This is a genomic window from Niastella vici (assembly GCF_002077945.1).
Classification (GTDB): domain Bacteria; phylum Bacteroidota; class Bacteroidia; order Chitinophagales; family Chitinophagaceae; genus Niastella; species Niastella vici.
In genome coordinates this window covers 1-57,671 of record NZ_LVYD01000077.1, presented here as the reverse complement: position 1 = coordinate 57,671, position 57,671 = coordinate 1, and the positions used below count along the sequence as shown (strand labels likewise).

The window sequence follows — 57,671 nt, the reverse complement described above, 5'->3', positions numbered from 1 at the left end:
CCCAGCGATTTTAAGGCTTATACAACCAGTTTTTATGGGTATTACTCCTCCAAGGATAACAAATGGTTCAGCCTGATGCCTACCTGGAGCTTTGGTAATATGGATAATGGTTCCGATTTATCGGCAAATGCAAATGGCAATGGCACCGATCTGGGACAGGGCATTATAGCTGTAGTAAGTACCGATAACAGATATGACTTTTCATGGATCCGTACCGCCAATATTTTATTATCAAAGGCGGCAACATATGCCGGCACCGGCGATATCAGCCAATATGTGGGCGAAGCCTATTTCTTTCGTGCTTTTTCTTATTTCGGTTTGCTGAAAACCTTTGGCGGAGTGCCCATTGCCACTACTGTGCTCGATGTGAATTCGCCGGAATTACAGGAGCCGCGTAACAGCCGCTATGAAGTGGTTAATCAAATTTTATCTGATCTCGATTCTGCTATTGCAAAATTACCAACCGAACAACTTATACCTGCCGGTGATAAAGGCCGGGTAAGTAAATGGGCTGCGCAGGCTTATAAAGCACAGGTAGAATTGTACGAAGCCACCTGGGAAAAATATGTGGGCCAGGATCCCGATGGCGATGGTACATCAATCGGCGCCGGCAAAACAGGATATGATGCAGGTAACAAAACCAAATATTTAACAGATGCTGTTGCCTTATGTCAGAGTGTGATGGACAATGGTGGATATGAATTATGGAATAAAAACAACGTTGGCAGCATGGCAAATTCCAGCTCGTGGTATTTGTTCAATCTGGAAGATGCAGGCAGCAATCCCGGTGGATTTGATAAAACGTCAAACAAAGAATTTATTTTGTACACGGAGTATGATTTTACCAATAAGCAAAGCCGCCTTAATATTAGCTGGACCTCCTGGCAACTGTATCCCAGCCGCAAGTTTGTAGACATGCCCGTATGTACCGATGGATTACCCATTGATAAATCTCCTTTATTTCAGGGATATCATAGCGTAGGAGATGAGTTTAAGAGCCGTGACCTGCGCCTGTTGAATTATTTATACGGATCGGCAATACCTCCCACGGGTGGCAATCTGGTGTATGGAAGCCTTGGCGCGAGCGGATATGGCAACGCGAAATATGCCGTGTATGGATATGGCACACGCAGAACAGATAATACCGAATCAGCCAATTTGCCGGTTATCCGGCTGGCTGAAGTGTATTTGACCTATGCTGAAGCGTTGGTTGAGCTGAACGGAACTATCACAGATGCCCAATTAAATGCTTCCATCAATAAATTAAGAAGTCGTGCAGGTGTAGCTTCTCTTACGAACGCGCTGGCAACAACCAACGGTTTGGATATGAAAACCGAAATAAGAAGAGAAAGAGGTGTGGAATTATACCGGGAGGGTAAACGCTTCGACGACCTGAAACGTTGGGGCATTCTGGAAGCTGCCCTCAATCCTTCACGCCTGGGAATGGTTGTAGGCGGCGCAAATTACCCCACTGAATTCAAAACTGCTTCTTCTACAGGTGCCGACAGCGTTATAGCTGCCAGGTATACCGCCGGTTCGTATAGGTTTGGCGAAGAAGATGCAGAAACTTCGGCGGGCAAATTAAAATGTGTGGTTATTGACAGTAAACAAAATCATACAGTGGCCAGGAAGCATTATTTATATCCGCTTCCTCTTCAACAGCTTAACCTGAATTCAAAACTGCTTCAAAATCCTGGTTATTGATATAGGCGTGTTCCCTTGATAATCAGTAAAAATAAATACTAAACAGATGAAAAATAAATTTCTAATTATTGCCTGTTGGTCAATAGTGTCGATACTCTTTGGCGCCGGTTGTAAAAAAGGTCCCCAATTCAGGGAATTTACTTATCCGGCTCAAAGTGCCTCCGGCATCAATTATAACGTAGGTTTTCCGGGGATGAATGTAACCATTAAAGGAACAAACTTCGATACACTTACTGGTGCTGTAAAAGTATGGTTTGGCGGTATTCAGGCAACCACTGTGGTAAGCTGTAGAGATACCCAGATCGTTGTTCAGGTACCAGCAACTGCAGTATCAGGAAAGGTAGGCCTGCAGGTATGGACAACAAAGACCGATTCAATCGGGTCCTTTACGGTGATCCCTGCACCAACCTATAAAAGTATCAGCGCCACCCGCGGTAATCCCGGCGATGTAATAACATTTACAGGGCTTAATTTTCTTCCGGATGTTTCAGCCATTAAAGCAATGATCGGTAGTTCACAAGCCCAGATAGTTTCAAATTCCGCTACGCAGGTTCAATTTAAAGTTCCGAATTCCGTTTCAGGCACCCCCGTAGTGAAATTTAACGACTACCCTCTTCCCGGACCCTTTTTCTTTGTAGGCAACGAACAAAAAATTACCGGTACTTTAATTGGGCATTCGGGTTCGTATGGAAACAATGCGAATACAACAATAGCAGCTGCTGTAGACGGTAACCTCAATACTTATGTAGATGCAGCTACTGCATCGGGTTATGTAGGGTACGATGTGGGAGCAGGAAAATCAGCTAAGCTTACTGTGGTTCGTTATGCGCCACGGAGTGGCCAGGCTGCGCGCATGGTTAAGGGCGAGATCCGTGGCTCTAATGATGCAACGCTTACCAGCTATGATGTTTTATATAAGATAACAACGGCGCCTACAGTGGGTGTTTTAACTGAGACTGCGATCAATGCAGCGAACACCTACCGCTACATCTATTATTATTCGCCGGATGGCTATTGTGATATTGCTGAAATAGAATTTATTGGAACAGTACAATAAAACAAATAAATATATACCTGTGAAAACTTTTCCTTTCGGTTTGGTGTGATTGCAAAACCTGTCAGTGTGCGTCTTTTTGATGCACTGACAGGTTTATTCTTATTGTGTAAGCGGGGAAAAGTGGCGTAGGTAATGATTATTTCAACACGTGAATTAGACAAAAATTAAACCAAACGATTGTCACTATGAGAAGTATTCATGGTACTTTACAGAAAACCAGAAAATGGCTGTGCCTATGGGTAACCATTGTTACCCTGTTGGCAGGTACAACTGCCATGGCACAACGCTTTGTGCACCCCAGCATACCGTTTACGAAGTATGACCTGGACCAGCTCAAAGCAAACATTACAAAAGACCCCTGGCTAACCGGGTACAATGCTTTGGCCAATGACAGCCGGTCAAAACTCAGCTATGGCATGCAGGGGCCCTTCACCGAAGTAGGCCGCGCGCCCAACCTGCACAACACGCAATGGATAAGCGATATGCAGGCGATCCACAACCTTACTTTCATGTATGTATTTACCGGCGACAGCGCCTATGCCCGCAAGGCTACCAACATGCTCGATAGCTGGGCTGTGACCAATACTATTTGGTCGGGCGGTGAGGCTATGCTGGATATCGGTGATTACGTGCCTTATTTTGTTACGGCTGCAGATATTCTGCGCGGCACTTTCCCCGGTTGGAGTGATTCAAACACCGTTCACGTAAAAAATTATTTCGCCAACGTCATTTGGCCGCAATCGTGGGTGCCTTACCCGCCAAGAGATAATAACAAAGGCGCTTTGCAAATGCAGATCGCGCTCGCTGTGGCTGCTTTTCTCGATGACAAGGCCAAGTGGGACCAGGCCATAGAACTGTACCGTCTCGATGCAACTGCGGCCCTCAGGTGTAGCCTGCCCAATGGGGAAGTGGGCGATGCCGGCCGCGATGACCACTGGTTTGTGCAGGCGGCTGCCCTCGTTTTTGCCGGTGAAGTAGCCTGGAAGCAGGGCGTTGACCTGTTTTCGGAATATGGTAACCGGTTGTTAGCGATCGGTGAATTGTATAATAAATATGCTTTTGTTGGCGACACCATGACCTTTATACCCTTTGGCGGTTCGGCCAATTACTGGCAGAACTGGGGTATTGGGGTAGGTGCACGTCATCAGGCCCCATTCAATAACATTATCAAAGGCGCCTACGCCTTGCGTAAGGGTATTGCAACGCCATGGACCGAGCAAATGCGTACAGCAGTGGGCGAGGGGTCGTATTCATTCCTGTATTTAAAATCTGCTGACACTTCTACAGCTATACCTATAACACCAATTGCTTTTCCCAATACGCAGGCAGTATCGCAGCTAAGCGATCTGGATATTGGCAACCCCGGTATTGCCGGAAGCGTTGCATATAACAATGGCAAATTTCAGCTGAATGGCGCCGGTACTTCGGCAGCCACTTCGGCCAATTTTGCCTTCAAACCCGTTAGCGGGGATTTCATCATCATTGCAAGAATTGATAGTAATTCTATCAGCTCTGCCACCGCCGGGATAATGGTGCGCGATAGCCTGGCTGCTACTGCCAATAATATTTCGGTGAACCTGTACAATGGTTCTGTGAATACCCGTTGGAATGGCAATGTGAACGGCTATACGCATTATGCGCCAAAAGCGCCCTGGTGGTTAAAGCTCGAGCGCGTCGGCAACCGGATCTTTTCATATCATTCGGCAGATGGCGTAAACTGGAGCTGTCATAATTGTATTTATAACTCCTTTGCGGCTGATGTTTATGTTGGGTTGTTTACGGCATCGAATAATACCTCTGCGGTAAACTCAGCCACCTTCAGCAATGTATCAATCACCAATACAACGCCGGCCGGTGCGCCGCAGATCAGCAGCCCCTTATCGGAAACGACTGCTGTTGGAACCGCTTTCAATTATTCTGTTATTGCAACCAATAATCCAACGGCTTACAGCGCTACCGGTTTACCCGATGGTTTAAGCATAAACACTTCTACAGGCGTAATATCAGGAACGCCAACAACAGCAGGCACAACCGCTGTTTCCATTAATGCTACCAATACGAGTGGCACCGGAACTGCGGTATTGATCATAACAGTCAACAACAACGTGGCGCCCGCTGCACCAACCGGTTTATCAGCTTCGGTAGTAAATACCACGCAGATAAAACTGGCCTGGACAGCCGCGGCGAATGCCAGTAGCTATAGTGTAAAAAGATCGTTGACAGCAGGCGGCCCGTATACCACTATTCAATCGGGTATAACAGGTACATCCTTTGTTGATGCCGGTCCGGCCTTTGAAGTGAACAATTATTATGTGGTCACTGCCTTGTCGGGCAGCCTAGAAAGCGGCAATTCAGCCGAAGTGTTCGCGAATGTGCCGCCTGCCATCCCATCGAAACCCGTTGTTACCAGCAAGAGCAACGAGCTCGATCTCAAATGGGATACAGCGGCGGGAGCAAAAACCTATAAAATAAAGCGTGCCACTGTGGCCGGCGGACCTTACACGGTTATTGCGCAGGTATCGGCTACCAGTTATGCCGATATGAACGTGGCAAACGGCACGGGTTATTATTACGTGGTTTCATCAATGGGTAATACGCAGGAAAGCGCTAACTCAATTGAATCGTTTGGCGTACCTGGCTCCAATGCTTCTACCTGGAGCGCTACACCGGCTTCTGAAAGCTGGAGCAACGCTGCTAACTGGGTAGAAGGTACGGTTCCTGCCAGCCCGGCCATTCTCACTTTTAAAAGCACTGCCGACAGTGTTATAACAAACGACATTACCGGTTTGCAGGTATCAAGATTGCTATTCGATACTACAGCCAGTGATTATACGATCAGCGGTAACTCCATTAAACTGAAGACCGACCTGGTCAATAATTCTGCTTACTGGCAAGCCATCAGCACGCCGGTGACCATCGACAGCCAGGTAACGGTAAGCGCCATGTCGGGCATCAATATGACCGGCGTGGTAAGTGGTGCAGGCAGTATCCTGAAGAGCGGAAGCGGCGTGCTGCAATTGACCGGTAAGAATACTTACGCAGGTAATACCACGCTTACCGGGGCCATTGCTATTGCCGGAACCGGAGCCGGAACATCGGGTGCGCCCACCTATGGCCCGTTGGGAACCGGAAAGATCATCATGAATGGCGGTACGTTGTATTCCGGCGACAGCGCGGCAACCATCTACAACGATATTCAGGTAATGGGTACCGGTAGAAGTTACCTTACCCAAACCGTTAATTCGATCAGTATATACGGCCGTATTACAGGAACGGGTACACTTTGGGAAGACGGTAATGATTATCCCGGCATCAACCTGTATGGCGATAACAGCGGCTTTACCGGGACATTTGTGGCGGCATTGCGCAGTGGCCGCAACCGGGTTCGCTTCATGGTGCCCGAATCGGGCAGCGCGAACGCTTACTGGAACCTCGATGCCAATGGTATCGATTGTATCGGCGTTCTCTTCCAGACAGGTACCCTCAATTTTGGTGCATTGACCGGACGTGGTTATTTCCGTAACGATGCCGGCGGTACGCCTACCATCAGTATCGGTGCGTTGAACATTTCGACGAACTTCGGCGGTACAATGAACAATTATTTCAACGTTATAAAAGTAGGTACGGCCGACCTGTCCTTCTCGGGGAACCATACTTACGGTGGAACCACTACCGTAATGAGCGGCCGTTTCTTACTGAATAACAATGCCGCTACCGGTACATTCGCCAGTCCCATCATTGTGCAGGGCGGCGCTTTGGGTGGTGGTGGAAGAACCCAGGCTACTATAAAAGTAGGTACCGGTTCAGGTACAGGGGCTTCGCTGGAACCGGGTAACAGTAATATAGCCACGCTCACCACTACAGCGGCATTGACCATGAACCAGGATGCTACTTATAAAGCAGAAATAAGCATCGTAAATGCTACCTGCGATAAAATGAGTGCGGCTGGCTTAACGCTCAACAATCCTGTGTTGTCTGTTACCGCTGTGGATTCCGGTGCACTGGCATCAGGGACCAACCTGGTCATCATAGACAACAGCAGCAGCAGCGCAGTAACGGGCAATTTCAAAAATTTACCCGAGCTGGGCCTGGTGACTGTGAAAGGTTATAATTTCCGCATCACCTACAGAGGCGGAGATGGCAATGATGTGGTGTTGATGGATGAGCGGGTATTGCCGGTAACAATTAGCAGCAAGACCACTGATACCACCCTGCTTGGCAGAACGTACACGTATGCCATCACCGCTATTAAATCGCCCACCAGCTATAATGCAACAGGGTTACCTGCGGGATTAACGGTGAATACCTCAACCGGTGTTATCTCAGGTACGCCTACGGTTGCAGGTGCATTTGCGGTGACATTAACAGCAGCGAATGATACCAGCACCGCCACAGCGACATTGAATTTGTATGTACGCAACACTACTGTTGACGGCGTGGCAGGCATAGCCGGTACAGGAAAAAATACCATTGAATGGAACCAGGTATTGAACCTTGGTTATAAAGTAAAACGCGGCACGGCAGCTGGCGGCCCGTTCACCACGCTTGGCAGTACCATCAATACTTTCTATGTTGATTCAACGATTACAACCGGTACTACTTATTATTATGTAGTGGCTGCGTATGATTCAACAGGAGAATTTGGTAACAGTGCGGCCATAACGCCGGTGGTTACAACAGGCGCTTACAGCTATTGGGATTTAAACGACAGCAGCGCCACAACAGCCAATGACCTGTGGGGCAGCCGCAAGGCAACATTGAACGCAGGTGTTACCCGCGTGGCCGGCGCTATTAAGCAGGGCATTAAGCTCGATGGAACCACCAGTGGCTATGCTTCATTGCCCACGGGCGCTGTGAGCTCGCTCACTGATTTTACCTTCTCGGCCTGGGTGAAAATGGATGTAGCTGCCAACTGGGCGCGCATCTTTGATTTTGGCACCGGCACCAACGTGTATATGTTCCTGGCAAGGAATAATACCGGTTTGTTAAGATATGCCATCACCACCGGTGGCGGCTCCAAGGAGCAGGGCATCAACAGTAATACCACCATCACCACCGGTGTATATACGCATGTTGCCGTAACCTGGAGTGGCAACGTAGGTATTTTGTATATGAATGGGGTAGAAGTAGGCCGCAACAGCGCGATGACGCTGAAGCCAAGCAGCCTCGGTAGCACCACGCAGAACTGGTTCGGCCGTTCACAGTACTCGGCTGACCCATACCTCACCGGTATCCTTGACGACATAAAGATCTATAGCCGCTCTTTGAGCGCTGCTGAAATTGTGGGCCTGGTGAATGCGGCGGCGCCTGCCCAGCCAACGCCATTGACTGTAACATCGGCCAGTGCAAAGAACATACAGCTTGGCTGGACTGCCTCAGCGGGAGCCACCAGCTACAGCATCAAGCGTTCTACCACTAGCGGTAGTGGGTATACGGCAATTGCCAGTGCTACTACCAATTCGTTTACCGATACAACGGTGGCCGGTGGCGGTCCGTATTACTATGTGGTAACAGCCAAATCGGGCCTGTTCGAAAGTGCGCCATCCAATGAGGTGAATGTATTGTTAGCTCCGGCGGCAGTAACCTATCCCATTGCAACCAGCTGGAACAAACGGATCGATTTGAGCTGGGTAGGTGCTTCAGGCGCTACCAGCTACGTGGTAAAACGTACAACAGGAACCGATACAACGACCATCGCAACCATTACCGGCCTCACTTACAGTGATACCACGGTTACAAATGGAACGGCTTATACGTACATGATATACGCAGCCAACACAGCAGGGGCAAGCCCGGGCAGTGCGGCATCTGCTACGCCGGTTAACCAGCCAAATAGCTGGTCGCACAGCGACATCGGTTCAACCGTGCTTACCGGTAATGCCGGTTATGCAAACGGCATTACGGCTTATGGCTCCGGTGCCGATGTCTGGGGTACTGCCGATGCATTCCATTTCACCTATCAAATAGTGAGTGGTGACGGTGCTATTGTAGCGCGTGTTGCCAGCCTACAGAATTATGCTACCAATACCGCTATCAGCGGCAATGCCAAAGCAGGTGTGATGATGCGCGACGCCCTCACAGCAGGTGCAAGGCATGGACTGGTAGATGTAACACCTTCTGTAGGTATCGAATATATTCGCAGAACGGCTACCAATGGCTCAAGTTCTGTGACTTCAGCCGCCGGCCTTGTTGCACCAAATTGGGTGAAACTGGTGCGCACTAAAGATACCCTGGCCGCTTACCGCAGTGCCGATGGTATCAACTGGACAAATATCAACTCACAAACTTATACCGGACTTCCAACAAATATATATGTTGGTTTGGCCGTGTGCAGCCACAATACAGCAGCCATCACCCGCGGCGTGTTCGACACGGTAAGCGTAGCCACTGCGGTTCCGGCCATAACCAGCGCCAAAACTGCGGGCGGTATTGTTGATTCGTCGTTCAGCTTCCAGTTGGTGGCAACCAATTCAACGTATCATTATTCGGCTACCGGTTTGCCCAACGGGTTGTCAATAAATATTGGAACAGGTCTTATTTCCGGTACGCCCACCGTGCCGGGTACATTCCCTGTAGTTGTCACTGCGGCAAATGCGCTGGGAACAACAACCGACAACCTGGTGATCACCGTTACGCGCAACCAGGTAATTACCTTCCCCGCATTAACAGATGCACAGGTGGGCGCCCCCGACTTTAATGCGGGCGCAACCGCTTCATCAGCACTGCCTGTAAGTTATAGCAGTTCGAACCAAAGCGTGGCTACCATCGTAAACGGGCTGGTGCATGTTGTAGGAAAAGGTGTTACCACTATCACTGCTTCACAAAACGGCGACAGCATCTACAATGCGGCGCCAACAGTTAGCCGGCAATTGGTGACATACATGTTGCCAACGATCATAACCAAAAACATACAGGTGGCCGTGGATGCTACAGGAACAGCGGCTATTACTGCACAGCAGGTAGACAGCGGTTCGGTGAGTTACTCAGGCGCCTTAACGTTACGTGTAAACAGAACCGCATTTAGTTGCGGGGATATCGGTTCAGCGGTTACTGTAACATTGACCGGCACCGATGCCGACGGGCATGCTGACTCTGCAAACGCACAGGTAACGGTTGTTGACAATACCGCGCCTGTAGTAAGTTCGCCACAGGACCAGTTATTCTGTTACAGCAATAGCGGCACCTATACAGTCCCTGCTTTAACGGCTACTGATAATTGTGAGGTGGCTTCCATAAGTTATGTGGTGAGCGGCGCTACTGCGCGCAGTGGCACCGGCGCCAATGCAAGCGGTGTATTCAATACTGGTTTGTCGACCATTGTATACACGGTGAACGATGTGCATGGAAATGCCAGTACCGACACCACCCTGGTAACGGTAAATGCGGCCCTGAGCGCGGTTATCCCCGACGTATATGCCATGAACCCGGCGGTGGATGAGAAGAATACCATTTATATTGGTTATGGCCCCACATCGCTGACGATTACGGTAATGCCGAATGGCGGTACAGCGCCTTACAGGTATGTGTGGAATTCAGGAGATACCACAGCGGCTGTTAGCGTAAATGTTGCAGGCACCTATACAGTAACTGTTACAGATAGCAAAGGTTGCACTACTACTGCGTCCATACTAATGAAGACGCTCGATGTAAGATGTGGCAACAACTTTAATAAAGTGAAGATTTGTCATAACGGAAAAAGCATTTGTATTGGGATGGACGGCGTTCAGGACCATTTAAATCATGGTGATTATTTAGGGGAGTGCTCAAGTGGCGCACGCCAGGCAAATGCCGGAACCACCTGCAATTGCAATCCGGCTGCGATCACGGTATTCCCTAATCCGGTAAATGAAATGCTCACTATTCAGTTGGGCGCATTGAATACCGGTGCGGTGATGCAGCTGTACAATGCCAATGGCGTATTGGTTAGAACAGAAAGGCTGGTAAACAGCACTACAACAATTTCTGTACAACCATTGCCCGCAGGCATCTATTACATCAGCATAAAGAATGGCGCAGCAACATTTATGCGCAAAATAGTTAAGCTATAGTAGTTTTTTAGTGTTTTTGAGCACGAGGCCGTCTCATTGTATTGGGGCGGCCTCGTTGTTTTGGCACAGCACTTTGTTGAAGATCAGTAGCGTCAGCATTAAACCGAATACGCTTCGAAAAAAAAAGCTACGTACATTCAACATCCTCTTTTCCCGGTATACCTTCCTCCCCCAAACCATATAAGTCCGCTCTCTCGATTTTATCATTTACACCGTTGAATTTTTTTAGCGCAGATGTCTCATCTGGAAACAAATCTATTTATGCAAACCAAGCAAAACCATGAAAAAGATCCTTTACACATTTGCTATGTTGCTTTGTGTCAATACTGTATTGGCGCAAACGGTGCTGATCCCTGCTGGTGCTACCTGGAAGTACCTCGACAATGGAAGTAACCAGGGTACTGCCTGGCGGGCTACTTCTTTTAATGATGGAAGCTGGGCCTCGGGCCCGGCTCAATTGGGCTATGGCGATGGCGATGAAGCTACTGTTGTAAAGTATGGCCCACAATCAGACAACAAGTACACCACGACCTATTTCAGAAAAACCATTTCAGTGGCTGATGCATCTGTGTTTTCCAATTATACTTTACAGGTGAAGCGTGATGATGGCATTGTAGTGTATGTTAATGGGGTGGAAAAATACAGGAACAACATGACCAGTGGGACCATTGCGTATAATACCTGGGCAGCATCTACCTGCAGCGATGATGGCAATACCTGGCTCTCCGCCACATTGGCAGCTGGTTCTTTAGTTACAGGGACCAATGTAATAGCCGTGGAAATTCACCAGCGAAAGCCAACCAGTGCCGATATCAGCTTTGATCTTCAATTGACCGGCACAGGCGGGTCAGGGGGATCGGGTGGCGGAACAACTGCCTCGCTGACCCGCGGGCCTTACCTGCAAATGGGGAATCAAACCGCTGTAACCCTTCGCTGGCGTACCAATACGGCCACCAATTCAAGAATTGAAGTGGGCACTGTATTCGGTACGTATAATTTATCTGCCACCAATAGTACGTCAACGACCGAACACGAAGTGCGCATCACCGGCCTCGCTGCTGATACCAGGTATTATTACCGTTTTGGCAGTTCTACACAAATATTACAGAGTGCCAGCGATAATTATTTTATTACCGTACCACCGCCCACCACAACCAGAAAGTTACGCATTGCAGCTTTTGGCGATTGTGGCAAAAACAGCCTGAATCACCAGGTGAATACACTCGCGGCTTATAGGAATTATTTGGCCAAAAATAACCTGGAAGCGGCCGATGCCTGGTTATTGCTGGGCGATAATGCGTACGAAAATGGAACAGATGGAGAATTTACAAGCAATTATTTCAATGCGTATGGTAATACGATATTGAAAAATCATAAGCTGTATCCCGCGCCGGGCAATCATGACTATGCCAATAGTTCCTCAAACCAGGCAAGTCACAATGTTCCTTACTTCAGCATCTTTACGCTGCCTGCCAATGCAGAGTGCGGTGGGGTGGCCAGTGGCAATGAAAGATATTATTCCTACGATATCGGCAATGTTCATTTTCTGGCATTGGACTCGTATGGTAAGGAAGATGGCGGCACCACCCGCCTGTACGATACTACCGGTGCACAGGTGACCTGGGTAAAGAAGGACCTTGCGGCTAACACTAAAAAATGGATCATTGCCTATTGGCACCATCCGCCCTACACCATGGGCAGTCATAATTCCGACACAGAATCGGAACTGGTCAAGATCCGTGAGCGGTTTATCCGCATTCTTGAACGCCTGGGGGTTGATGTTGTTCTTTGCGGGCATAGCCATGATTATGAGCGCTCTTATTTATTGAATGGCTATTATGGCAATGAGTCTTCATTTAGTTTAAGCACCTCTACAAAAAGCCGCAGCAGCGGTAAATATGATGGCAGTTCTAATTCCTGTCCTTTTGTTACAGCTGCAGGTGGTAACCATGGAACGGTGTATGTTGTGTCGGGGTCATCAGGCGCCAGTGGCACCATACAGAGCGGTTATCCGCATAATGCCATGCCCTGGTCGATCAACGACGGCGGCATGACCTATATAGAAGTGCAGGAAAACCGGCTCGATATGAAATTCATTCGCATGGATGGCACTATCTGGGACAAATTCACCATTCTGAAAGATGTGAACAAGACTACGAATTTGTCAGTTGCTTCAGGTACGCCCACCACCTTGACGGCATCATGGCCTTCAGGTACCTATAAATGGAGCAACGGCGCCACTACCCGGAGCATAACGGTGAGCCCTACTTCAGGTACTACGTATACCGTATCTGACAATACTTCGGGCACCTGTATTACTGATGTATTTAAGTTGACAGTTACTGCCGGCATTACGGCAAGAGCAATGACAGAGGTGCCGGAAATAGCCGGATTTACTTTAAAGATTCAGCCAACCTTTGTAAGGAAAGGGCAAAGCATTCAGGTGCAAACGAATTCAGGCGAGCCAATAACGCTTGTTGTGGTTGATATTACAGGAAGAATAGTTAAAACGCTGCAGTTTACAGGTGCTGGTTTTATTGATACCCAAACCCTGCAGGCAGGTACCTATATCATAAAAGTAAAAAGCGATACAATAGGGGCTACCCAAAAATTTGTGGTGACGGAATGATGCGCTGTAATACACGAGGCCGTCCTGATAAATCGGGGCGGCCTCGTGTATTTGGCTTATAATATCTTTTTATTTACCTTTTTTGGTTTGAACCGGCGATTTTTTTATCCGTTCAATTGCTGCATCGATATCCTCAACAAATACTTCATCCTGCATTTCACAATAAATATCAGCAAGATGATGACCAGAGGCTGCCATTGTTCTGGCTTTTTCCAGACTTGTCATCGCTTCTTTTTCACGGTGTATGGCCTCAAATACCAGGCCCTGGTAATAATAGATCTCGGCGTAATTGTCGTATTTTTTCATTTGCTGGTCAAGGTCAGATAAAGCGCCGGTATAATCTTTTATTCTCATTTTTGTTACTGCCCGGTGCAGGAAGTCGGAAAACCCGACCCATGCATCGCCCTGTTTTGTTCGCATGCTGTCGATTCCCAGCGTAAAATATTGAAGCGCCTGCCGGTAATTACCCAACTCGCGTTCACAAAGGGCCATAACGTTGTATAAATGATAATTGCCATCGCCACTATAGGAGGGGTTAAAGCCAGATAAAGTGTCGAACCTGCGCAGGTCTTTTAATGCGCCTTCATAATCCCTGAGGAATTTAAACCGGCACCAACCCCTGGTACCTAAATAAGGATAGGGTTTCAACGCCACTGCTTTGTCCAAATATTTTCGCCAGTTATAGAAATCGCCGCGCTTCAGATAAGGTACGCTTATTTCACTCCAGGCTTCGGCATAATCAGGACACACCCTGATGGCGCTGTCGTAATATTGCTGCGATTGGCGGGTGCCCTGTCCAAAATTGCCTGCCTGTTGATACAAAAGGCAGGCTTTAATATGGCAGCTGTCTTTAAATACCTGGCAATTGGTTTGTGACCGGCCCCATTGCATGGTTGCCAGTGAAAGCAGCAACAAGCTGGTTTTTTTCAGGGTAGCACACATTCTATTGCTCCTTTATTTAGTTTGAAGGTTATATATTGATAGCTGTCGTATATGGTATCTTTATAAACAGCAGGTTGCCAGCCCTGCAATTCCTTTGTCAGTTTCATTAACTGGCTGCTGATAACCCTGTCGAATATATAAGGCTGATAGCTGGCGTCCAGTTCAACCATTCTGAAGCGCCCTGTTTTTCCTGAACAATTGATGATAAAACGAATGGTAAGAAAGCCGGTTTGCGCGGCGTTTTGTACGGCGGGTTGATAGCGGCTTTTAAAATAATGCTCTATTTCCCGCTTGTGTTGCCTGTAATAAGAGCCGGTATTGTAGTATTGAAAAACCCGTTTGGGATTGCAAACAATAAAGGTTGAGTCGTCGAGCGCAGCATTGTAGGAGATATCGCCCACATTGGGCGGAAAGCTGTCGACCCCTTTATAACCAGGCTCGCTTGATTGTGCAAAAACGGTACCTGCGCAGGTCATCATGAAAAAGAGTAACCAGCCGGTAAGTTTACTTATCTGCTTTGGTTGGGCTGAGCTCAGCAGCATGTGTTTTTAGTTAAAGTAACCGAAGATCCGTTGGATCAATCTCCTGTTACCGGTTACCAGTTGCGCTTCTCCTTCGAGCAAAGCGGTGGAAGGTAATGCGCCGGCAGGAAGATGAATTCCTTTCGGAAAAATAACGGTGACAATATAGTGTTTTTTATCCGGTACCAGCGATATACCGGTAGTGGTTCCTGAAAAAGAAAGGGATTCCCGGTTCTTTACACCTTTTACAATAGCGCTTACCGGCAGGCCAACCCGAACCCGCATTGATTTGTCAACCGGTATGATCATTCGGCCAACCGTAGCCGGAGTATCAGGCGGCACAACGGCAGCAACCAGGTCGCCTTTGGTGAGGGCAGCTGTCTGGTATAGAAAAGTGATTTTACCCGTAGCGGGGCATTTTACAGTATAGTTACTTTGCGGGGTTGTTATAATATACAGTGGGGAGTCTTTTTGTACTGTTTGCCCCTCCCTGGCCAACGTATACATTTCCCCGTTAACAGGCGCGTTTATCCTGATTACCTGCCTGTTGGTGCCCAGGCTAATGGAACCGGTGATACGATCAGGTATATAAATGATCCAGGAAAATACCAGTAAAACCAATACTATCCATAAGATCAATCCTGAACCATATAAAACGATATTTGGCGGAGGCTTTCCAATAACCTCCCGTGTGACCTCATTTTCTTCGGGTAGTTGATCCAGCTTGCTCATATGCAAAAATTATACATTAATTGCCCAGTTCCAGTTGATTTTTGATAAGCGTAAAATAATGACCTTTAGCTGCTACTAATTCTTCATGCGTGCCGCATTCTACAATGGCACCTTTGCTCATTACTACAATTTGATCGGCGTTCTTTACGGTGCTTAACCGGTGTGCAACGATCACCACTGTTTTGCCTTTATAAAATTCAGACAGCCTGCCGAGTATTTCCTTTTCATTATTGGCATCGAGTGAACTGGTAGCCTCGTCCAGAAAGAGATAGGAAGGATTTTTGTATACAGCCCTGGCAATGAGTATGCGCTGTTTTTCACCGCCGCTAAGCGAAACGCCGTTATAACCCAGATTGGCAGAATAGCCATTGGGCAAATTTTCAATCAGCGTACCGAGATTGCTGATCGTTACGGCATTTTTTAAACGCTCTTTACCAATAGGTTCATCTGATGCCGATTCAGAGATGTTCCTGGCAACCGTGTCTGAAAAAATAAAACCGTCCTGCATCACTACGCCGCATTGGGCCCGCCACTGGTCGGTATTTATATTCAGTATATTTTCATCAGCTACCCTGATCTCTCCCTGTGTTATTTTGTATAATTTCAGGATCAGCTTTAATAAAGTGGTTTTGCCGCTTCCGCTGGTGCCTACGATGGCCGTCACTTTTCCCTGTGGAATTTCAAGATCGATATTGTTCAGGATCCATCTTGTTGTTCCGCCATATCTGAAGCTGGCATTCACCAGTTTGATACTGCCGGGTTGGGGAGCAACGGTTGTTCCGTTTTTAGATAACTCATCTTCTTCCGATAATTCGTTATGAATTTCAGAAAGCCGCTTAATGCTGAGCCTGGCATCCTGGGCAGATTGGAAAAAAGTGATCAGGGAGTTGATAGGTGTGTTCAATTGTCCTATGATGTATTGGATCGCCATCATGCTGCCAAGGGTGATTTGTGAGCGCACTACACTTTCAGCAGCTATGATCACTATGACAATATTTTTTAACTGGTTGATAAAGTTGGCGCCATTTGATTGTATTTGTCCCAATGCCAGGCCTTTCATCAGTACCTTGTACAGCCGCATTTGAATGATCTCCCATTCCCAGCGGCGGCGGATCTGGCTGTTGTTGAGCTTTATTTCAGTAATGCCATTGATCAGTTCCAGGATACCGCTTCTATTGGCAGCCGCTTCATCGTGTCGCTGGTAATCGAGGATCGCTCTCTTTTTTACAAATAATACTACCCAGCCAATGTAAATAATGGTGGCTGCCAGGAAGATAAAGAAGATCTTTCCGTTGTATGTGGCCAGTATGGAGCCGAAGATGATCAGCGATACCATCGAAAAGAGCACATTGAGGGTAGTGGATGACAGAAAATTTTCAATGCGCTGGTTGTCTTCGATGCGTTGTAACAGATCGCCCGTCAGTTTCGACTCAAAGAAAGAAACGGGGAGCTTCATGATCTTTGACAGGAAATCTGAAATAATGGAAATATTTATCCTGGCGCTCAGGTGAAGCAGCAGCCAGCTTCGTACCGTTTCAATGGCCGATTGTGAAATGAACAGCATCAACTGTCCCAGTAAAATAATATAAATAAAAGACAGGCTTTTATTGCCTATACCATAATCAACGATCGCCTGTGTGGTGAACGGAAAAACCAGGAGTATGATAGTGGCTGCTATAAGGCCCAGTAATAACTGGTACAATATTTTTTTATGTGGTTTTATATAATGCCACAGAAACTTTCCTTCTTCCCAGATTTTCTTTTCTGGCACATCTTTGTTGTCATAAAACTCCCTGGTGGGCTTAAACAATAATACCGGCCCTTCGCCATTTATATCAGAATTGTGCCGCCATCCGGCCAGGAATTTATTATGACGCTGTTTTAATAATCCTATTGCCGGATTGGCAACATAAATAAAACGATTATCGGTTTTGTAAACGATCACGAAGTGTTTTTGTTTCCAGTGTACAATGCAAGGGAGAGGCGCATCGTCTCTTAATTTTTTAAAATCAATATTCACTGACAGGGTTTTGATGCCTATTGATTCAGCAGCCTGTGAAAGCCCCAGGAAACTTACACCGTTACGTGTTATATAGCTTTTGCTTCTTAAATGTTCTACGCTATAATTCTTTCCATAGAATCTGGCTATCATCTTTAAGCACGTAGGGCCACAATCCATTTGGTCGAGTTGCCGGAAAAAAGGAAATTTTTTCATGAATAAAAATTGCTGTCTGTCTACTATGATGTCTTAACGATGGTGAGTATTTGCTCGCGTATGAGGAACCTGGTAAGTGAAAGCACAGACTGCATTTTGTCACCGGTATCTGTATGATTGTCATATTCCGTTACCAGTTCCCGCACTGATCTTTTACCATTTACCCGAAAAAGGAATTCAATAACTTCTCCTGCGTCCTGATATTCCCTGCCCTTGTAACAATTGTATAAAGTATGCCTGACAGCTTCACCGGAACTGTTTTTTTCGCCTTCAATAGTAAACCGGAAGTTTGAATGAAGACCGATAATGCTATCGGCAGTCAGCCGCTCGGCCATCAGTTGTTCATCGGCCGCTTCTTTTTTTCGGGCTGCATACACCCAGTTATCGTAAAAATTGGCGTGCATTTTCTCTGCTGCTTTTATATGAAAAGAGCCGGCGTTGTTTTCATAAACCCATTCAAATCCATATTTGTACAGGTACGCCTTGATGTCTTCAGCAGTGAACATAGATTGTACCTGGCTGAAATTGTTGCCCAGCGGTCCAAAATGTATAAACAGCCCGTCTTTTTTAAGTACCCTGTTCACTTCGGGAAATAGTTTAGGAAAGGGTAATACATCGGTAAAATAAACAGAGATAATACAGGATACAGAGCGGTCGGGCAATGGCAAACGCGTGGCATCGGACAAAAAGTAAGAGAGTTTATTATTGATGCCGGCTCTGTCTTTATCGGTGTATCCAACAGCAGCAGCCGAAGCAGTTATGTTTCTGGTGCTGTGCATATTATCCCGTATTTGCGTTAGCATTATGTCTGCAAAATTAATTTGGCCGCCTTTGGCGATCTTATTATAGAACGATGCCATAGGCAATGCCAGATCAGTAGCATAAAGATGATCAAAATATTCGCTGATGTCCCAGGCAATGCGCCCCAGTCCGGCCCCGAGTACCAATGCCGTTTTTGTTTCGTGGCAGTGTTCACGAATGATAGCGCCGAGACTGTTGCGAATAATACCAAGTTCTTCTTCCGCCGCAGGCAAACCGCACCAGTCTCTTTTCAGATAGGGAAATGCGTTGACCTGGCGTATATCCTGGAATTTATTATTTACAGCAACATGCATCAATTGCGCCTTGTCGAAATATTTTTCCGTGACGTTAATCGCATTTTGTATCAGGCGCAGATTTGAAAGCGTGCTCTTTTGAAGACTTTCGGCTGTATTTTTTCTGAACGACAATCCCTGGTAAGGGTTGCTGTATTGGCCCGCTGCTTCCTGCTGTTTTAAAATATATTTGCTATACTGGTAATAAGATTCTGCCAGGAACAGGGATGGATTAGGTACAAGCACAGGAATGCCATCGATAACAGGATAGGTATGAGCTGAACCGGGAGCATTCAATTGTTCCTGTTGGTCATTCGTATATTCCAGTATTTTTCTGGTGTGCAAACAAATTAACTCTTTCATCCGGTCGCGTCGGTTTAATAATGTTGTTATTTAATGGCCAGGGAGCTATCAATGGGGTTTAATAACAGGAAGTTTTCGTATGAAAAATCATAGCCCTGGTTCGAACTATCGTACTGGTATATAAAGGAGCTTACCTTTTCATCCAATTCGTTAAATGCCTGTTCAAACTCCTGCCATAACGATCGCCCTTTTTCCGATAGCATTTCGCCCGATCTGAAATCCTCCAGCGCTACTTTGAACTTTCTCATGCAGAAAGGGAACCGGCCCAGCAATTCATGCAATTGACGATCGCTGAAAACGCCCGCTTCATACAAACGATAAAAGTTTGCATTGGAAAACAAGAACGGTAGCAGGGAATAGTAGGCTCCCAACATAGTTCTGCCGTCGCCGGGCCGTTTATTAAACTGCTTTATGGGTGTTTCGGGTGGAACCGAGAAGAAAGATGCTTTATTGAACATCACCGCATAGTAAATTACATGACCGCACTGATGGGTAATATCTTCACAGAAGAATACTTCATCATGACTGTCCTGTACATTAAAGAATGCCGTTCCATTGGCCAGTATGGTGGCGAAGGACCGCAGGTGCTGGCTTTTGAATAATACCACTCTTTTAATTGTGGCATGCAACAGCGCATCGAATTCGGGATAAAATTCCCTGATGTAAGCCAGCGCTTTTTCGAGATGTTGTTTATGGCGGCTTACCGTGTCTTCAACGGCCAGGTCTTCATTTCCTTCAAACAGCGTGTTCAGCAGCGGATTGTTGTGAAGGCATAATTCAATTGCTGTATTATTTAACAGGTATATATTTTCAAAGGTAGCCTCTATTGCCTGGCCATTTACCAGTAAGCTTGCAGCTGAAGAGTTGGGGTTTCCATAATAATCTACAGGCCCCACAGTAATATTCGTATGGTAATAACCGATCCCGGGTAAATAAATGATGCCATTATTGTCGGGGTAAACAGGTATAGTGGCTGGTCTTTTATCTGGGGCAATATACCCAAATAATATCTGCTCAATACTGATCTTCTTTTCACGTGCATTGAACCATGTATATAAGAGCGGTTCCATAAAAGGGGCTTCCGCATCGAAATCCAACAGATCGAACAGGTCTTTCCGGTTTTTATACAGCATTAGCTTTATGTATTGAATATAACTGTTTCTGCCTTCTGCTGTTTTTTGAGTAATAAGTTGATAATTCATGACACATGCTTTAGCGTTAATTGTTAGCCCGGTTAAATTCCTCGGAATTACCGGTTTTTGAAGCCTTTCTGTCTTTAACGGTTTGTTTGCCGAACCTGTAGGTAAAGGTGAGCCGCAGGTAGCGGCTTTCGTAGGCGTTTTTAAATGTATAGTGCTGGGTGGCAAAATTTACTACCTGTTGCTGCGGATAGGTTTTGAAGAGATCATACACGTTCATAGCCAGGGTTGCCTGCTTTTTGGCAAAGCTCCATTTAACGCCTGCATCCACATAACCGTTTGGCCGGTACCGGTATAGAAAAATCTGGCTGAGCGACTGGTAATTAAAATTTATTTCTGCGGTCAGGTTCTTTTTAGCACTGATCGTAAACTGATTATTAAGATAGCCATAAAAGGTAAACTGGCCATAGTCGAGCATTTCATTCAGGTAGGGCAATTTCATGCTATAATAAAACAGGTATAGCGTGCTGTTCACCGACCATGCCGGTGTGATCCTGAATGGCGCATAGCTATGTATTCCGTAAGCGTCAATTTTTCCTAAATTCTGCCGCGTGAAATAAGCGGTGTTGCGGGTAACATCAATAAAGGGGATCTGTTGAAAAAAGTTATTTGTGAGCAACGCATAGGCGGCAATTGAATATTTTTCTTTGTAGGTATAGGTTACTTCGGCATTGTTTGAGTAAGAGGGCCGTAACGCCGGATTGCCCTCGGAATAATTATATTGATTGATGTAATATTTAAAAGGGTTCAGATCGGAAAAGGAAGGTCTGTTGATCCTTCTGCCATAAGTAATGGTGAGCTTGCTATTTTGGTTGAGAATCTGCTGGTAATTGAGCGAAGGAAAAAGTTTCAGGTAATGTTGTTTATTGATCTCATGCTGATCTACCAGTTCGCCCGTAATATCGGTATATTCAGCGCGCAAGCCGGCCACAAAATTGATACGTTTACCGGTTTTATTTACGCTTGCATAAGCTGCCTGCACATTTTCCTGGTAATTGAAGTGGTTCGACTGGTTGGGATCTTCTATCAATGGTCCCTGATCGTAGCCGCGATAGAACAGGTAATTATTATCGGTAGTAGTAAATGATGTTCGTAACCCGGTGGTAAAGGAAAGTCCTTTACTGATCTGTTTTTCAAGGTCCAGTCTGCCGGTATAGTTTGTTATGGTTTGGGCAGCATAGCTGGCTGTATTGAACCGGTGATCACTGGCCGGGGGCGCATAAGTGACCGATGACAATGCCTGGTCCTGATCGGTGGTATATTGCAGGTAATCGCCGGTGAGTAAAATATTAGATCCTTTACCATCAAGCATATGCTTATAAGTGAGGTCTATATTCGTGTAGTTTAAATCCCTGTTAATATGATTTCCTGTTTCAATAAGGGAGTCTGTTTTATAATTGCTCAACCCTGTAATATTGGTAAGGGAGTTATGATCTTCTTTTGTTTTGCTGGTAAGGTTCCGTTCTGTCAATACGGTTAATACATCTTTATTGCTGAGGGTAAAGTCGGCTCCCAATTGAACAGAACTATAGTTCCTGGTAATATGTTTTGCATTTTCTGAAGCCCACAATGAAGCGGGGTAATAGATCTGCTGGTGTTCTACCGGTTGGGTGATCCTTTGGCCGCCATTTATAAAGCCATATAACGTAAGCCATTTTTTCCGGTAATTATAGCTGATATTGCCGGTGTATGTGCCGGAAGTCCTTTGTTCGTAGGTGCCGGTGCCAATCAATACCAGTCCTTCATTCTTATTTTTTTTGAGCCTGATATTAATGATACCCGAATTGCCGGCTGCATCGTATCTGGCGCCCGGGTTGGAAATGACTTCAATAGCCGCAATGTTTTCCGTTGGGATAGCAGATAAATAGGCAAACAACTCATCGCCACTCAACTGTACTTTGCGGTCATTCACCATTACCGTTATGCCGCTTTTACCTATTATGCTGATAGTATTACCGTTTGATTGTATGCCCGGCGTTTTCGAAATAGCATCCCAGCCGTTGCTGCCGGTTGCTTCCAGGCTTTTTTCAACATTGAAAACAAACCTGTCTGCCTTCTGTTCGTAAATATTCTCCTTTCCTGTAATGCTTACGGCTGCCAGTTCCTTTGATTCTTTATCCAGCACGACATTACCCAGGCGGACTTCGTTCCCTGCCTTGGGTACAATTATCAATACCATTTTTTCACGGTAGCCTACATGCGTAGCGTGCAGGATATAATTGTGGCTCGTTACATCAGAGAGCTGTATGGTAAAATTACCCTGTTCATCGCTGACTGCGCTCGTAATGACCTTCTCGTTTAAAGTGATGGTTATCGTTGCGCTGCTTACAATTTTCTTTTCACTGTCGGTTGTTTTTCCTGTAACATGCACCTGGGCGATCAATGAAACAGGGATAATATATAATAATATCACGAACAGGATTCGTTGAACGGGCATCGGCGTATTTTTCAACTTCAGCATATAGGTTAAACAAGGAATGATAATATAATAGGAGAGAGCAAAAACTCTCTCCTATTATGATTCTACTAAGACTCAACTGAGGCATTGCAGTTGGGGTCGCCAGGGTGGCAATCGGTTTCATTACCGCCGGTGATCATTTCCATTAATTCTGCAGAGTTTACTGATTCGGCTTTAGCAACGAATTCATCGAAAGACATTTTTTTGTCGTTTGTCATAAAAGTGAAATTTAAAAAATAAATGCCTACTCTATAAGGTTTTCGGCTTCCCCTTAAAGATATATAGATACAGGTAGTCAAACTGCAGAGCAGTGCATGCGCGTTTGGCGTTGGCGGCACGGCAATGCCAAATGCATAAGCCCAATTACAATGCAGAATGCTATTCTGTATGAAACAATAAAGCGTAGTACCCGGTCATATCAATCCTGGCAGGTTTTTGATATGGAGGGTGATTTACGAAGTGATAAAGAAATGTAGTTGGTGGTAGTGGAGTTGGCTGCAAATCATAAATTGTAAGGTTTTAACGCAAGGAATAATTTGATCATTCATACAATCGTACTGTTAATGGTATTAGTATTAGTATGGGTTTAATTCAATCGCATATTGAAAGTAAAAAAGGGGATGATAAAAAAGAATACCCGTCTACGTTAATAATTGTTAAATAGGGTGTGACTAACATGCCCTTTCCATCAACGTTAGAGTTATAAGCGCGACAAAAACTACCATAAGTGTGCAGAAATTGACTAAAAGTGTGCATTTTCAAAAAGGGCAAAAAAAGTGTTTTTCCGGTACTTTCTAAAACCATATCGAGTGAAAGTACCTGGAAAAAATTCGGAAAATACGGTTGAATGGGGGAGTTATGGCCTTTAAATAAGGGTAAGCATCGATATGTACATAAAACAACTGCACCAGACCGAAGACTGATGCAGTATCAAATATGTATAATTGTGATGTTATGAAAGTATTTGTGTTATTCTGCTACAGTAATTGTTGGGGGCTGCCTGCGGCAACGCTTTCTTCGGTATATACTAACGGCAGATCTTCAGTGCGGATGGCATCATCGAGGAATTCACTGCCTTCATTGGTATTGTGCGCGGGTTCATAATGAACAACCGGGTGTTCGTTCAATCGGTCACGCCGATTTTTAAAAGCGGGGTGTAAGAAGAAAAGGTTCATACAATTTGATTTTGGTTGTTTGGAAAATGGAGTGAAAGAGTGGTCTGCTGCCTGTTAAACTGCCGTGTTGTTGACCGGTTTTCGTAAGGATAAATACGCCGGCGTAGGGATATCCTGGTGCACGAACAGGTGGAAAGTGCATTCCCCTTGCAACCGCCCCGGTCCCGCATGGCGGGATCACCCGTCGTCTTCGTTTTAACAGCCAGCAGACCCACAATAATTTATTAGGCTTTTTTCAGTTGACCGGCCAGCCATTTTTCATAATTGATGGCGCCCAATTTTGCTTTTCCTGCCGGTACCAATGCGGCATTGGGAATGGTGCCGCCGTAATATTGGTTGTTGTCATTGGGTTCTACCTGGCGTGGATCTTTTGTGTCGCGCAGGTAACGGCTGAGGAAATTAGAGAGGGTTGAACGTTCGGGACCGGCTATTTCCATGATGCCATTAATGGGTGCTGCCAGCGCTGCTTCGGCAACAAAGGCGGCTACATCATCAGAAGCGATGGGTTGAAATTGAAGAGCTGAAATATGCACTGTATTTCCGTCAGCAGCCTGGCTGGCGAGGCCACCCAGGAACTCGAGGAATTGTGTGCTGTGAACGATGGTATAAGGAACACCGGATTTTTTGATCAGGTCTTCCTGCGCCTTTTTTGCGCGCATATAACCAACGTTCTGCATTTGATCGACCCCTACAATGGAAAGCGCTACGTGATGCTTTACACCGGCATTGATCTCGGCGGCCAGTATATTGCGGCCTGATGTTTCAAAAAAGTTCAAAACGGCCTGGTCTTCCCAGGAGGGGGAGTTGGCAAGGTCTACCACTACAGCTGTTTCGTTCATGGCTTCGGCCAATCCTTCTCCGGTGATGGTGTTGATGCCGGTGTTGGGCGAAGCGGCAATTACCTGGTGTCCCTGTTGACGAAGATGGGCGACTACTTTGGTTCCGATGAGGCCGGTGCCTCCGATGACTACGATTTTCATAATTTGACTTTTTAGTGTTTGTTGATTTTCTCTTAAAGAGGCCAACGAAATGCCAAATCGCCAAATAGATGATTGTCAACCCGGTAAGCAAAAGCGAGGGATCGGTTTTTCACTGTATTTAGTGAATACACGAAAACGTTCACTAAATAAAGGGAGTGCCTTTCGCACTGAGGTAGAAGTGTCGACGTCGATGACGTACGGGCCCGCCCAGGGTCTAACTAAAATAATCGGCCTTGGTGATGCCCAGTTTTTTCATTTTGGAATGCAGGGTATTGCCCGGGATATCAAGGATCTCTGCAGCGCCGCCTGAGCCGGAAATTTTACCGGCGCATCGTTTCAATACATCGATAATATAATCACGCTCCACTTGCCCGAGCGAGCGGTTTAACGCATAGGCCTGTTCGTGCTTTTCGGCATTGGTTTCCCGAGGAATATATACTTCATCGAGCACACCATCGGTCGCCAGTAATACGCTTCGCTCGATCAGGTGTTCCAGTTCGCGTACATTACCCGGAAACACATAACTGCGTAGTTGCTGTATCACTTTTGGCGTTACTTTTTTGATCCTTCGCCCGGTATTCTTGCTGTACCTGGCCACGAAGAAATGAATAAGCGGTTCAATATCATCTGCGCGTTCGCGCAGGGGTGGCAGGGTTATAGGAAATACATTTAACCGGTAATACAGGTCGGCCCTGAAGCGGCCTGCTTTTACTTCTTCTTCCAGGTTGCGATTGGTGGCGGCGATCAACCGCACATCTACCTTTATCGTTTGTTTGCCACCCAGCCGTTCCAGCTCACGTTCCTGTATCACCCGTAATAATTTTGATTGGGCTTCCAGCGGCAACTCGCCAATTTCATCAAGGAATAATGTACTTTGATTGGCCAGCTCAAATTTTCCCAGCCGCCGGTCTATGGCGCCGGTGAATGCGCCGCGCTCATGACCAAACAATTCACTTTCGATCAAATTGGCTGGCAGGGCAGCGCAGTTTACTTTTACCATCAATTTATCACGGCGGGGCGATGCATTGTGAATGGCCCTTGCGATCAGTTCCTTGCCGGTGCCGGTTTCGCCCAACACGAGCACGGTGGTATTTGATTCTGCTACCAGCGACATCAGGCGATATACTTTTTGCATGGTGTCTGCATTGCCAATGATCTCCGAAAAATTATAGATCGTTTTGATCTGCTCTTTCAAATAATCATTTTCCACTTCCAGTTGCTTTTTATAGGCCAGTAATTTTTCATTGGCCAGAATATTGGCAATGGCAATGGAGATCTGGGCGCAAATACCTCTTAATATTAATGGGCTCAGGCGGTCGGCCTGCATCCAGATGGTGCCGATATTTTTATTGCCCACCCGCAAGGGCAGTCCATAGCTGTTCCTTAAGCCGGTGGTTTTCCACAGTTGTGCATAGGCGTTCCCGCTCTTCAGCTCTTCTTCAATATTGAATACCACACCCTCTTCACTGGCCAACACCTGTGCGGTGTATTTTTCTTCGATGGTAATAACGTTGGCCGACATTTTTTCAAAATCCACTTTGGCCTTTTCAAACAGTGTTTTGTCAAACATAAACGGGCTCATGTGAAAACCATCTTCATCGATCACCCTGATCATGGCAAGCTTTGTATGCAGGGTTTTGTCGAGTACCGTAACAATGGCAGCCTGCAGGTCATTCTTTGTTCTTACCTGTGTAATATCATTGCTGAAGTTCAGCAAAAAGGCCTGCTCTTCCTGTTTTTTGCTGATCTGCTCATTGGCCATAATATTGGCCAGCGCAATGGAGATCTGTGAACAGATGCCTTGCAGCAGGGGAACGTTGATCTCTTCAATATCAAGGAATAGTAGTCCAAGATTTGTTTCGCCATTACGCAGGCGAATGCCTAAAAAGTTTTTGAATCCCATTGCCTGCCAGTTCAGTAAATAGGGCGCCGTAAGGCCGCGTTGTATTTCCCGTTCTACATTAAACAATAAAGGAATGGGACTCTCAAGTACCCGGTTCTGTAAACCGTCATTGATAGGGTAGCTGGCTTTTTGCAGTGCGTTCACTATATTTTGATCGTGTTCTTTCAATCCCAGATCAAACACATAGGGGCTCATGGTGGTTTTATCTTCATTGATGCGGCGAATGACATAACCGCTCTTTTGATTTAACTTATTTATGGCGGTGCGAACGGAACGGGCCAGTTCTTCCTTCGTTCTTACTGTAGCAATGTCGCTGCTGAATTCGAGCAGAAAGGATTTTTCTTTTTCCTTGTTCCGCAGCTCCTCATTTTTGATAATATTGGTTACCGCACTTGACAACTGGGGTGCTATGCCGTTCATTATACTTCTGAATTCATTGGTAAAACGGCCTGCTTTGTCGGAATAGATATTAATAAACCCGATCGGTTTTTCAGCATTCAGGAGTTTGGTCATCAGAATTTCCCTGATGCCACCTTCATAATTCACCCGCAGAAATGCGGGGCTTTGTGGTTGGTCCATCACCTCCTCCAGTATAAAGGAGATGGGGCCATCGGCTGCCAATACACTTTTGATGAAAGGCTCGTTCAATGTAAAGCGCTGTCCGAACAGTAGCTTATAGCCTGGATGCGACTTTATAGGTGAATTTTCAATATCATACAAAAAGGCGCCATAGGTTTCGTCTTTATGGTCAATAAGTGCAATGATGGCATGTGTAATGCTATAAAGACTTTTTAACCGCTTTGAAAACAGGGCAATGAGATCGTTTTTGTCGCGAACCCTGGTGAGGTCATTTCCCAGGTCGAGCAGGATCTTTCTTTCCTGTTCAAGCGCGGTTTTTGAAGGAACCGCCCCCTCAGCTCCCGGAAGATTTGCCTTTTTCATGAAGGCAAAAGTCGGACAATATACTATTTCAGCAAAACACCATTGGAAGTAAACCCATTATCAGGCATTTGCACGGGGCTGGTTTGTTCATTCCATTGAACCGTCAGCGTTTCCTCCTTATGCAGCGGGTTACTGGCATACAATCGTTTGCCGGCGATCAGTATTAAACAGGGTTTGTTGACTGTCAATTTTTTATTGGCGCTTATTTCGAGAGAACCCGGCAAATAAAAGGCGGCCATGATGGTTCCATCGGGAAAACTAACCGCCTGGCAACTGGTATCATTTTGCAAAACGGTCCAGGTTGGTAGCGCCACCAGTGATTGCGCTTGCTGCGGGGTGGGGCAGGCCGCCAGTACATAACCGGTATTTAAATTATTGACGTGTTTGCCATGTAATATTGCCGGCATAAAAAGGTTGGCGGTTACCGGTGCGTCAGTTAAAGAATTATTGATCGATTTCCAGGTGCCGGTAACGGATTGTGCCTGCAGGCTCACCTGTGCCGGTTGCAGGGGTATATAGGCAACTCCGGCATGATAGACCCACTTTACCTGTTCTAATTCGTGCCGGCCTTCTTTGATAATGTGTCCGGGTTCATTAACCGTGATCGCACCTTTCCAACGGCACTGGTCAAGTGTTGTATATACGATTGAATCGGTATTGCCGGCTGTTAATCCGGCGATCAGGCATACCACCACGTTGCCATGGTTTGCCCAATACTTGCGGGCAGCAATACTTTGTTTTTGTTCTTTATCTACCAGCCGGTAATCCATTACACTCAAACCCGATGCGCCATTGTTCACGCCGCCAACGAATGGTTGCCGGTCGATCCTGTATGCGCCATTGAATGCGGTAACGCCCGGTAGCCGTTCCCAATCCCAAACCGGCATCAGATTAAAATATTCGTCCCCACTTTTAACTATATACGCATCGCCGCTGTGCAGCAAATGTCCTTTAAGGTTCTCGCTGTTGATCGATTCGGTAGCCAGTGTACGGGTTGAAATGGTTTTTACAAAAAAGCTGAAGTCTTTATGATGGTAAACTGCGAAATCGGAGTAAGGATAGTACCGGTAACCTGTTAATGTACCCCTACCGTTCTGGATCGCTTCGAGTGTTTTAAACTGTTGCGTTTCCTTTGGCCACAGATCGCATAAATAGGGGACCAGTTTCCTGATGTCGGCACTCTGCAGGGCATTCATGCGGCTAACGGAGCGGTCCATGGTGCCCGGCACCGTGTTGATACCGCGGGCCATCCATTGCCAGCCTTTTAACGTAAGGTCTTTTAGCAGGTTCAATTTTTCTTCCGGATACGCCAGGGTGGTGCCCCTGAGCAACCAGGCCATGCGCACGTTCTCCCATAAAAATGCCTGTCCGTACTGGTACAGCTGTAACCGGGCGCCATGCTGATGAAAACTATGATCGGGTTGTATGCCTTCGGTGGTGGTAAGGGCAATTTCATTCAGCAACAAATTACGGCAGCGTTGCATCAGTTCCCAATCGTGGGTCAATGCGCCATAATGAAAACCCAGGTTAGCGCTCCATACCAGGTTGGCGCCGGCCCCATTCTGCTGCACTTTGAGCTGATCCATTACTGCCAATGTGCTGTTGAGTTGTTCCCTTGTGAGCGTGTCACGTAGCAGGGTGATGATGTCGCGCATAAACTGTGGCACCCCAATCTGGTTGTGCCACCAGTTGGCGTTCTGGTAGCGTTTCTGTAACCAATGATTCAGCGCGGCATTCATTGGCTTCCAAACCGCTTCCTGGTGATAGAAAGAACTTGCGGGTTTGGCCCAGGCAATTGCCAGGTCGCGAATACGGTCCAGGTGTTTGCTCACCTGCCAGTTGGCCAGCTCCGCATTATTGTATGGAATATCGGGCCATTGTCCATCGGCAGTAAGGGTGGCTGTGCAGGAACGGACTGATGCTGCATCGGGTTGTATAGTCTGCAAAAGATACGTGCGGTACCTGTTGACCACTGTATCTTCCTCAGCCAGTCTTTTATACCGGAGCATGGCTTCCAGGTAATAATAATCGGCATAGATCAGCGGTACATCAATGTCGGCGTTTTTAGGATAATTGCCTACACCGTGTTTCAATAGAAAACCGCCGTTTTCCCCTATGGCAGCCCGGTAGGCGGGTGAACACAGGGAGCGAAGCATGGTTTCGGCTGTCGTGAAATACGTTTTAGCCGTTTGGCGGTTTACATAGCCCGACAATTCCAGTAAAGCCGAACATAGTATGGCGCCTGCCGATACATCCTTGGCGGTTGTGGGAATACCGGGCGCATCAAGGTCCCAGTATGGAATTCCGTCTTTGGGGAAATGGGGATGGTGCAGTATAAATTGCGCAATCCCGTTTGCCTGTTCCAGGTACACCGGGTTTTTCGTTTCGCGGTACAGTACCGTATAGCCGTAAAGGCCCCATGCCTGTCCGCGCGACCAGGCCGATGAATCTGCCGCGCCCTGTACCGTTTGCTTTTTTAAGATGCTGCCATCGGTTGGGTTATAGATCACCAGGTGATAAGAGCTGTAATTAGGCCGGAAATGATTTTTGAGGGTAGTGTTGGCGTGGGTAACCGCTATTTTATAGAAGGAGGAATCGCCGGTGAGGCGGGTAGCTGCAAACAACAGTTCCAGGTTCATCATATTGTCGATGATGACCATAAACCGCCCGGGGTCCGAATCCCAGGAGCGAATGCAGCCCACCCGCTCATTGAAACGGCTTGCCAGGGACCTCGCACTATTGATGATAACGGAATCATATGCCGGTTTGGGCGCCAGCCGTTTGGCATTGCCAAAAGAACAATACATCATAAAACCCAGGTCGTGCGTGGTGGTATTGAACTGTTCCTTTTCCAATACTGTTAATTTTCGCAGTGTTTCCTGGTATAGCAGCGTGTCTTTTGTTGCTTCGTATAAATATAATAATCCGCCGGGATAAAAACCGCCCACCCAGGGTTCTGACCCGCTGGTCACCAGTTTATTACTGGCTGCATACCAGGTTACCGGAAAACGTTCCCGCGTTAGTTGTTGCGACAGTTTTTTATATTGTTCTACCGACTCCTGTAAGCTTTTGTCAACATCGTTCAGCAAGCCGGCAGGTGCGTTTTGTTTTAGATGCGGTTGCGCCCATGCGCCGGTATGCATCCACACAAACAGCATTAAAAAAATGGCTATACGCAATCTGTTGTGCATTTTTATTTTATCAAAAACCCTAACTGATCATATTTGAGTTCAACAGCCGGATTGAATGCATTGCTGCCCATATATTGCTCCAGGCTATAGCGCAATTGGCGGGCGGCCGGGCGTTTATCGAGGTCGTGCGACAGATCAAGTGAACTGATGATCAGTTTTCCTTTTCCTGCTTTTACCTCAATTACATTGGCCATGCGGCGGTTCTTAAAGAAATTATCAATTACCGTAACGATGGGCGTAAGTTTCGGCAATGAATCCAATACCATTGTTTTGGAGGAAGTGATGAGGTCCCACCATTGCCAGTTGCTGTAAAAATCAGTGGGAAATTTTTGCAGGGCCGGGTGTTGCGGTTCGCATAAGATGCCCATGGTACCGGGCTGATTGGGAAAATGCACCGGGCTCCAGAACACGGGCGCAAACCGTCCTTCTTCTCCTTTTAGCGCTGTGGTATCCGGATTCAATAAGACGTTCCTGCCTTCATTAAGCCATTGCACGGCTTCTTTTACCGATGTGGTAAATGCTACTTTATTATTGGTTTCCTTTAATTGAGCAGGATATACCCAGAAGGTCCAGTTGTTTTTGTAGGTAGTGCCTTCGAGCTTTAATTCAAGGGTTAGTTGAGCGGCTTCTGTTATTGAACCCAGTTCAATGCGGATGCTGCCCAATTTATTGTCATTGCCTACAGGCAGGTCTTTGGCAGTGAGCCGGCCGCTGAACCATTTTTTTCCTTTTGAGTCGGTGACGGTCCAAACGGGTACTACGCCTTTTAACTCGCTGCTGCTGAAATTGGCTGCTTCGGCGGTTGCTTCCAGTGATTCGTTATTGGTGTAGGTGGCTTTTTCAAAACGAAGCAGGGGCACTACCGGGCCGCAATACTGGCGGTGTTGTTCCGGGGTTACCAGTCCCTTGCTGTCCCAGAAAGCATCCAGTATGCCCACCAGTGCGGTTCCCTGTCCGGGGAAATCGTGCAGGTCGAGCAGTTCAAAACCGCTCAGACCCTTTGTCTTTAAGGCGCGTTCTATTTCTTCTTTATACAAATTAGCCGAGAATTTTCCGCTGGCCAGGGTATAGGAGGGCGCGAGTGCAAGCAGGCCTTTGCGCGACAGGTCCTTCTCAATGGCTTTAAAATTCAGTGGGTCCAGTACGCCCGTATACTTTTTTATTTCTTTCAGGTTGGGATACACGGAATATTGTCCGATCTCATGGGTGATCAATGGCACCGTTAAACTATCAATGGACTTTGTATAGTCTGTAGAGAAATTGGGCGCATACTTATTGAATATTCCCTGTCCGCGTACCCAGCCTTTCCTGGTGTATTGCGTAATAAAATAATCGTCGTCTGCTTCGGGCCAGGTGCCATGTCCTTTCTGAAACGTAAAGGTAGTGGTGGTGTACAGGTGACGTTTATCTGTTGCTTTCAGTTGTTTCAGCAAACCGGCCAGCCATTGAAAATCGCCCTGCAGTTCATTGCCCAGCGACCATAATACAAAGGAAGGGTGATTGCCATATTCCTTAATGATCTGTGCTGCTTCTGCTTCCAGGAAACCGTTGGTGTTTTTATCCATTCCGGTGTTCATGCTCCAGAGCGGCAACTCTATCTGCAGGTAAAAACCCATGGAATCTGCTACGTCAAAAGCGGCCTGGGGCGGGCACCACGAGTGGAACCGTAAATGGTTCAATCCATAGGCTTTGGCGGTGCCAAATACTTTCAGCCAGCCATTTTTCTCCATAGGCGGATGACCGGTCAGGGGGAAGATATTGCATTCCAGGGTGCCGCGCAGGAAAATACGTTGTCCGTTCACCTGCAGCAGCCCATTGGTATTTGTCACTTCGCGCATGCCGAATGTGGCAGTGGCTATGTCTTTCACCGCAGGATTTTGTGCGGTGAGCGCCACGTTAACGGTATACAGGTTGGGATGAAATTCATTCCATAATAGCATGGCTTTTCCCAGCGCCACCTTTATTTCCTGTTTGGAAGTACCGGCAGCAACGGTTACTGTTTCCTGTTTGGTGATAACTACTTTTTTGTTTTTATCCAGCACCTGAATTTGCAGGGTGGCGTTCACCGCCTGCGCATAATTGTTCTGCAGGGTAGGGGCGATGATCACTGACCCATCCTTTACGTCAGGAAAGGTTTGAACATGATCAATAAACAAAGGGTCTTTAGCAATCAGTTGCAGTTTGCCGATCACCCCGTTCCAGATGATCTGGGTGCCATCGGTATAGGCATGGGCCATTTCGCGGTGGGTGATATCATACTGTTTGCTATTGTCGATGCAGATCACCAGCAGGTGTTTGCCTGGTTTTGCCAGGGCGCTCCCGTTGAACCGGTGCGGCGCCGATAAACTTTCCCCGCTTCCCGCTTCTTTTCCATCGACCCACACCCTTGTTTTCCAGATCACCCGTTCAAGGTACAGCTCTAGCTGTTTGTTGGCAAAGCCTTGTGGTATCACAATTTCTTTACTGTACCAGGCGGGGCCAATATAGGAGTGCTTTCGGGTAAGCCGTAACAGTACATCTTTGTACAGGCTATCGGTTGTGAGTGTTGGCTTGTTGCCGATCGCTGCATCGTCAAGCGTACCTGGCAATTTGATGGCTGTTCCTTTCTGCTGGTTATACCATTGCTGGTCTACCCCTACATGCAGGGAATCGAGCCGCACCAGCCATTGGCCCGACAGGGAAATCGATTGTTGGGCGGAACTGCGGAGGCCGGAAAGTAAGAGACAGAAAATAACAAGCTTTCGTTTATGGTTATTCATATGTGTTTAAAATCGTGAATGTGTCAGTTGCCGGTTACCAGTTTCCAGTTTCCGGGCCTTGAATGTCGATCATTCTACCTAAATGGGGATGCAGTGAATTTTATCCTGGTAACCGGAACCCGGTACCTGGTAACTCTATCTACTTGTCAACTTTCTCAGCAGTTTCGGTGAGCGACAAATGTGCCTTTGCTCCAAAATGCATCACGTCATTGGTCAGCGCCTTCTGCAAACATTCCTTTGCTGCTGAAATATTTTCTAATCCTAAAAATCCCAATCCCATCATATAATAGCAATGGGTTTGGTTGCGCACCCTGAGATCGTCTTCAAAGATCAACAGATCGGGCAGCGATACGGCGAAGTAATCGATCTTCACTTCATCGTTTAAGTGCGACTGGCCATATTCTACCAACCGGGAAAATATGCTGCCGGCTTTTTCTTTTTCTTCCAATGTCTTCCAGGCCAGTCCCTGGTAAAAGATCTTATCTGGCTGCTGATCGTTATAGAACATGGCGGCGGTTGGTTCTGATAAACCCTGCGTGGCTTTTTGCAAAAAGGCTTTCGCTTTTGTTGCATTGCCTGTTCCTTCATAAGCGCATGCCAGCCAGTAAAAAATATCGTTCTCCTGTGCGCCATGCAATTTGCCTTCGCCGAGGTCAGGCGGGTATATCTGCGCCTGCTCAAGCAATGCGATGGCTTTATCATACTGTGCCTGCTGAATATGTTCGCGGGCCATTTCAACCAGGCTATAGCTATATTGTGCCGATACCTTGCCTTCGCCACCTTCCCAGGGATGAAATTTTCTTTGCATAATAAGCGCATAGGCCCTGTTATATTCGCCCAGGAAATTATACAGGGCGGCCCTTTCGAGGTACAGGTCATCTCTTTGTTCAACCACGGCCACATGCTGTTCCAGTAATGCCAGCCGGTCTTTTGCAGCTGTGTTCAGGCGTTTGTACAACTGGTCAAGTTCCATCAGTACGCGGGCGTCTGAAGTGTCCAGTGAAAATGCCACTTCATAAAAGTTGACAGCTTTTGCGGGATCGTTCCGTTTGTTGAAATAAGCAATGCCGAGGTTGCGGAATGCGGTGGGGAAGGAGGCGTCTCGTTGCACTGATGTTTCCCAGGCTTCAATGGCTTCATCATACTGCCGTTTATCGTACCACAGGTTGCCAAGGTAATAGGGCGCCCGCGCATCAGTTGGGTTCAGGCTGGAAGCCAGTTGCAGAATGGCAATTTCTTCCAACCGGTTGGGGAAGCAACCGCGGGGATCAACCTGCGCGCCTTTGGCAAAAAACACTCCGGCCTTTGATACTTCGCCCAACTGGTAATGCGCCCAGCCAAGGTAATACCATACGAGGGGCGATGCCGGGATGGCTGTATTGTCAGCCACCAGGTTCAGCCATTCAATGGTTTCGGCATATAAACCTGCTGCGGCATAATCCAATGCATATTCGAAATAATTGTGTGCACTTCCTCTTGCCAGTTTTATCAGTTGTTCCAGTGAACGCCGGGCTGCATTGGCATCGCCCAGCTGTTCATATAACTTGTGTTGTTCAAAGAGCACCGGAAGATTGAAGGGGTCTTTTTCCAGCGCCGCGGTACAAACTTTTGCCGCAGCGGGGTATTGCCCCAGCCTTCTTAGAATAATTGCTTTTAGTGCAATGGCCTTGCGGTTTTTTGTATTGCGGTCTAGTGACAGCTGTACATGTTCAAGGGCCTGTTCATAGTTGCCCTGGGCCACATCGATCTGTGCTACAGAAAAATACCCACTGTCTTGCCAGGCGCTGCTCCAGGTGGCTTTGTAAAAAGCATTGTATGCTTCGGGTAAACGCCCCTGCATTTTTAAGCTCAATCCCAGGTTATAATAAGGCTCGCCATCATAGGGGTTGGGGTTGCGTGAAATAAGGGTTTCAACGGCTTTCCGGAAATAGGGTTCGCTTTTGGCAAACTGACCTCTGCGCAACAACCATAACCCAAGCGCATTGTTATTGCGGATATCCTTAGGATCACGCCGCAATGCTTCTTCATAATAGGGCACGGGGCTATAGGTGGCATGGCGGTATTGCTCAAGGTGCAACCCGGTTAAATACAATTGCTCGTTATTTTCCACTTCTTCGGGCGCCAGGGCAGCTTTGGCCGGTTCGGGAATGTCGCTTTGTTTATTGGTCTTGCTTTCATAACGCAACACTTCTTTTCCGGCTTTGTTGGTGAGGGTAAGTAAAATATTGTCTGCTGTTATGCCTTCTGCAACCGGAATGGATTTATTGTAAAGGGTTTCCGGATTTACCAGAATGACTTCATTCAATAATTCCTGCGCATCTTTTGTTAGCTGTATCTTCAATACCTGGGCCGAAGTGGCAAATACTTTTACCTGCAGTGTGTTGTTCACTTTCTCTACATTCATCAACACATCTTTTGTGGCATTCTTTACCACGCCCAGCTCACGGTAAGGCATAAAGTATTGGGTGAATGATTTTTCCTCATAGGGCATCAGCCAGCTGAAATCCGGTTGATTGTCGGTGAACACCCCGGTCATTAATTCAATATAAGGACCGTCTTCATCGGTGAGGTTGCGGTCCCAGGCCTGGCCAAAATCACTGTGTCCCCAGGTCCATTGTTTTTTACCCGGCGATACATGGTGATTGGCTACGTGCAATACACCGGCCTGGGTGTCGTGTTCATACCCCCCTACAAAATCATAATCTGAATTAACGGCCATATAGGAAGTGGGTACCGGAATGTTTTTATAGCGGGAGATATCGGTGCCCGGTGAGTAATCAACTTTGTAATAGGTACCTGTAGCAATGGGGAAGGTAGATACATCGCGTTTGCCGTGATCGAATACCGCATTCACATCGGGCGGAAACACGGATTGGTAATGGTCGTTCACCTTCACGGCCGGATTGGCCCACCACAAAAAAGTTTGGGGCAGGGGCGTGCGGTTGTATAGTTTTACTTTTATTTCAAGGTATGCTTTACCGGGGTGCAGGGTAAAGCCGGCCATTCCCTTGGTGCGGAACATGCGTTCTACCTCGTTCACCCAAACGGTTTTACTGCCGTCTTCATTTTCTTCAATGGAATAATCAACCGGTTCATACGTGCTGGGGCGATGGTGTTGTGGCCAGTTAAACTCAATGCCGCCCGAGATCCAGGGACCACATAAACCAACCAGCGCCGGTTTTATAACCTGGTTATAATAAATAAAATGCCGTTGTTTGATCTTGTCATACGCCATTTGCACGCGGCCCCCCAATTCAGGGAGGATCATGATCTTCAGGTATTGGTTCTCCAGAAAAAGGCCCAGATATTCTTTGTTTATTTTCTCATCATAGATCTTTTCGATCACCGGGTTGGGATATACGACGCCGCTGCTTCCCTGGTATACCCGTTTTTCAAAGAACATGGGATTTTTATCGGGCTCGCCTGTTTCATAGGTTGGGATCACTACTTTTTCTTCCCAGACTTTTATCATTGAACTGCTCATGTCTTTTAGCGTTGGTTGTTTGAAGCAATATATTTTTTGTAGTTGGGTCTTAATGGGCAATAAAAGATTCCAGTTCTTCCAGCGTTTTGCCTTTTGTTTCTTTCACTTTTGATCTTATAAAGAAGAAGCCCAGTAAACAGATGCCGGCATACAGCCAGAACGGGCCATAGGTGCCTAATTTCTCGGCCAGTATGGGAAAGGTGAACGCCAGTATGAAGTAGGCGGCCCAAAGCGATACAACCGCAATGGAAGTGGCCAACCCGCGCACCTTGTTGGGAAATATTTCAGCGATGAGCACCCAGGTCACCGGCGCCAGCGAGGTTGCATAACTTGCTATTGCCAGTAATACGAATACAGATACCACACCGGTGCTGGCCTGGTTGCGCAGCAGCAGGGCCAGTACCACATACAGGATCGATAAACTCAATGAGCCCATCAGCATCAGCGGCCGGCGGCCCAGCTTATCAACCTGCCACATGGCCAGCAATGTAAACAGCAGGTTCACGATACCGATAGAGATGGTCTCGAATAACTGAAGGTCAAGGTTGGCCCCTACCGATTCAAAGATTTTGGAAGTATAATTAAAGACCACATTGATGCCACAGAACTGTTGAAAAACGGCGAGCGCAATGCCGATGAACACTGCAGGGCGCACGCCTTTTGCAAATACGGCTTTATAAGATTGTTTGGTTGAGCCCGAAAGCGAAGCCTTGATCTCATTGTATGAATTGGCTGCAAAACTGTGGCCACCGATCTTTTGCAATATTGCTTCTGCTTTTTGTTGCCGGCCTGCTTTTATAAGCCAGCGCGGACTTTCGGGCAGCCACAATACGCCAATGAAAAATAACAGGGAAGGAACGGCGCCCAGTCCGAACATCCAGCGCCAGGCTTCCTGCCCATTGTCAGCTAACGTATAATTCACGAGGTTGGTGATCAAAATACCGAGTACGATCGTCAACTGGTTAATGGCTACATTACGCCCGCGTACAGCCGCCGGCGAAACTTCGGCAATATACATGGGGCTTAGCATGGAGGCCATGCCCACGCCGATGCCTGCAGCAAAACGTGCGATCACAAAGCTGGTGAGCGAAGGCGCCAGGGCCATACCCAGGGAGGAAACCGTAAAGATGAGCGCTGCCGTCATTAAACCGGGCCGGCGGCCATAACGATCGGCCAGGTTGCCGGCCACCAGGCAGCCTATAATACATCCAAGCGCCAGTGAACCGGTCAAAAATCCTTCCCACCAGGCATTCAGCTGAAACTGCACTTTTAAAAATGGTAAAGCGCCGGCGATCACGGAAAAGTCGAACCCGAACAAATAGCCACCCAATGCTGAAACAAACGAAATGCCGATGATGTATGCGTTGCTGTATGAATTTGGCCGTTGCATCGTTATGATTTTCATGAACAAAAAATAAAATTATGCTATATGTAGCTGATTACTGGCGCTTGTTAAGGCATCAAAAATCCATGACAAACTTATGTTTGAAGCAGCGGCTGCAAAATGGAAAATCCCTTGAAAAAGATGGACTATCTTATGGTTGCCGGGTGCCGGTTACCTGTTACCGGGACCTTGAATGTTGAATGGGCTGCTTTTAATCGGGCACTCCGAATTTTATGCCCGGTAACCAGAACCCGGTAACTGGTAACTGCTTATTGATACGTTCCCACTAAAGTCACAACCGAGCGGGAAGGAACAGATATATTGTTTACTGCATTCACCGTTTTTTTCATGTTGTACGCGAAATCGGTGGTATACACCGCCACCGTATTGCCGCTCAGGTTCAGGGGGCTGTTCTCGCCCGAAAGTTGCAACTGTTTGTCGGTTGATTCGGGATTAATGAGCACCACCACCAGTTTCTTACTGGTTTCGTCTTTATAGGCGGAGATCATTAATGAGCCGGCCGCCATCACCGGATCAGTTACGCCCTGCACATTGGCGGTTATGCGTTTCATGCCGGGCCTTATAAAACGGGCATAGTTTCCAAAAGACCATAGCTGCTTGCTGTCGAGTACGATCCCATCCTGTTTGCAATTCGGTACATTGATCTGTCCCGATGGATCGTTGATGTACACCAATGCATCGCTATAGTTATACGGACTCATTGCCAGCCACCATTGCCAGCTTGTTACATTGGCTATGGTAAGGTCGTGATGCAATACTTTGGCCACATACAGGCCATAATCGATACTGGTATTGCGGGGCGAACCATTGTATTTTCCGCAGATATCGCCGAGGATGCCAAATTCTGTTTGCCAGGTTTGCAGGTTGGCGTCAACCTGGTTGATCTTTGCTGCCACCTGTTTGCGGATATTGATCATATTGTCGTCGGGACAGGTAGTGAAATAACTGTGCGCCGAAATGGCTTTTTCAACAGCAGGTAAATTGCCGATATAGTTGGCTGAACCGGATGCAAAGAACTGATTGATGAGATCGCCTCTGCCATCTGTATTGCGGCCATATAAAAAGTCAAGCTGGCCGGCTTCGCCCACCACCACTTTGGCGCCCGATAGTTTAGGTGAAAGCGATCTTACCAGGGCGCTCACTTCAGCATTGGTTGCCTGCGTGCCTTCCTGGCTGGCCCCGGTAGCCTGGCCCCAGGTCCATTGGGGTTCATTCACCGGGCTCAGGTAATCGAATTGAAAATGGCTGGTTACCTGCGCCATAAAATCGGCATAGGCGTCGAGTTGGCCATTCTGGATGTTCATGGCTGTACCGCCGGTGCCGTTATATGCTTTGCCATTGGTGGTCATATAAACAGGCGGCGTAATCGAAAAGCCCAGCGTGTATTTTACGCCCCGGGCTTTGGCTGCCTGTAAAAACCATTGCTGGCCCGCCTGTTTGCTCCAGTCGTAAGTAATGCCATCGGCATTCAAAAAGCATTCTTCTCTTCTCCATTCATCCGCAATATTGCTTGCCGTGCCCTGTTCATAGCTGCCACCGCCGATATTGAACCGCCATAACGACAAGCCAATGCCTTTGGGGGAACCATCTTGCAGGGTATCGGTACTGAATAACAGGTCGGCTATCTGGTTCTTCTTGGTAACATCAGCCCATTTGCCAATGTACTTGGCCGTCCAGCAATCGGAAGCGCCGAAGCTGTGAATGGTTTGTTTTACCTCGTTCAGGTTTACGGTGATGGTGGTCTTTGGTTTTTGCTGGCAGGTATCCACACCCAGGTACATACATTTATTAGGCGGATTGGGGTCAGGGTCGGAAGCGCCCTTCTTGCCGCAGGCGAGAAGGCTCAATGGCAAAATTGCCAGCAGCATCCAAATTGATGTATGACAGTAATATGTTTTTATCATAAGAGGTTCTTGTGGCGTCTGTATTAATTAATTGGGATAATTATGGTCATAGGATTATGAAGTTAAAGGTAAGAAGTAGGAGGTAGGAAGTAAGAAGTAAGAAGATGCTGATTTTCGGGCATTATGCATTTTTTCAATCTTCATATCCCGTACTTCTTACTTCCTACTTCTCATAGCTACCAGCCAGGAAGTATGTTTCAATTCTCCCATGCATCATATATTAAAAATAGCCAGGGTTCTGCTCAACAACCCCTTCAGATGAAACTACCTCACTATTGGGGATCGGCCAAAGCCCGTGAACGGCCGGATTGAAATTATATCCTTTGTTTTGCGGTTCTGCTTTATTGTTCACTTCCCAGTAATCGGTGCTTACCTGGGTATTGTATTTAACAAAACTTCCATTGGGGCCAAATACGCTGTTGATGACCGGGGTGCCGCTTTGATCTTTCCAGCGGCGCAGATCATACAACCGGTCGCCTTCAAGCGCCAGTTCCAATCTTCTTTCTTTACGCACGGCATTGGTAAGGTTCCAGCCTGTAAGGGTGATGTCGGTAGTTAAACCAACCCGGTCGCGTATCCGTTTTAAGGATGAAAGCGCTTCGGCCGTGTGGTTCTGCATGGCGGCAGCTTCTGCATGTATGAGCAGTACATCTGCAAAACGTAAAATAATATCGTTCAAAGCATATAAGCCATTGGCCGGGCGTTGCGATTTGGGAACATAGCGTTTTCTGCTGAACCGGCCCGATTTGGAAGAGCCGCTTCCTGAACCGGTATAAGGCTTGCCATCAAACTTCGGGTTATTGGGATCGCCAATCACCGGCAGTCCATGGCGGTTGATGGTCCATTGCAAACGCACACTGTCGCCTTCGGCCATGAAAGCATTCTGGAGATCGCTGGTCACAGAGATATAACCCCATCCGCCATCAGCAACCGAATTCATGGGTATTACATAACCATTGGCCGGCAGCGGTGGTTGTTGTGAAGATCCGTTTTGAATTTCAAAGATCGACTCTGTGCCATTTTTGTAGGTATAGCTCCACAAATTCCCAAATGAACTTTCGAGGTTATAATCACCCAGGTCAATCACCTGTTTGGCGGTAGCTTCTGCATTGGCCCAGTCTTCGGCATACAAATAGGTTTTGGCCAACAGGGTGAGGGCGGCTCCTTTGGTAGCGCGGAATTTGTCGGCAGCCGGGTATTGTGATTTGCGGGGCAGCACCGCGGCGCATTCCTTCAGGTCATTGATGATGAGATCATACACCTCTTTCACCGAAGAACGGGCAACGTGGGTTTGAGGCGGCAATATGGTGGTTACAATTGATACACCGCCCCAGTTACGCACCAGGTCAAAATAATTCCAGGCGCGCAGGAATTTCAATTCGGCAATAAACTGTTGTTTACTGCTTGCATCGATCGTCGATCGCTGAATGCCCTGGATGGTCGAATTCCAGATGCCGATTGATTTGTACAGCATGATCCAGTGTCCTTCTACGCGGTCGTTCCCCGCATCGATGGTATAGTGTGCCACGGCATCCCAGGAGGCATGTGTGTTTTGATAGGTGTTGCCGATCCAGGCGTTATCGCTGGCAGCTTCGCCCGAGAGAAAACGCCAGTTCTGTGTTTGCCACCAGGAGTCCCAGTCAACATACCGGTAACTCACTTTTGTGGAGGTGTTACACTGATCGAGCGTGGTATAAAATTGCGATTCAACAATATTGGCATTATAAGGCGCCTGATCCAGAAAGGATTTTTTACAGCTTGTTACAGCAAGTGATGCAATAATGATGGATGTGTATATAAAAGATTTATTGTTCATTGTTCCGGTTTTTACATGTTTACAGTGGTTACAGACCCAGACTAAGTCCCAGCAGAAATGATCTTGTTTGCATGGGTTGGAAATTGTCGATACCATTCAAACCAATTCCCTGAAATGGAAGCTCGGGGTTCAGCCCGGAATAATTGGTGAGGGTGAACAGGTTTTGTGCGGAAGCATAAACCCGGCAGTTGTTGATCCATTTTACCAGGTTGGCCGGCAGGGTATAACCAAACTGGATCAGGCGGCAGCGGGTAAACGAAGCATCTTCTATGAGGAAGGAGTTCATTTTGCTGAAGTTGCCGTTGGGGTCTGTTGCTTTCAGGATGGGGAAGCTGTTTGACGTGCCTTCGCCATGCCAGAATTTATCACCATAACCCGATTTGAAATTGTATTTGCCCGAACCATTCATCAACAAGCGGTAGCCGTTGTTGTATTTCTGTCCGTAAGAGCCATAGAATTCGGCCCTGAAATCAAAATTGCTGTAATTGAGCGTAAGCGTTAGGCCGCCGGTTAATTTAGGCCAGGGAGAACCAATATCGGTAAGGTCTTTATTATCGATGACGCCATTTCCGTCTGTATCCCTGAATTTCAGGTCACCGGCTTTGGCCAACGGCTGCAAACGCACATTGTCTTTGTTTACATACCCAGCTGCTTCGGCATCGGTTTGAAATATCCCATCTACATTATAACCATACCAGGCGCCCGGCTCATGATCTTTTGTTATTCTTGAGCGGAAGGTGGTGATCACATCATTGTTCACGCCATAACGGACAGGATCAGCCAAACCCAGGAAGCCTGCCACTGTTTTGAAATGGCTCAGGGTGAGGTCAACACCAAAGCGAAGCTTTTTGGTGATGTTATCTCTGTAGCCAACAGAAATATCCCAGCCTTTGGTTGTGAGTTTTCCAATGTTGGCTTCCTGCGTAGGTATATAACCCTGGGGATAGCCAAGCACCGGATCAACAGGAATGCTCAACAATAAATTTTTAGGTGTTCTTACATAACCTTCGAGGGTAAAGTTTAATTTATTATGGAACATATTTCCATCGATGCCCACTGTATAGTCTTCCTGTTCTTCCCATTTGATCTCGGGATTGGCAACATAATTGGGCGAATAACCAACTACAGCCGTGCCGTTGGCATCGGGATAATAAGTAGGGCCTACGGTGGAGAAATACTGACCCAGGCCTGGTAAGTTTCCACCGGCCTTACCCCAGCTGGCCCGTAGTTTTAAATAATTAACGGTATGGTTAAGTTTTTCGAAGAAGGTTTCATCAGAGATCACCCAGGCTGCCGAAAGGGTTGGAAAATAGCCCCAGCGGTATAATGGATTTACCAGTGAGGTAGCATCGGCGCGATATGTGGCCGACAGAAAATACCGTTCTTTGAAATTATAGCGGAACGATCCGAAGTAAGAAAGCATTTTGCCAAAAGGCGCTGCGCCGGGCTGGTTCCAACCGGTTGCATTAACGATGGTTGTTGCAGCAGAAACATAGCGGTAGGGTTCCTGTTCGAACGGGATGCCTTTCTTCGTCACGGTGGTGCCTTTTACGGTATAGTTATCGGCGCTTTGCCCCGCCAGTACATCGAAGTTATGTTGCCTGTACGTGAGCTTGTAATTGGCCGTATTGGTGATCTTCCAACGGATGTTCTGCTGGTTGTCTTCATATTCCTGGTCTTCCTTGTTATTGCTGTTTGAAGCCAGGTAATATTTGGGGGTGTAATTGGTGTTGCTGGTTGACGTGCCAAATCCTTCCACCTGTGTTTTCAGCACCAGGTTGCTGAGCGGCCTTGCTTCAACATACGCGGAGTACTGAGCGCCAAATGCGTTATTCTGGTCGAAATTGGTCCTGAAATAAAAGTCGGGGTTAACAATGCCATTAAAAGGAGAACGGTTGGGCAAACTGTAATAAGGATTGAAGGCCGTCATATCCATAAAACCATTGGGAATGGATCTATAAACAGAATCTTCTGTTTTATAGGGCAGGGTGGTTGGGTCCATCATGTATGCCCGGCTAAGATTGCTCTCACTGGAGGTGAGCCATTTTTCGAAGCGGGGTGAAAAGCCAATGCCCACTTTAAATATTTTACCCAGTGCGAGATCGGCATTCAGGCGGGCGGTGATCTTTTGCCAGTCGCCGCCTTTGTTTGTGGCGTAATAGGAGTTTTGTTTATAGTAGCCAAGGCTTCCATAAACAGATAAGCCCTCTTTGCCACCGCTGGCGCTTAAATTAAAATTCTGCCGGTTGCCCACATCAAATGTGTTGTTCCAGTAATCGGTATTGGAAACGTTATTGGGGTCGCTGAAATAGGGAGCAGCACCGCTGTTCGCCGCTACGGTGTTCATAATGCGTACATATTCATTGGCATCGGCCATCTTCACTTTGGGGAGTTTATCCCAGCCATAGGAAGATTCGAGATTTACGGCAATCTTTCCTTTTCCTTTTTTGGTGGTCACCAGTATAACACCCTGGCCTGCACGCGAACCGTAGATGGCAGAAGCGGAAGCGTCTTTCAATACATCGATGGTTTCAATATCGGCGGGGTTCAAAAAGTTCAGGGCGTTGTAACCGGTTTCCACACCATCAACGATCACCAGGGGAGTGGTGTTCTTACCCAGGCTGCTTAAACCCCTGATGAGGATCGTGGGCTGTGAGCCTGGCAGGCCATTGCCCGAAAAAACCTGCACGCCGGCCATTTTACCCTGAATGGCATTGGCTACGTTACCTGTCACATACGATTTGATGTCTTTCGAGTTCAATGAAGAAACGGCGGTGGTAACGCTTTTTCGTGAAACGGCCTGGTAACCGATCACCACCACTTCATTCATTGTTACGGTTTGTGATTGTAACGAAACTTCAATGAACGACCGGCCTGCTACAGGAATTTCCTGCGCGCCATAGCCAACATGTGAAATGATCAACGTTGCATTGTCTGGTACAGACAGGGTGAATTCACCACTGACGTTTGTTATAACGGCGTTGCCTGATCCCTTGATGCGAACGCCTGCCCCGGAGAGGGGCTCGTTATTGTTTCCTGTTACCTTACCTCTTACTGAAGTTTGGGCAAAACAGGGAACGATAGAAAGAAGAAGATATGCATATAGCAGCAATCCTTTTTTCATATAAGCAATAGTTTAGTTCCTCCTGCGAGGTGTTTTGAATAAGCAAATGTTGAATTTATGTGCGCCGGAGCCAATAGAGATTCTTATGAAAAAGATGGATTATTTTAAGGTGGGATTCAATGTGTACACTTTAATAAATAGCGAACGCAAAAACCCGCAAACGGCCGTCCATAGCCATTTGCGGGTTATGTATATAAATCGGTTGTTTATGTTGGTTATTACCTGATTCTTCTTTATCGGGGGGAGTGGCTCACCGGGGAATGTGAGCCATCCATTAAACCGGTTACTGAAAATACCGCATGATCCCGGCCGCAATCAATTCATGTCCGGCCCGGTTGGGATGGTTCGATTGCGCCATATAATCGCTCAGGTTCTTTTTATCTGCCACTACCTTTCTGAATTGATTATAGCTATCGGCCAGTCCGGTATGCCAGGTATTCGCCAGTTCTTTGATCTGTGTGGCAAAAAGCTCCAGTTCATTACCGGGTTTCAGCAGGTCAACGTTTTGATCGGCTGAGGGCGTTAGTAAGATCACCTTAATGTTTTTTTGCAAGGCCAGCTGTATCATCTTTTCCAGGTGCTGTTTCGATGCTGCCAGTCCCAGTTTGCGGTCGTTCAGCGCATAGTCAATGAATAGTACATCGGGTTTGTGAGTAAGCACATCGCTTTCAAAACGCTTTTCGCCCTGTTCACTATTTTCACCGCCAATGGAAGTAACGATCACATTGATGACGGCATAGGGATACTGTTGTTTTAATGCCTGCAAAACCAGGTAAGGGTAGGCGTCGAGCGTTCTTACTTCCGGTGTTCTGAAATAACCGGTTGGTACAGAATGGCCATGGAACACCAGGTTAATGGTGCGGTTGTTGGGCCATTTCTTTTGCAGCTCGTCTTTTATGCCGCTGAGGTAATCGGAGGTTTGGGCGCGTACTGCCTGCGTTAAGAGCATAGAAAGTAAGGCAATGCAACCAATTAGTATATTTTTCATCTATAGAGCAAATCTTGTATTTATTGGCCCATGGGGAAATAGAGATTCTTATGAAAAAGATGGATTATGTTATTTACTGTAGCTTTATTGGCTGGAGTGATTTAGATTGAAGAAAATATTAAACAGGCTTGCTGTATGATCAGGAAAAAAGAAGGCTTTCAGGGGCAGAAAGCTATCGTGCTGCCCAGGAAAATTATCTCCGGGTTGTGCATGGATAACGGAATGCTGCAAGGGGCCCACATTACAGATATAGGGTATTATCCCAAGGCCAAACATCATTACAGGGAACGGTTGCAGGGTATCGATCAACATATATTGATCCATTGCATCGAGGGCAAGGGTACTGCGAAGATCAATGGGAAAAAATACCAGTTGGCGCCTGATTCATTTATCATTATTCCCGGCGGCTGCGCACACAGTTATGCATCTGACGAACAGGATGCATGGACTATTTATTGGGTGCATTTCAAAGGAGAAACGGCCCGGTCGATCGTTGATAATATGGTGCAAAAACTGGAGGGCCATTTGGGGGCTGCTCCTTTTACACAAAAACGCATCAACCTCTTTGAAGAGATCTATGCCAGCCTGGAACGTGGCTATGGGAACGATAATCTCTCTTATGCCAATATGGTTCTATGGTATTATCTTTCTTCTTTTTTGTACCACGACAAATTTAACCTGGCCGAAAACAAACAAACAAAAGACAATGACAAGGTAGAACTGGCCATCAATTTCATGCAGCAGCATTTATCACAAATGATCACACTCCATGATATTGCCGGTTCCGTGAATTTATCGGTTCCGCACTTTTCTTCTATCTTCCGTAAAAAGACCGGCTTTTCGCCAATAGAATATTTTATCCATCTTAAAGTACAAAAGGCCTGTCAGTATTTGTTGTTTACCGATCTGCGCGTAAAAGAGATCGCAGAAAAATTAGGCATTGAAGACCCTTATTATTTCTCGAGAATGTTCCATAAGCTCATGGGGACATCGCCTAATATGTACAGGTCGAAGCGGGGCGCATAATGATGAAAGCGTTACCGGGAGCGGCGTCGAAGGGTTCTGTCCCTGATATTCAACCATATGCTCATTACCAGGCTTATCAAAAAGACAATGAGCGTAACATTTTCTACCAGCTTTTCATTGAAGGATATGCCGGTGAGTTTTTGTAACAGAAAACTTATATAAGAACGTTGTTGATCATGATAACCGAGTTTTTCTCTTACCTGCCAGTGCCAATCGGTACAAAAACAATATCCCCAGCCATACCAGATGCCCAGTATAAACCAGGAAAAAGCCGTTAACAGCAGCGTTATCAGATTCCATTTCCTGGTTGCCGGGAATATCCATCCAACGATGTTAAACAGGGTGAACAGCGTATGGAAGACAAAAAAGAAATAATTTAGAAAAGAATACCACATAACCACTGCGAAAAATGCAACATGTAATATATTCTATTTTACCATGTCGTCAAAATTGGCAGTAGGGCAGGTGTGCGATTGAGGCAGCCCCCTCAATTAATTTTCTGACATTTTCTTTCAGCACCATTTTGGTACAGGATGAAACCATCTATTTCCTGTTTTTCGTTCCTGGTGAACCGGAGTTGTACCTCAGGGTCTTCCGCAAAAAAATAATCTTCCTTTTCTGCATGCAGCGTCTTTGGTGATTGCCCGGCAGGGGTAGCTATCAATTCGCTGTTCTTTACTACAAGGCTAACTTTCCAGTTTTCGTTCATTTTGTATTCGCCGGTATATTGCTTCAGTTTTTCTTCGGGTAATGTAATGGCTATCCTTTTCTTTGGTATTTCATATGGTTTATTATACAGGGCGGCATAAATATTCGATGAAATATTGTCAAGAACAGGCGAGGAGGTATTGCACAACAAAATGATGCATACATCATCGGCTGCTATGCGTGAGAAATTGGAAGTGAACCCATGAATGCCACCGCCATGCGATACCACCCTTTTGCCATACAGGCTGTCTATTACCCAGCCATACCCATAATGGTTCTTTACAGGAGTAAAGGCCTTTTCCTGTTGTGCAACGGTAAGTACCTTATTGTGCTGCAATGCCTGGTGCCAACGGTAAAGGTCTTCAGCAGTTGAATAAATGGCGCCGGCTGAAAAAGATACGGAAGAGTCAACGATAATTGATGGGAGCGTATCCTTTTTGTTGAACGCAAAATAACCGGTTGACTTTTCTTTTTGTTGCAGGTGGGTGAAATCAAAACCGCTGTGGGTCATTTGTAGTGGAGTAAATATATAATCCCGTACTACCTGCTCATAGGGTTTGCCGGTCACCGATTCAATAATATAACCGAGCAAAAGATACGCACTGTTTGAATATTGCCATTTAGTGCCGGGTGTAAAATCAAGCGGCTTGTTGCTGAACAGCGCGATCATTTTTTCCCGGTTGGCGGGTTTACTCACTTCTTTCTCCATGAAAGCTCTGTCGTTGGTATAATTGTAGATGCCGGATGTATGCAACATCAGTTCTTCAATGGTGATACTATCGCCTTTGGGATATTGTGGAAAGTATTTGCTGATGGGCTCCTGAACATTCAGCTTGCCGGCTGCCTGTAATTTTAGGATCACTGCCGTGGTAAATTGCTTGGTGACCGATCCTATCTGGAAAACGGAGTATTTGTCGTGCTGCACACCTGCTGCCACATTCCGGTAGCCATATCCTTTATGTAGTACAATAGTGCCGTTTTTGGCTACGAGTACAGTCCCATTGAACTTATAAAGCGAAGTATAAGCCTGCAGCAAGGTGTCGAGGCGTTGTGCCAGCTCCTGGCTGTACCCGGTAATGGCACTAACCAGAAGGAGTATCAATGTGGAAATATTTTTCATATGTTTGATTTAAGCTGGTTAAAAGTAGGTGTGACGTGTAATATGTTAGTTTGGTTACAGACAAATAGTTACAGATAGATTGTACTTTATTTTTATCTTTCACGTTAGGTAGCTTTAAACTAAAAACAAGATGAGGCAATTATTCACGATGGGTATACTGGCGATATTATGCGCCTGCGGTTCTCAACAACAGCACGATACGCAAATTGCTCATACAGAACAGGTATCAACAGATAGTGCTTCGCATAAGACACCTGCTGCAACCGATACCGCCCAGGTGTCGAATGAACCGGTTAGAGGTATTTCAGATTACGACAAGCTGAAACTACTGGCCGGTAAAAATGTATTTTCAACCCTTCATAGTAAATTGGTGGCCACGCTGCCCGATAGCCTGAAGGAGGTCTTTAAAAATTCACCGGACCTCGATCTGTTGACTTCTAGCAAGGGCAACCTGTTTTTGAATGATAAGGAGGACTATGCATTTGTTGTATATAATAAAAAGAAGGCGGGCATTGAGCTCATGGTCTATGATGCCCTGGCCAATAAGTTTAGTGCATTATACAGCGACATAAAAGTGGAGAATGAGTTGCCGTCACATGGTTGCGGTTCTGCAATAGATACGCTTACGAAGGATATTGAATACAAGATCGGCGAACAAAGTGACGACATGGTCAAAGAGCCGGCAAAATACCTGGAAACGCCAGCCATCAAAATTGCCGATATTTCTAAAGACAAAGATATTCTGATAAAAGACGGGTGTATGTCAAAACGTACTACCAAAGCTGATTGTAAAAATGCCTTGTGCATTGCCACCAGTTCGGTTTACAACAACTGGACATGCATCCGGTACGACAAAGCAAAGAATTCCTTTGTTGTCTTTTTTTCACAGGTTTTTGCAGACTAATGGTGTGGACTTCCTCAAGTCAACCGCTTAACGAAATAGAACAGCTTCGCAGGCAGTTCAGCATCCCTGTGTTTAACAACAGGGATTTTGTTATTACCGCATTTGGTGCCAATGGCGACGGTATAACAAAAAATACCGAAGCCTTCAGGAAAGCCATTGAAGCCTGTGCTGCCAGTGGCGGCGGAAGGGTAGTGGTGCCCGCCGGAAAATTCCTCACCGGCCCCATTTATTTAAAAAGTAACGTAAACCTTCATCTGCAAAAGCATGCAGCCATCGTTTTCAGCGACGATACCAGCGATTATCCAATAGTATTCACGCGCTGGGAAGGCATGGAGTGCATGAACTATTCTCCCCAACTATACGCCTATGGCGAGCAAAATATTGCGGTAACCGGCGAGGGTACGCTGTATGGGAATGCCAGTACCAAAAACTGGTGGAGCTGGAGCGGTAAACCCGAATATGGCTGGCAGGAAGGCATGCCCCGGCAACAGCCGGGGCGGGATGCGTTGCATGCTATGATGCACAACCATACAGACCCACGGCAACGGGTGTTTGGTGATGGCCATTACCTGCGGCCGAATATGCTGCAACCATACCTCTGTAAAAATGTATTGATCTCGGGTGTCACCATGCTCAATGCACCCATGTGGTTCATCAATCCCGTGTTGTGCGAAAATGTGATCGTGGAGAAAGTGAATATCCGATCGCATGGGATCAATACCGATGGCTGTAACCCTGAAGCCTGTACAAACGTGCTGATCAGGAATTGTTATTTTGATACCGGCGATGATTGTATAGCCATTAAATCGGGCCGCGATGAAGATGGCAGAAGGATCGGGCGGCCTGCAGAAAACTACCTCATTGAAGATTGCGAAATGAAAGATGGGCATGGCGGTGTGGTGATCGGCAGCGAAGTGGCCGGCGGCGTCAGGAATATTTATGCGCTCAATTGCACCATGAGCAGTCCCGGCCTCGACCGGGTATTGCGTATTAAAACAAATTCATCGCGGGGCGGGATCATCGAAAATGTGTTCCTGAAAAATATTAAAGTGGGCACTTATAAAAAAGCAGCCATTTACTGCAATATGTTTTATGAGAACCCCGGCCCCTTTATGCCCACCATCCGCAATATTTGGGTAGAAGACCTCGAAGTATCTGACGGTGGTGAATACGGCGTGTATGTTCATGCCTATGCCGCATCGCCGGTTCAGCACCTGAAAATGGTAAACTGCCATTTCAACGGTGTTAAAACAGTCCTGAAGATAGATCATGTAAAAGATTTGCAACTGCAACAGGTTACCATCAATGGAAACCCGGTTACAATGCCGGAGTCATTACCGGTGAATGCACAGTAGTATCCGATTCGGCTTTCCTGAAACGGTCTTTGTACTGAAGGAATTTTTTCTCATAAAAATAATAGGAGAGGCCTGCCACTACAAAAAGGGCGGTTATGTTCAGGAACAGGTTGCCGTTCCAGGGTTGCTTATGAGTAAACAACTCCTGCCATACATATAAGCTATAGGAAAGAATACCCAGGTTTTTTAATGGCTTCCAACTTAATGTGCGTCCGAAAAAGGACCCTTCTTTCAGGTTAAGCAGCATGGCTATGGCTATACAGATGCCAAAAAATACTTCGGAAATATTCTCTATGTACCAGGGGAATACAGAAATGCAGGAAAGTATTCCTACCAGGAATAAAACCAGTGAAACAAGGCCGTTTGCTTTTGTATAAATACGGTTAATAAAATTGGAACCGGTCAGGAATAATATGGAAAAAAGCGACCCGATAAGGATCAACACCGTGCCCTGCCCAAATAAATGCGGGGCCAGGCCCAGTGCAAGATGCGTTGACCAGTTTACATGAAAAACATGCAGGTCAATTTTCATGAAATAAACATAAGAAAGGGGTGGTATAATACAGATCAATAATATTACCAGTCTTTTATAAAAGCGCAAGGGAAGTATCGTGATAAGGAAGGGGAATATTAAATAGAATTGTTCCTCTATGCCCAGGGTCCAGAAATGGCCGGTATACCAGTCTTTGTGCATGGAAAAATTCTTTATAAACAGAAAAGAGGTGGTAAAAGAGGCGCGGGTGATGCCCAGGTTGTAAACAATGTTCAGGAAAAACAAAATGATCAGGTACAGATAAACTACGGGCAGGATGCGGAAAGCCCTTCTTTTATAAAAATTTTTCAAACTTATGCTGCCATTCACCAACTTCTCTTTCAACAGGAGCGTGGTTATTAAAAAACCACTTATGACAAAGAAAATGTATACGCCGGTCTTTCCAATATATCTGGCATGAGCAGGAATGAGATCGATCAGGGCATGGGATGCAATGACCATTACGATGGAAAGGCCCCTAAGCCCATCGAGTCCCTGGAATTTCTTTTTCTGGATCTCCTGTGGTAGATATATTTTTAAATCTTCCATGGATAGAAATTGGATTTCACGTAACACTATAACGTAAAATTTAAAGAATTCTTTTATAGTTTAGCAGCGAAAAAACCAATATTTATGAAAAGCCGTTTTGGCCACCTGTTCCTTTTGATGATTGTGTTGGTTATAGTGTGCCCTGTGTGGGGGCAGGATACCAGCCGGAATCACCAGATACCCCCCAATGTACCCGATTCAATGCGGAACAAGCCCGATACGGCCCGCATGAGGAGAGGCGGCGCCCTGGCCGCATTATTTGCCGATTCCGCCAAATTGACTACCAGCGATTACCAGTTAGAGATCGAAAAGACTTACCTGCTATTGAATAATGTCAGGAACAAAAGCGAGCTGGGTTTGCCGGTAAAAATGTTAAAGGAAAACCTGAGAGACACCGACTCCATGCTGGCGGTGTTAAAAGACAATGTGCTTAACAACAGTGCCGCCCTCCAGCTTCGTAATCTCCAGGTTTTCAAGACCCTGCTGCAGAATATTCAACAAAGTTGTAAAGAAGACCGTCAGGTGCTCGACAGTACCGAGAATAGACTGACCGACCTGCGCAACAGTCTGAAGACGCTGTTGACCGATACCGTCATGCGTAAATTATGGCGCGACTCGGTATTACGTAAGCAGTTCGCGCCGCAATTACAGGGAATGCGTGAAGTATTCCGTGGTTCAACCGGTAAATTAAAGGAAAGCCTGGCGGAGATCAACACCCTGCAAACGCATATTTCTTCCAATGCCCTTACCACGGCCCAGTTGCTCGATAAGGTGAAGACCCTGATAAATACCTCTGCCGTGCGCATCTTTGGCAAGGAGGATGAATATCTGTGGGAAAAGGACGTTGAAAGCCTGTCTGATACGGCTCGTAATTCGTTAGGCAAAGCGTATGATGGCGAGCGAAAGGCGCTGCTTTATTATTTTAAGGACAGCGGCCATAAGCGCTTATTCCTGCTGCTCATCGGGGTGCTGTTCTTTATCTGGCTTTTTAGAAATATCCGCACGCTGCGGCGGATGAATGCGAGGGAAAGTCTTCGTCACGTTGAATTCGAATATCTGCCCCATAATTATATTGTTGCTGCTTTCATTATGATGTTTGCAGTGGCGCCCTTATTCGATCTGCATGCACCTTCTGCTTATATCGAAAGCATACAGTTTTTGATGCTGGTCATTCTCACCATTATCTGCTGGAAAAAATGGCCCCGTCGGCTGTTTGTTTACTGGGTGGCCATGGTGGTCTTATTCATTTTCTTTTCATTCACCCATCATATGGCCGATCCGGAACTTTGGCAACGCAACTGGCTTATATTGATGAATATGCTGTCGGTGTTATTCGGCGTATTGTTCCTTTCACAAATGCAGCAACACCTGCCCATGCGAGGCTTCCTGCGTTTTGTGATCATTCTGCATAATGTGATGAATATAGTGAGCGTGTTGTGCAATATTTTCGGCCGTGTTTCTTTGGCCCAGATATTGGGTAGTTCGGCGATCTTTGCGTTCACACAAGCCATCGGACTGGCAGTGTTCAGTAAAATATGTATGGAAGCCATACTGCAGCAGATCGTTGCCAGCCGCTTGCGGCGCAATGTGCAGGGCCGCTTCAATTACCAGCCGGTACTGGACGGTTTCCGCCGGCCAATCCTTTTTCTGGCAGTGGTACTGTGGCTGATCGTATTTTGTACCAATTTGAATATCTACTCTTTCGTATTGAATTTTCTGAGCGATTTTCTGGCTGCCCCCCGCGAAATTGGGAATGCCAGCTTTACGCTCAGTGGGGTACTGTTGTTCTTCTTTATAATCTGGATGGCCCACCTGTTGCAGAAATACGTCGGTTACTTTTTTGGCGATACCGGAAGCGATGACGAAATACATAACAAGGGACAACGCTCCCGGCTGCTCATTGCCCGCCTGGTTTTGTTATGCGTGGGTTATTTGCTGGCCGTGGCGGCTTCGGGTGTTCCGGTCGATAAAATTACCATTGTGCTGGGCGCCCTGGGTGTTGGTATTGGTTTAGGCTTGCAGAATATTGTAAATAATTTTGTTTCGGGTATCATCCTTATTTTCGACCGGCCGCTTCAGATCGGCGATGTGGTGGAAATTGGCGATAAATCGGGACGGGTGCGCGAAATTGGGTTAAGGTCCAGCACGCTGCTTACCGGAGATGGGGCCGAAGTGATCATTCCCAACGGCGATGTATTGTCGCAGCAGATCACCAACTGGACCCTGAGCAATAACCAGCAACGGCTGCAGATGGACCTCACCGTAAAGGGTAACAATGATATGGAGGTAATCACCAATACGGTTAAAAAGGCGATCCTGGCTTCTGGATTTGTGTTTGAAAGCCGCGAACCCTCTGTGTTGTTTACAAAGGTCTATGACGATGGGTTCAACCTGAAAGTCTTTTTCTGGTGCGTTGATGTGAACAAGTCGAATGAAGCAAGAAGTGCAGTTATGTTGTTGTTGTACCAGCAATTGAAGGCCGAAGGGATACAAATGATATAATATAAAAAGTTTGGAAGGGGGCTGTCATAATTTGGCAGCCTTCTTTTTTTACAGTGGTCGAATTAAGGTGCTACTGGTGTTCGCCCCAGGTGCTACCGGAATGGGTGACAGCCCGTAGGGGAATAGCCTGGGAGGGCTCAGGGTATTGTCTGGGGGTTGCACTGCGCCATAGGTACCAGTAGGGGCCCCAGAGCATCCCAGTGCAACCCCCTGGCCATTTAACTACCGTTACGCTACCACCGGTGCCGGCTATGTTGAGTGTTGTCATGCCTTCTCCCTTTTATGATCAGATGATAATATGTCAACTTGTTGATCCCGGTCAACAAACCTGTACATAGGTGTGTATAAAGAGGTAGTGTTTTTTGGAAATAGTTAACATTTCCTGTTAATATCAGCGAAAGATTAATTATTTTTATTCTGTATTTAGTTAGTCCCTCCTATAATTAACCCTGTTATCAACCAATTCCCTACATTAAACTGCTTTTTAATTTTACCAGCACAATTGAAAATTTTGTTTCCTCCTAAGAATTTAATGTAGGTGTTCTGTACGTGTGTGTGTTCCCGTTTTTCCAGTGTCCTTTAAGCTGGCTTATTGGCCAGCATTGATCGGTCTTCTTAATTACTGACAGTCTTCTGTTCGGTTATTTTAAATACTGAACGGATCACTGAAGGATTTATATGCAGTCAATTTAACCCATGCCTCTAACCGTTTAAGCGATTTCGTATGAAACAAAAAATACGCTTTATTGGATCTTTCCTTATTGTTGTGCTGTTGCTATTGACCGGTTCATTTGCGTATGCACAAACCGTTACTTCAGACAAAAGTGATTATGCGCCGTTGTCAAACGCTGTTTTTACGGGCAGTGGTTTTGCCCCCAACGAAACCGTTGTGTTGAAAGTGAAAAATTTAAATAAGCCCTGTAATACAGTAGCATCCGATTCATCGTATTTCCCCTGGTCGGTGGTGGCTGATGCAAACGGGGATTTTGTAACTAATTGGACGGTGTGTAATTGTGTGGGCGATTCCTTGCGGTTAAAAGCGACAGGGCAAACCTCGGGTTATATTGCATATGCGTATTTTACCGATGGATCTCTTAAATCTATATCAGTAGGTCCGCAACTAAATTCTATAACATATGGCAGTAGTGGTACTGTTTCCTATGTAGTCACCTTTACTGCAACGGGGAACGGGAATACCACCGTTAACCCAAGCGTTGATAGCTTGCCTTCAGGAGTTACTGCTTCATGGAAAAACGGTAATCCGTTCACATTTAGCGGTAGTTCCGGTGTTGATACGCTTATTCTAACAGTTGCAAGTGGCACCAAAATACCGGTATTATCGCCCATTACTTTTACAGTAAAAGATGCCCCAAGAAGTGGCAACGGCAGCCTTGCTACTACAGCCAGGGTGCTCACTGTAAGCGCAACCGGCGTAAACAAGGTGTATGATGGCAACACCACGGCGACCGTAACCTTAAGCGATAACAGGCTCTCGGGCGATGTATTTACCGATGCCTATACATCGGCGGCTTATACTGATAATAAAAATGTTGGTACCGGTAAACCAGTTTCTGTATCAGGCATTAGCATCAGCGGTGTCGATGCAGGTAATTACACTTTTAATACCACAGCTTCCACTACGGCTAATATCACTGCCAGGGGCATCAACGTTACGGCTCAAGCCGATAGTCGTGTATATAACGGAACCACCAGTTCGAGCGTTTCACCGATTGTAGATGCCCTGCAAACCGGGGATGCTATTGGAACGGCGCCTGTTCAAACCTATAATACCAGGAATGTTGGAACCAATAAGACGCTAACGGCAAGTGGCCTCGTTGTCAATGATGGCAATGGCGGTAATAACTATGCAGTGTCCTACGTAGTAAATAATACGGGAGTAATAACTGTCAAAAGCATCAATGTAACTGCTCAAACTGATAATCGGGCCTATAATGGTACAACCAGTTCGAGTGTAGCGCCGATTGTAGATGCCCTGCAAACAGGGGATGGAATTGGAACAGCACCTACACAGGTATACAATACAAAGCATGTTGGAACCGGAAAGACCTTAACAGCCAGTGGATTGGTGATCAATGATGGCAATAGTGGAAATAACTATGCTATATCTTATGTTACCAACAACACGGGCATAATAACTACCCGGGATATTAATGTAACCGCCCAGCACGATGATCGTATTTATAATGGCACCACCAGTTCCAGCGTTGCTCCACAGGTTGATGCGCTGCAAACAGGTGACTTAATTGGTACAGCGCCCACACAATCGTATGATACAAGGAACGTTGGTACGAGTAAGACCTTAACAGCGAGCGGACTGGTCA

At 46.6% G+C, this 57,671-nt stretch carries 31 protein-coding genes (1 of these 31 running past the window's edge); 9 read left to right on the top strand and 22 right to left on the bottom strand.

Annotated elements, in window-relative coordinates; all coding sequences use genetic code 11:
- The 4 genes from A3860_RS32330 to A3860_RS32315 all read left to right on the top strand — a co-directional run.
- Nucleotides 1-1,704 carry the 3' portion of a RagB/SusD family nutrient uptake outer membrane protein gene (locus A3860_RS32330; protein ID WP_245843677.1) on the top strand. Its footprint begins 126 nt before the window's first position, so the window shows 1,704 of its 1,830 coding nt (coding positions 127-1,830); the start codon falls outside the window, past its left edge; the stop codon is at nucleotides 1,702-1,704.
- A 46-nt stretch (nucleotides 1,705-1,750) separates the two neighbouring features.
- Nucleotides 1,751-2,761 carry an IPT/TIG domain-containing protein gene (locus A3860_RS32325; protein ID WP_081154662.1) on the top strand — a complete coding sequence of 337 codons (1,011 nt, stop codon included), beginning with the start codon at nucleotides 1,751-1,753 and terminating at the stop codon, nucleotides 2,759-2,761.
- A gap of 185 nt (nucleotides 2,762-2,946) precedes the next feature.
- The gene (locus A3860_RS32320) at nucleotides 2,947-10,809 is read left to right on the top strand and encodes a LamG-like jellyroll fold domain-containing protein (protein ID WP_081154661.1); all 7,863 of its coding nucleotides are present in this window, start codon (nucleotides 2,947-2,949) and stop codon (nucleotides 10,807-10,809) included.
- Between the two features lie 280 nt (nucleotides 10,810-11,089).
- Nucleotides 11,090-13,438, top strand: a complete 2,349-nt coding sequence (locus A3860_RS32315) for a metallophosphoesterase (protein ID WP_081154660.1) — start codon at nucleotides 11,090-11,092, stop codon at nucleotides 13,436-13,438.
- 69 nt (nucleotides 13,439-13,507) lie between these two features.
- Here A3860_RS32315 and A3860_RS32310 read toward each other — a convergent pair whose 3' ends face one another.
- The 19 genes from A3860_RS32310 to A3860_RS32220 all read right to left on the bottom strand — a co-directional run bounded on the left by A3860_RS32310 (nucleotide 13,508) and on the right by A3860_RS32220 (nucleotide 46,633).
- A complete protein-coding gene (locus A3860_RS32310) occupies nucleotides 13,508-14,380 on the bottom strand; it encodes a tetratricopeptide repeat protein (RefSeq protein WP_081154659.1) in 873 nt (290 codons plus the stop codon).
- Nucleotides 14,365-14,922, bottom strand: coding sequence for a hypothetical protein (locus A3860_RS32305; RefSeq protein WP_081154658.1), 558 nt, complete (start codon nucleotides 14,920-14,922; stop codon nucleotides 14,365-14,367). Before A3860_RS32305 ends, A3860_RS32310 begins: the two co-directional genes overlap by 16 nt.
- Before the next feature lie 6 nt (nucleotides 14,923-14,928).
- The gene (locus tag A3860_RS32300) at nucleotides 14,929-15,633 is read right to left on the bottom strand and encodes a hypothetical protein (RefSeq protein ID WP_081154657.1); all 705 of its coding nucleotides are present in this window, start codon (nucleotides 15,631-15,633) and stop codon (nucleotides 14,929-14,931) included.
- Nucleotides 15,634-15,649: 16 nt separating this feature from the next.
- The gene (locus A3860_RS32295; protein WP_081154656.1) at nucleotides 15,650-17,848 is read right to left on the bottom strand and encodes a peptidase domain-containing ABC transporter; all 2,199 of its coding nucleotides are present in this window, start codon (nucleotides 17,846-17,848) and stop codon (nucleotides 15,650-15,652) included.
- A gap of 23 nt (nucleotides 17,849-17,871) precedes the next feature.
- On the bottom strand, nucleotides 17,872-19,305 hold the full coding sequence (locus tag A3860_RS32290; RefSeq protein ID WP_081154655.1) for a methyltransferase domain-containing protein: 1,434 nt from the start codon (nucleotides 19,303-19,305) through the stop codon (nucleotides 17,872-17,874).
- Between the two features lie 26 nt (nucleotides 19,306-19,331).
- On the bottom strand, nucleotides 19,332-20,507 hold the full coding sequence (locus A3860_RS32285; protein ID WP_081154654.1) for a hypothetical protein: 1,176 nt from the start codon (nucleotides 20,505-20,507) through the stop codon (nucleotides 19,332-19,334).
- A 16-nt stretch (nucleotides 20,508-20,523) separates the two neighbouring features.
- The gene (locus A3860_RS32280; protein WP_158085434.1) at nucleotides 20,524-22,941 is read right to left on the bottom strand and encodes a TonB-dependent receptor; all 2,418 of its coding nucleotides are present in this window, start codon (nucleotides 22,939-22,941) and stop codon (nucleotides 20,524-20,526) included.
- A gap of 89 nt (nucleotides 22,942-23,030) precedes the next feature.
- Complete coding sequence (locus A3860_RS41340; protein WP_158085433.1) at nucleotides 23,031-23,180, bottom strand: hypothetical protein; 150 nt, start codon at nucleotides 23,178-23,180, stop codon at nucleotides 23,031-23,033.
- Nucleotides 23,181-23,939: 759 nt separating this feature from the next.
- On the bottom strand, nucleotides 23,940-24,137 hold the full coding sequence (locus tag A3860_RS32275; protein ID WP_081154652.1) for a hypothetical protein: 198 nt from the start codon (nucleotides 24,135-24,137) through the stop codon (nucleotides 23,940-23,942).
- Between the two features lie 224 nt (nucleotides 24,138-24,361).
- The gene (locus A3860_RS32270; RefSeq protein WP_081154651.1) at nucleotides 24,362-25,117 is read right to left on the bottom strand and encodes an SDR family oxidoreductase; all 756 of its coding nucleotides are present in this window, start codon (nucleotides 25,115-25,117) and stop codon (nucleotides 24,362-24,364) included.
- A gap of 214 nt (nucleotides 25,118-25,331) precedes the next feature.
- Entirely contained in the window at nucleotides 25,332-27,962 is a 2,631-nt protein-coding gene (locus tag A3860_RS32265; RefSeq protein WP_081154650.1) for a sigma 54-interacting transcriptional regulator, read from the bottom strand.
- Nucleotides 27,963-27,985: 23 nt separating this feature from the next.
- Nucleotides 27,986-31,153 (bottom strand): polysaccharide lyase family 8 super-sandwich domain-containing protein, encoded by a 3,168-nt coding sequence (locus A3860_RS32260; protein WP_081154649.1) that lies wholly within the window; start codon nucleotides 31,151-31,153, stop codon nucleotides 27,986-27,988.
- Between the two features lie 2 nt (nucleotides 31,154-31,155).
- Entirely contained in the window at nucleotides 31,156-33,912 is a 2,757-nt protein-coding gene (locus A3860_RS32255) for a sugar-binding domain-containing protein (RefSeq protein ID WP_081154648.1), read from the bottom strand.
- Between the two features lie 139 nt (nucleotides 33,913-34,051).
- Nucleotides 34,052-37,384 carry a DUF5107 domain-containing protein gene (locus A3860_RS32250; protein WP_173820298.1) on the bottom strand — a complete coding sequence of 1,111 codons (3,333 nt, stop codon included), beginning with the start codon at nucleotides 37,382-37,384 and terminating at the stop codon, nucleotides 34,052-34,054.
- Between the two features lie 61 nt (nucleotides 37,385-37,445).
- Nucleotides 37,446-38,801 (bottom strand): sugar porter family MFS transporter, encoded by a 1,356-nt coding sequence (locus tag A3860_RS32245; protein ID WP_143774379.1) that lies wholly within the window; start codon nucleotides 38,799-38,801, stop codon nucleotides 37,446-37,448.
- Between the two features lie 248 nt (nucleotides 38,802-39,049).
- Nucleotides 39,050-40,705 carry a glycoside hydrolase gene (locus A3860_RS32240; protein WP_216823560.1) on the bottom strand — a complete coding sequence of 552 codons (1,656 nt, stop codon included), beginning with the start codon at nucleotides 40,703-40,705 and terminating at the stop codon, nucleotides 39,050-39,052.
- 220 nt (nucleotides 40,706-40,925) lie between these two features.
- Nucleotides 40,926-42,521: a RagB/SusD family nutrient uptake outer membrane protein gene (locus A3860_RS40775; RefSeq protein ID WP_158085432.1), complete on the bottom strand. Its 1,596-nt coding sequence runs from the start codon at nucleotides 42,519-42,521 to the stop codon at nucleotides 40,926-40,928.
- Nucleotides 42,522-42,549: 28 nt separating this feature from the next.
- Nucleotides 42,550-45,645: a SusC/RagA family TonB-linked outer membrane protein gene (locus tag A3860_RS32225; RefSeq protein ID WP_081154643.1), complete on the bottom strand. Its 3,096-nt coding sequence runs from the start codon at nucleotides 45,643-45,645 to the stop codon at nucleotides 42,550-42,552.
- A 283-nt stretch (nucleotides 45,646-45,928) separates the two neighbouring features.
- Nucleotides 45,929-46,633, bottom strand: a complete 705-nt coding sequence (locus tag A3860_RS32220) for an SGNH/GDSL hydrolase family protein (protein ID WP_081154642.1) — start codon at nucleotides 46,631-46,633, stop codon at nucleotides 45,929-45,931.
- 135 nt (nucleotides 46,634-46,768) lie between these two features.
- On the opposite strand from A3860_RS32220, the gene A3860_RS32215 reads away from it, so the two are divergent.
- Nucleotides 46,769-47,659 (top strand): AraC family transcriptional regulator, encoded by an 891-nt coding sequence (locus A3860_RS32215; protein WP_081154641.1) that lies wholly within the window; start codon nucleotides 46,769-46,771, stop codon nucleotides 47,657-47,659.
- Nucleotides 47,660-47,670: 11 nt separating this feature from the next.
- Here A3860_RS32215 and A3860_RS32210 read toward each other — a convergent pair whose 3' ends face one another.
- Both A3860_RS32210 and A3860_RS32205 read right to left on the bottom strand, forming a co-directional pair.
- Nucleotides 47,671-48,054: a DUF2784 domain-containing protein gene (locus A3860_RS32210; RefSeq protein WP_081154640.1), complete on the bottom strand. Its 384-nt coding sequence runs from the start codon at nucleotides 48,052-48,054 to the stop codon at nucleotides 47,671-47,673.
- A 92-nt stretch (nucleotides 48,055-48,146) separates the two neighbouring features.
- Complete coding sequence (locus A3860_RS32205) at nucleotides 48,147-49,487, bottom strand: serine hydrolase domain-containing protein (RefSeq protein WP_081154639.1); 1,341 nt, start codon at nucleotides 49,485-49,487, stop codon at nucleotides 48,147-48,149.
- Between the two features lie 130 nt (nucleotides 49,488-49,617).
- On the opposite strand from A3860_RS32205, the gene A3860_RS32200 reads away from it, so the two are divergent.
- Together A3860_RS32200 and A3860_RS32195 are read left to right on the top strand one after the other, a co-directional pair.
- The gene (locus A3860_RS32200; RefSeq protein ID WP_143774377.1) at nucleotides 49,618-50,391 is read left to right on the top strand and encodes a hypothetical protein; all 774 of its coding nucleotides are present in this window, start codon (nucleotides 49,618-49,620) and stop codon (nucleotides 50,389-50,391) included.
- On the top strand, nucleotides 50,391-51,746 hold the full coding sequence (locus A3860_RS32195) for a glycoside hydrolase family 28 protein (protein WP_081154637.1): 1,356 nt from the start codon (nucleotides 50,391-50,393) through the stop codon (nucleotides 51,744-51,746). Before A3860_RS32200 ends, A3860_RS32195 begins: the two co-directional genes overlap by 1 nt.
- Here A3860_RS32195 and A3860_RS32190 read toward each other — a convergent pair.
- On the bottom strand, nucleotides 51,709-52,827 hold the full coding sequence (locus A3860_RS32190) for an acyltransferase family protein (protein ID WP_081154636.1): 1,119 nt from the start codon (nucleotides 52,825-52,827) through the stop codon (nucleotides 51,709-51,711). The two genes, A3860_RS32195 and A3860_RS32190, sit on opposite strands and share 38 nt — an antisense overlap.
- A gap of 84 nt (nucleotides 52,828-52,911) precedes the next feature.
- Between A3860_RS32190 and A3860_RS32185 the strand changes: the two genes are divergently transcribed.
- Together A3860_RS32185 and A3860_RS32180 are read left to right on the top strand one after the other, a co-directional pair.
- Nucleotides 52,912-55,329 (top strand): mechanosensitive ion channel domain-containing protein, encoded by a 2,418-nt coding sequence (locus A3860_RS32185; RefSeq protein ID WP_081154635.1) that lies wholly within the window; start codon nucleotides 52,912-52,914, stop codon nucleotides 55,327-55,329.
- A gap of 724 nt (nucleotides 55,330-56,053) precedes the next feature.
- A partial coding sequence (locus A3860_RS32180; protein ID WP_216823559.1) for a YDG domain-containing protein occupies nucleotides 56,054-57,671 on the top strand: 1,618 nt, incomplete at its 3' end.

Bases quoted from the DNA above. Each gene is read 5' to 3' on its own strand.
- A3860_RS32320 (WP_081154661.1), top strand. From the start codon at position 2,947: ATGAGAAGTATTCATGGTACTTTACAGAAAACCAGAAAATGGCTGTGC.
- A3860_RS32270 (WP_081154651.1), bottom strand. From the start codon at position 25,117: ATGAAAATCGTAGTCATCGGAGGCACCGGCCTCATCGGAACCAAAGTA.
- A3860_RS32325 (WP_081154662.1), top strand. From the start codon at position 1,751: ATGAAAAATAAATTTCTAATTATTGCCTGTTGGTCAATAGTGTCGATA.
- A3860_RS32215 (WP_081154641.1), top strand. From the start codon at position 46,769: ATGATCAGGAAAAAAGAAGGCTTTCAGGGGCAGAAAGCTATCGTGCTG.
- A3860_RS32205 (WP_081154639.1), bottom strand. From the start codon at position 49,487: ATGAAAAATATTTCCACATTGATACTCCTTCTGGTTAGTGCCATTACC.
- A3860_RS32310 (WP_081154659.1), bottom strand. From the start codon at position 14,380: ATGTGTGCTACCCTGAAAAAAACCAGCTTGTTGCTGCTTTCACTGGCA.
- A3860_RS40775 (WP_158085432.1), bottom strand. From the start codon at position 42,521: ATGAACAATAAATCTTTTATATACACATCCATCATTATTGCATCACTT.
- A3860_RS32250 (WP_173820298.1), bottom strand. From the start codon at position 37,384: ATGATAAAAGTCTGGGAAGAAAAAGTAGTGATCCCAACCTATGAAACA.
- A3860_RS32185 (WP_081154635.1), top strand. From the start codon at position 52,912: ATGAAAAGCCGTTTTGGCCACCTGTTCCTTTTGATGATTGTGTTGGTT.
- A3860_RS41340 (WP_158085433.1), bottom strand. From the start codon at position 23,180: ATGACAAACGACAAAAAAATGTCTTTCGATGAATTCGTTGCTAAAGCC.
- A3860_RS32280 (WP_158085434.1), bottom strand. From the start codon at position 22,941: ATGCCCGTTCAACGAATCCTGTTCGTGATATTATTATATATTATCCCT.
- A3860_RS32295 (WP_081154656.1), bottom strand. From the start codon at position 17,848: ATGAAAAAATTTCCTTTTTTCCGGCAACTCGACCAAATGGATTGTGGC.
- A3860_RS32300 (WP_081154657.1), bottom strand. From the start codon at position 15,633: ATGAGCAAGCTGGATCAACTACCCGAAGAAAATGAGGTCACACGGGAG.
- A3860_RS32225 (WP_081154643.1), bottom strand. From the start codon at position 45,645: ATGAAAAAAGGATTGCTGCTATATGCATATCTTCTTCTTTCTATCGTT.
- A3860_RS32315 (WP_081154660.1), top strand. From the start codon at position 11,090: ATGAAAAAGATCCTTTACACATTTGCTATGTTGCTTTGTGTCAATACT.
- A3860_RS32285 (WP_081154654.1), bottom strand. From the start codon at position 20,507: ATGAATTATCAACTTATTACTCAAAAAACAGCAGAAGGCAGAAACAGT.
- A3860_RS32275 (WP_081154652.1), bottom strand. From the start codon at position 24,137: ATGAACCTTTTCTTCTTACACCCCGCTTTTAAAAATCGGCGTGACCGA.
- A3860_RS32245 (WP_143774379.1), bottom strand. From the start codon at position 38,801: ATGAAAATCATAACGATGCAACGGCCAAATTCATACAGCAACGCATAC.
- A3860_RS32265 (WP_081154650.1), bottom strand. From the start codon at position 27,962: ATGAAAAAGGCAAATCTTCCGGGAGCTGAGGGGGCGGTTCCTTCAAAA.
- A3860_RS32240 (WP_216823560.1), bottom strand. From the start codon at position 40,705: ATGATAAAAACATATTACTGTCATACATCAATTTGGATGCTGCTGGCA.
- A3860_RS32220 (WP_081154642.1), bottom strand. From the start codon at position 46,633: ATGAAAAATATACTAATTGGTTGCATTGCCTTACTTTCTATGCTCTTA.
- A3860_RS32290 (WP_081154655.1), bottom strand. From the start codon at position 19,305: ATGAAAGAGTTAATTTGTTTGCACACCAGAAAAATACTGGAATATACG.
- A3860_RS32260 (WP_081154649.1), bottom strand. From the start codon at position 31,153: ATGCACAACAGATTGCGTATAGCCATTTTTTTAATGCTGTTTGTGTGG.
- A3860_RS32210 (WP_081154640.1), bottom strand. From the start codon at position 48,054: ATGTGGTATTCTTTTCTAAATTATTTCTTTTTTGTCTTCCATACGCTG.
- A3860_RS32190 (WP_081154636.1), bottom strand. From the start codon at position 52,827: ATGGAAGATTTAAAAATATATCTACCACAGGAGATCCAGAAAAAGAAA.
- A3860_RS32255 (WP_081154648.1), bottom strand. From the start codon at position 33,912: ATGAATAACCATAAACGAAAGCTTGTTATTTTCTGTCTCTTACTTTCC.
- A3860_RS32195 (WP_081154637.1), top strand. From the start codon at position 50,391: ATGGTGTGGACTTCCTCAAGTCAACCGCTTAACGAAATAGAACAGCTT.
- A3860_RS32305 (WP_081154658.1), bottom strand. From the start codon at position 14,922: ATGCTGCTGAGCTCAGCCCAACCAAAGCAGATAAGTAAACTTACCGGC.
- A3860_RS32200 (WP_143774377.1), top strand. From the start codon at position 49,618: ATGAGGCAATTATTCACGATGGGTATACTGGCGATATTATGCGCCTGC.